The sequence below is a fragment of the Bacillus sp. YKCMOAS1 genome (assembly GCF_030268125.1).
GTDB lineage: Bacteria > Bacillota > Bacilli > Bacillales > Bacillaceae > Bacillus > Bacillus safensis.
The window spans coordinates 573,364-631,034 of sequence record NZ_BSEI01000001.1; the positions used below are offsets into that span (position 1 = coordinate 573,364).

At 41.8% G+C, this 57,671-nt stretch carries 62 protein-coding genes (2 of these 62 only partly in view); 14 read left to right on the forward strand and 48 right to left on the reverse strand.

The annotated features are described in order from the left end of the window. From glyA to prfA, 11 genes are all read right to left on the reverse strand, one after another. Positions 1-1,026, reverse strand: the 5' portion of a protein-coding gene (gene glyA / locus QSJ46_RS02935) for a serine hydroxymethyltransferase (RefSeq protein ID WP_034281450.1). 222 nt of this gene lie to the left of the window's left edge; 1,026 of the gene's 1,248 nt are visible here — the first part of the coding sequence; the start codon lies at positions 1,024-1,026; its stop codon lies beyond the left edge, outside the window. A 177-nt stretch (positions 1,027-1,203) separates the two neighbouring features. Continuing rightward, the gene (locus QSJ46_RS02940) at positions 1,204-1,743 is read right to left on the reverse strand and encodes a TIGR01440 family protein (protein ID WP_285604255.1); all 540 of its coding nucleotides are present in this window, start codon (positions 1,741-1,743) and stop codon (positions 1,204-1,206) included. A 12-nt stretch (positions 1,744-1,755) separates the two neighbouring features. Then, entirely contained in the window at positions 1,756-2,205 is a 450-nt protein-coding gene (rpiB, locus tag QSJ46_RS02945; RefSeq protein ID WP_003214714.1) for a ribose 5-phosphate isomerase B, read from the reverse strand. 133 nt (positions 2,206-2,338) lie between these two features. Continuing rightward, positions 2,339-2,797, reverse strand: coding sequence for a low molecular weight protein arginine phosphatase (locus QSJ46_RS02950; RefSeq protein WP_047202551.1), 459 nt, complete (start codon positions 2,795-2,797; stop codon positions 2,339-2,341). A 63-nt stretch (positions 2,798-2,860) separates the two neighbouring features. Then, on the reverse strand, positions 2,861-3,415 hold the full coding sequence (locus QSJ46_RS02955) for a manganese efflux pump MntP (protein ID WP_039182117.1): 555 nt from the start codon (positions 3,413-3,415) through the stop codon (positions 2,861-2,863). Between the two features lie 60 nt (positions 3,416-3,475). Beyond that, positions 3,476-4,528: an L-threonylcarbamoyladenylate synthase gene (locus QSJ46_RS02960; RefSeq protein WP_285604256.1), complete on the reverse strand. Its 1,053-nt coding sequence runs from the start codon at positions 4,526-4,528 to the stop codon at positions 3,476-3,478. A 161-nt stretch (positions 4,529-4,689) separates the two neighbouring features. Beyond that, positions 4,690-5,133: a GNAT family N-acetyltransferase gene (locus QSJ46_RS02965; protein ID WP_041087844.1), complete on the reverse strand. Its 444-nt coding sequence runs from the start codon at positions 5,131-5,133 to the stop codon at positions 4,690-4,692. Between the two features lie 64 nt (positions 5,134-5,197). Then, positions 5,198-5,851, reverse strand: coding sequence for a stage II sporulation protein R (gene spoIIR, locus QSJ46_RS02970; protein WP_285604382.1), 654 nt, complete (start codon positions 5,849-5,851; stop codon positions 5,198-5,200). Between the two features lie 123 nt (positions 5,852-5,974). After that, positions 5,975-6,454 (reverse strand): hypothetical protein, encoded by a 480-nt coding sequence (locus QSJ46_RS02975; protein ID WP_024423739.1) that lies wholly within the window; start codon positions 6,452-6,454, stop codon positions 5,975-5,977. Between the two features lie 141 nt (positions 6,455-6,595). Beyond that, entirely contained in the window at positions 6,596-7,480 is an 885-nt protein-coding gene (gene prmC, locus QSJ46_RS02980) for a peptide chain release factor N(5)-glutamine methyltransferase (RefSeq protein ID WP_064498792.1), read from the reverse strand. Continuing rightward, positions 7,470-8,537: a peptide chain release factor 1 gene (gene prfA, locus QSJ46_RS02985; protein ID WP_047202555.1), complete on the reverse strand. Its 1,068-nt coding sequence runs from the start codon at positions 8,535-8,537 to the stop codon at positions 7,470-7,472. Before prfA ends, prmC begins: the two co-directional genes overlap by 11 nt. Before the next feature lie 210 nt (positions 8,538-8,747). Between prfA and racA the strand changes: the two genes are divergently transcribed. After that, positions 8,748-9,296, forward strand: coding sequence for a chromosome-anchoring protein RacA (gene racA / locus QSJ46_RS02990; RefSeq protein ID WP_285604257.1), 549 nt, complete (start codon positions 8,748-8,750; stop codon positions 9,294-9,296). Positions 9,297-9,331: 35 nt separating this feature from the next. Here racA and QSJ46_RS02995 read toward each other — a convergent pair whose 3' ends face one another. The 10 genes from QSJ46_RS02995 to QSJ46_RS03040 form a co-directional block, all read right to left on the reverse strand. Next, positions 9,332-10,288, reverse strand: a complete 957-nt coding sequence (locus QSJ46_RS02995; RefSeq protein ID WP_039182138.1) for an AEC family transporter — start codon at positions 10,286-10,288, stop codon at positions 9,332-9,334. Positions 10,289-10,378: 90 nt separating this feature from the next. After that, on the reverse strand, positions 10,379-12,079 hold the full coding sequence (malS, locus tag QSJ46_RS03000; protein ID WP_039182140.1) for an oxaloacetate-decarboxylating malate dehydrogenase: 1,701 nt from the start codon (positions 12,077-12,079) through the stop codon (positions 10,379-10,381). Positions 12,080-12,358: 279 nt separating this feature from the next. Continuing rightward, positions 12,359-12,961, reverse strand: a complete 603-nt coding sequence (locus QSJ46_RS03005; RefSeq protein WP_024426350.1) for a thymidine kinase — start codon at positions 12,959-12,961, stop codon at positions 12,359-12,361. A gap of 87 nt (positions 12,962-13,048) precedes the next feature. Then, entirely contained in the window at positions 13,049-13,249 is a 201-nt protein-coding gene (rpmE, locus tag QSJ46_RS03010) for a 50S ribosomal protein L31 (protein WP_003215407.1), read from the reverse strand. Positions 13,250-13,379: 130 nt separating this feature from the next. Then, positions 13,380-14,663, reverse strand: a complete 1,284-nt coding sequence (rho, locus tag QSJ46_RS03015; protein WP_008354975.1) for a transcription termination factor Rho — start codon at positions 14,661-14,663, stop codon at positions 13,380-13,382. 366 nt (positions 14,664-15,029) lie between these two features. Beyond that, positions 15,030-15,995: a class II fructose-bisphosphatase gene (glpX, locus tag QSJ46_RS03020; RefSeq protein WP_039182142.1), complete on the reverse strand. Its 966-nt coding sequence runs from the start codon at positions 15,993-15,995 to the stop codon at positions 15,030-15,032. A 32-nt stretch (positions 15,996-16,027) separates the two neighbouring features. Further along, positions 16,028-17,317 (reverse strand): UDP-N-acetylglucosamine 1-carboxyvinyltransferase, encoded by a 1,290-nt coding sequence (locus QSJ46_RS03025; protein WP_024423746.1) that lies wholly within the window; start codon positions 17,315-17,317, stop codon positions 16,028-16,030. A 247-nt stretch (positions 17,318-17,564) separates the two neighbouring features. Next, positions 17,565-18,203: a fructose-6-phosphate aldolase gene (gene fsa, locus QSJ46_RS03030; RefSeq protein WP_024426351.1), complete on the reverse strand. Its 639-nt coding sequence runs from the start codon at positions 18,201-18,203 to the stop codon at positions 17,565-17,567. A 111-nt stretch (positions 18,204-18,314) separates the two neighbouring features. Next, positions 18,315-19,172, reverse strand: a complete 858-nt coding sequence (locus QSJ46_RS03035) for a class II fructose-bisphosphate aldolase (RefSeq protein ID WP_024423748.1) — start codon at positions 19,170-19,172, stop codon at positions 18,315-18,317. A gap of 178 nt (positions 19,173-19,350) precedes the next feature. Continuing rightward, entirely contained in the window at positions 19,351-19,725 is a 375-nt protein-coding gene (locus tag QSJ46_RS03040) for a response regulator (protein WP_003214681.1), read from the reverse strand. Positions 19,726-19,905: 180 nt separating this feature from the next. On the opposite strand from QSJ46_RS03040, the gene QSJ46_RS03045 reads away from it, so the two are divergent. Next, on the forward strand, positions 19,906-20,436 hold the full coding sequence (locus QSJ46_RS03045; RefSeq protein ID WP_285604258.1) for a DUF2529 domain-containing protein: 531 nt from the start codon (positions 19,906-19,908) through the stop codon (positions 20,434-20,436). A 40-nt stretch (positions 20,437-20,476) separates the two neighbouring features. On the opposite strand, the gene pyrG is transcribed toward QSJ46_RS03045, so the two are convergent. Together pyrG and rpoE are read right to left on the reverse strand one after the other, a co-directional pair. Then, positions 20,477-22,084: a glutamine hydrolyzing CTP synthase gene (gene pyrG, locus QSJ46_RS03050; RefSeq protein ID WP_039182151.1), complete on the reverse strand. Its 1,608-nt coding sequence runs from the start codon at positions 22,082-22,084 to the stop codon at positions 20,477-20,479. 239 nt (positions 22,085-22,323) lie between these two features. Continuing rightward, positions 22,324-22,863 (reverse strand): DNA-directed RNA polymerase subunit delta, encoded by a 540-nt coding sequence (gene rpoE, locus QSJ46_RS03055; RefSeq protein WP_107162939.1) that lies wholly within the window; start codon positions 22,861-22,863, stop codon positions 22,324-22,326. Positions 22,864-22,981: 118 nt separating this feature from the next. Between rpoE and QSJ46_RS03060 the strand changes: the two genes are divergently transcribed. Beyond that, the gene (locus tag QSJ46_RS03060) at positions 22,982-23,152 is read left to right on the forward strand and encodes a hypothetical protein (protein WP_181286092.1); all 171 of its coding nucleotides are present in this window, start codon (positions 22,982-22,984) and stop codon (positions 23,150-23,152) included. A 133-nt stretch (positions 23,153-23,285) separates the two neighbouring features. Here the strand turns inward: QSJ46_RS03060 and QSJ46_RS03065 are convergent, their stop codons facing one another. The 12 genes from QSJ46_RS03065 to QSJ46_RS03120 form a co-directional block, all read right to left on the reverse strand. After that, positions 23,286-23,789 carry a hypothetical protein gene (locus QSJ46_RS03065; RefSeq protein ID WP_075612065.1) on the reverse strand — a complete coding sequence of 168 codons (504 nt, stop codon included), beginning with the start codon at positions 23,787-23,789 and terminating at the stop codon, positions 23,286-23,288. After that, positions 23,768-24,382 carry an ATP-binding cassette domain-containing protein gene (locus QSJ46_RS03070; RefSeq protein ID WP_107163162.1) on the reverse strand — a complete coding sequence of 205 codons (615 nt, stop codon included), beginning with the start codon at positions 24,380-24,382 and terminating at the stop codon, positions 23,768-23,770. The genes QSJ46_RS03065 and QSJ46_RS03070 overlap by 22 nt, the downstream gene beginning before the upstream one ends. 30 nt (positions 24,383-24,412) lie before the next feature. Then, positions 24,413-24,943, reverse strand: coding sequence for a stage II sporulation protein M (locus QSJ46_RS03075; RefSeq protein WP_064498798.1), 531 nt, complete (start codon positions 24,941-24,943; stop codon positions 24,413-24,415). Between the two features lie 13 nt (positions 24,944-24,956). Next, complete coding sequence (locus tag QSJ46_RS03080) at positions 24,957-25,466, reverse strand: hypothetical protein (RefSeq protein ID WP_285604259.1); 510 nt, start codon at positions 25,464-25,466, stop codon at positions 24,957-24,959. Positions 25,467-26,098: 632 nt separating this feature from the next. Then, positions 26,099-26,275 carry a hypothetical protein gene (locus QSJ46_RS03085; protein ID WP_181286091.1) on the reverse strand — a complete coding sequence of 59 codons (177 nt, stop codon included), beginning with the start codon at positions 26,273-26,275 and terminating at the stop codon, positions 26,099-26,101. Positions 26,276-26,434: 159 nt separating this feature from the next. Then, positions 26,435-26,725 carry an uberolysin/carnocyclin family circular bacteriocin gene (locus QSJ46_RS03090; protein ID WP_075612067.1) on the reverse strand — a complete coding sequence of 97 codons (291 nt, stop codon included), beginning with the start codon at positions 26,723-26,725 and terminating at the stop codon, positions 26,435-26,437. Between the two features lie 911 nt (positions 26,726-27,636). Continuing rightward, positions 27,637-27,825: a hypothetical protein gene (locus tag QSJ46_RS03095; protein ID WP_075612068.1), complete on the reverse strand. Its 189-nt coding sequence runs from the start codon at positions 27,823-27,825 to the stop codon at positions 27,637-27,639. 349 nt (positions 27,826-28,174) lie between these two features. Next, on the reverse strand, positions 28,175-29,317 hold the full coding sequence (locus tag QSJ46_RS03100; protein WP_047202560.1) for an acyl-CoA dehydrogenase: 1,143 nt from the start codon (positions 29,315-29,317) through the stop codon (positions 28,175-28,177). A gap of 16 nt (positions 29,318-29,333) precedes the next feature. Continuing rightward, positions 29,334-30,446, reverse strand: a complete 1,113-nt coding sequence (locus QSJ46_RS03105; protein ID WP_285604260.1) for an acyl-CoA dehydrogenase family protein — start codon at positions 30,444-30,446, stop codon at positions 29,334-29,336. 11 nt (positions 30,447-30,457) lie between these two features. After that, positions 30,458-31,321 carry a 3-hydroxybutyryl-CoA dehydrogenase gene (locus QSJ46_RS03110; protein WP_039182159.1) on the reverse strand — a complete coding sequence of 288 codons (864 nt, stop codon included), beginning with the start codon at positions 31,319-31,321 and terminating at the stop codon, positions 30,458-30,460. After that, on the reverse strand, positions 31,321-32,514 hold the full coding sequence (locus QSJ46_RS03115) for an acetyl-CoA C-acetyltransferase (protein WP_285604261.1): 1,194 nt from the start codon (positions 32,512-32,514) through the stop codon (positions 31,321-31,323). Before QSJ46_RS03115 ends, QSJ46_RS03110 begins: the two co-directional genes overlap by 1 nt. Positions 32,515-32,617: 103 nt before the next feature. After that, complete coding sequence (locus QSJ46_RS03120) at positions 32,618-34,729, reverse strand: heterodisulfide reductase-related iron-sulfur binding cluster (RefSeq protein ID WP_107162934.1); 2,112 nt, start codon at positions 34,727-34,729, stop codon at positions 32,618-32,620. 143 nt (positions 34,730-34,872) lie between these two features. Between QSJ46_RS03120 and cls (QSJ46_RS03125) the strand changes: the two genes are divergently transcribed. The 3 genes from cls (QSJ46_RS03125) (at position 34,873) to QSJ46_RS03135 (ending at position 37,372) form a co-directional block, all read left to right on the forward strand. Beyond that, positions 34,873-36,069 carry a cardiolipin synthase gene (gene cls, locus QSJ46_RS03125; protein WP_285604262.1) on the forward strand — a complete coding sequence of 399 codons (1,197 nt, stop codon included), beginning with the start codon at positions 34,873-34,875 and terminating at the stop codon, positions 36,067-36,069. Between the two features lie 12 nt (positions 36,070-36,081). Further along, positions 36,082-37,044: a UV DNA damage repair endonuclease UvsE gene (gene uvsE, locus QSJ46_RS03130; protein ID WP_285604263.1), complete on the forward strand. Its 963-nt coding sequence runs from the start codon at positions 36,082-36,084 to the stop codon at positions 37,042-37,044. Positions 37,045-37,117: 73 nt separating this feature from the next. After that, positions 37,118-37,372, forward strand: coding sequence for a hypothetical protein (locus tag QSJ46_RS03135; RefSeq protein ID WP_039182170.1), 255 nt, complete (start codon positions 37,118-37,120; stop codon positions 37,370-37,372). Between the two features lie 27 nt (positions 37,373-37,399). Here QSJ46_RS03135 and QSJ46_RS03140 read toward each other — a convergent pair whose 3' ends face one another. From QSJ46_RS03140 to cls (QSJ46_RS03155), 4 genes are all read right to left on the reverse strand, one after another. Then, complete coding sequence (locus tag QSJ46_RS03140; protein ID WP_285604264.1) at positions 37,400-38,398, reverse strand: S66 family peptidase; 999 nt, start codon at positions 38,396-38,398, stop codon at positions 37,400-37,402. Between the two features lie 87 nt (positions 38,399-38,485). Further along, on the reverse strand, positions 38,486-38,728 hold the full coding sequence (locus tag QSJ46_RS03145; RefSeq protein WP_039182177.1) for a hypothetical protein: 243 nt from the start codon (positions 38,726-38,728) through the stop codon (positions 38,486-38,488). A gap of 151 nt (positions 38,729-38,879) precedes the next feature. Beyond that, a complete protein-coding gene (locus tag QSJ46_RS03150; RefSeq protein WP_285604265.1) occupies positions 38,880-40,595 on the reverse strand; it encodes an ABC transporter ATP-binding protein in 1,716 nt (571 codons plus the stop codon). A 105-nt stretch (positions 40,596-40,700) separates the two neighbouring features. Then, positions 40,701-42,218: a cardiolipin synthase gene (cls, locus tag QSJ46_RS03155; protein ID WP_249117613.1), complete on the reverse strand. Its 1,518-nt coding sequence runs from the start codon at positions 42,216-42,218 to the stop codon at positions 40,701-40,703. A gap of 136 nt (positions 42,219-42,354) precedes the next feature. Here cls (QSJ46_RS03155) and QSJ46_RS03160 point away from each other — a divergent pair, with 136 nt between their 5' ends. Next, positions 42,355-43,326: a S66 family peptidase gene (locus QSJ46_RS03160; RefSeq protein WP_285604266.1), complete on the forward strand. Its 972-nt coding sequence runs from the start codon at positions 42,355-42,357 to the stop codon at positions 43,324-43,326. A 416-nt stretch (positions 43,327-43,742) separates the two neighbouring features. Here the strand turns inward: QSJ46_RS03160 and argS are convergent, their stop codons facing one another. From argS to speE, 5 genes are all read right to left on the reverse strand, one after another. Beyond that, positions 43,743-45,416, reverse strand: a complete 1,674-nt coding sequence (gene argS, locus QSJ46_RS03165) for an arginine--tRNA ligase (protein WP_058838538.1) — start codon at positions 45,414-45,416, stop codon at positions 43,743-43,745. Next, positions 45,413-45,835, reverse strand: coding sequence for a YwiB family protein (locus QSJ46_RS03170; protein WP_003215400.1), 423 nt, complete (start codon positions 45,833-45,835; stop codon positions 45,413-45,415). The genes argS and QSJ46_RS03170 overlap by 4 nt, the downstream gene beginning before the upstream one ends. 124 nt (positions 45,836-45,959) lie before the next feature. Continuing rightward, positions 45,960-46,307: a hypothetical protein gene (locus tag QSJ46_RS03175; protein WP_107162928.1), complete on the reverse strand. Its 348-nt coding sequence runs from the start codon at positions 46,305-46,307 to the stop codon at positions 45,960-45,962. Between the two features lie 77 nt (positions 46,308-46,384). Further along, positions 46,385-47,257: an agmatinase gene (speB, locus tag QSJ46_RS03180; protein WP_285604267.1), complete on the reverse strand. Its 873-nt coding sequence runs from the start codon at positions 47,255-47,257 to the stop codon at positions 46,385-46,387. A 69-nt stretch (positions 47,258-47,326) separates the two neighbouring features. Beyond that, on the reverse strand, positions 47,327-48,157 hold the full coding sequence (gene speE, locus QSJ46_RS03185; RefSeq protein WP_047202571.1) for a spermidine synthase: 831 nt from the start codon (positions 48,155-48,157) through the stop codon (positions 47,327-47,329). A gap of 224 nt (positions 48,158-48,381) precedes the next feature. Between speE and QSJ46_RS03190 the strand changes: the two genes are divergently transcribed. Further along, positions 48,382-50,451: a transglycosylase domain-containing protein gene (locus QSJ46_RS03190; RefSeq protein ID WP_212039609.1), complete on the forward strand. Its 2,070-nt coding sequence runs from the start codon at positions 48,382-48,384 to the stop codon at positions 50,449-50,451. 125 nt (positions 50,452-50,576) lie between these two features. On the opposite strand, the gene QSJ46_RS03195 is transcribed toward QSJ46_RS03190, so the two are convergent. Both QSJ46_RS03195 and QSJ46_RS03200 read right to left on the reverse strand, forming a co-directional pair. Beyond that, positions 50,577-51,095 (reverse strand): YwhD family protein, encoded by a 519-nt coding sequence (locus QSJ46_RS03195; RefSeq protein WP_039182196.1) that lies wholly within the window; start codon positions 51,093-51,095, stop codon positions 50,577-50,579. Between the two features lie 12 nt (positions 51,096-51,107). Next, on the reverse strand, positions 51,108-51,770 hold the full coding sequence (locus QSJ46_RS03200) for a site-2 protease family protein (RefSeq protein WP_285604268.1): 663 nt from the start codon (positions 51,768-51,770) through the stop codon (positions 51,108-51,110). Positions 51,771-51,877: 107 nt separating this feature from the next. Between QSJ46_RS03200 and QSJ46_RS03205 the strand changes: the two genes are divergently transcribed. Beyond that, on the forward strand, positions 51,878-52,063 hold the full coding sequence (locus QSJ46_RS03205) for a 2-hydroxymuconate tautomerase (protein ID WP_003214939.1): 186 nt from the start codon (positions 51,878-51,880) through the stop codon (positions 52,061-52,063). Between the two features lie 49 nt (positions 52,064-52,112). On the opposite strand, the gene QSJ46_RS03210 is transcribed toward QSJ46_RS03205, so the two are convergent. Continuing rightward, positions 52,113-52,925, reverse strand: a complete 813-nt coding sequence (locus QSJ46_RS03210; RefSeq protein WP_041087780.1) for a zinc-dependent metalloprotease — start codon at positions 52,923-52,925, stop codon at positions 52,113-52,115. A gap of 372 nt (positions 52,926-53,297) precedes the next feature. Here QSJ46_RS03210 and QSJ46_RS03215 point away from each other — a divergent pair, with 372 nt between their 5' ends. Further along, complete coding sequence (locus QSJ46_RS03215; protein WP_212043513.1) at positions 53,298-54,626, forward strand: LLM class flavin-dependent oxidoreductase; 1,329 nt, start codon at positions 53,298-53,300, stop codon at positions 54,624-54,626. A gap of 39 nt (positions 54,627-54,665) precedes the next feature. Here QSJ46_RS03215 and QSJ46_RS03220 read toward each other — a convergent pair whose 3' ends face one another. Next, the gene (locus QSJ46_RS03220; protein WP_144516263.1) at positions 54,666-55,556 is read right to left on the reverse strand and encodes a LysR family transcriptional regulator; all 891 of its coding nucleotides are present in this window, start codon (positions 55,554-55,556) and stop codon (positions 54,666-54,668) included. A 150-nt stretch (positions 55,557-55,706) separates the two neighbouring features. On the opposite strand from QSJ46_RS03220, the gene ssuE reads away from it, so the two are divergent. The 4 genes in view from ssuE to QSJ46_RS03240 are tightly spaced (at most 26 nt apart) and all read left to right on the forward strand, a layout consistent with a single transcriptional unit that may run on beyond the window. Continuing rightward, the gene (ssuE, locus tag QSJ46_RS03225) at positions 55,707-56,258 is read left to right on the forward strand and encodes an NADPH-dependent FMN reductase (RefSeq protein ID WP_285604269.1); all 552 of its coding nucleotides are present in this window, start codon (positions 55,707-55,709) and stop codon (positions 56,256-56,258) included. Continuing rightward, entirely contained in the window at positions 56,242-57,267 is a 1,026-nt protein-coding gene (locus tag QSJ46_RS03230) for an LLM class flavin-dependent oxidoreductase (protein ID WP_285604270.1), read from the forward strand. The genes ssuE and QSJ46_RS03230 overlap by 17 nt, the downstream gene beginning before the upstream one ends. Then, on the forward strand, positions 57,267-57,521 hold the full coding sequence (locus QSJ46_RS03235) for a glutaredoxin family protein (RefSeq protein WP_047202581.1): 255 nt from the start codon (positions 57,267-57,269) through the stop codon (positions 57,519-57,521). Before QSJ46_RS03230 ends, QSJ46_RS03235 begins: the two co-directional genes overlap by 1 nt. A 26-nt stretch (positions 57,522-57,547) precedes the next feature. Then, on the forward strand, positions 57,548-57,671 hold the 5' end (the start) of the coding sequence (locus QSJ46_RS03240) for a GNAT family N-acetyltransferase (protein ID WP_212043525.1). It continues 440 nt past the right edge of the window; the window shows 124 of its 564 coding nt (coding positions 1-124); it begins with the start codon at positions 57,548-57,550; its stop codon lies beyond the right edge, outside the window.

Genomic DNA, 57,671 nt, shown 5'->3' on the forward strand with positions numbered 1-57,671 from the left:
TGCATTTTTGTTCACCGTAATACCGATTTCATCAAGAACGTTTTCTGCAATTTTTCCTGTGATGCCAAGAGAACGCAAGTCGATGAGAACAAGATGGTTATCTGTTCCGCCAGATACAAGCTGAATATCTTCAGATAAAAGAGTTTCAGCTAGTTGTTTTGCATTATCAATGACGTTTTGTGCATATGTTTTGAAATCTCCGTTCAATACTTCACCGAAAGAAACAGCTTTTGCAGAGATGACATGCATGAGTGGTCCACCTTGAATACCAGGGAAGATCGATTTGTCGATCTTTTTACCAAACTCTTCACGGCAAAGAATCATTCCGCCGCGAGGTCCGCGTAATGTTTTGTGAGTTGTCGTTGTCACAAAATCTGCGTAAGGAACTGGATTTGGATGAAGGCCTGCTGCAACAAGACCAGCAATGTGAGCCATGTCGACCATAAAGTAAGCACCGACTTCATCAGCAATCTCACGGAACTTTTTGAAATCAATTTGACGTGGGTATGCACTTGCACCCGCAACGATTAGTTTCGGCTTATGTTCACGTGCTTTTTCAAGTACATCTTGATAGTCGATATGCTGAGTTTCTTTATCTACACCATATTCTACAAAGTTGTACTGTACACCACTAAAGTTTACAGGGCTTCCGTGTGTTAAATGCCCGCCATGTGATAAGTTCATGCCCAGCACTGTATCGCCATGCTCAAGAATAGTAAAGTATACGGCCATGTTCGCTTGAGCACCTGAGTGAGGCTGTACGTTCACATACTCAGCGCCAAAAATTTCTTTTGCGCGATCACGTGCGATATCTTCCACAACGTCTACATGTTCACAGCCGCCATAGTAGCGTTTACCAGGATAGCCCTCAGCGTATTTGTTTGTTAATACAGAGCCCTGTGCTTCCATGACTGCTTCGCTTACGAAGTTTTCTGATGCAATTAATTCGATTTTGTCCTGCTGGCGTTTCCGCTCTAGTTGAATTGCTTTGAATACTTGTGCGTCTTGCTCAGGTAAATGTTTCATCAGCGAAATCCTCTCCAATCTATTTCCATTCGATGTTTTCACCATCTCATTGTACACGGTTTTTGAGTAAAATGTAAAAGTTTTTTTTGGAAAATCGACTTCTTTTTTATGAAAACCCGAATATTCAAGTGGTAAAGCGTCTTCATCATTCAACATTATATTAGAAATATATCGAAGCTATGATCTTGTATAAACCGCTCTTTCTCCGCCAATCAGCTTCGGACGTGTTTTCGCAAAAGTCACATGTGCATGTCCTAATTGATGACGACTGAGACGGACAGGTACAGCGACTCTCTTTAGGTGCATCCCAATTAACGTATCACCGATATCAATTCCAGCATGCGCCTCAATGGATTCGACTAATACAGGATGTTCCATTTGCTGATACGCGTGAGCTGCCATCGAACCACCCGCTTTACGGACAGGTACTGCAGCTACAATCTCCAAGTTAAAACGGTAAGCCATTTCTTCTTCAACAACTATGGCACGATTTAGATGCTCACAGCATTGAAAGGCGAGCTCAATGCCGGTCTCTCGTCTTAACTGATCCAATTCTTGATAGATGGACGCAGCAATTTGCTCACTCCCTGCAGTACCAATATGCTCACCAGCCACTTCTGACGTACTGCAGCCAATGACTAAGATTTGCCCGGCACGCAATTCAACTGTTTGATGAAACTCTTTTAACATTTCAAGCCAATCTTGACCAATGTTCATATTAAGCGCTCCTTATAGGTGCTTTTCTTCGTAATCAGCAATTTTGCCAATCCGCACAGCATGGCGTCCTGCTGTAAACTCTGTTGTCAGCCAAATGTGCGCAATCTCACGTGCTAATCCTGGTCCAATCACTCGCTCTCCCATTGCAAGAACGTTCGTATCATTGTGTTCTCTAGTTGCTTTTGCACTAAATGTATCATGTGCTAATGCACAGCGAATTCCTTTTACTTTATTTGCCGAGATGCTCATGCCGATGCCTGTCCCGCAAATTAAAATGCCGCGGTCGACTTCTCCGTTTGCCACCATATTGGCTACAGGGAATGCATAATCCGGGTAGTCTACAGAACCTGATCCGCATTCACAACCCATATCAATGTATTCAATCTTCAATTCATCCATCAGTTGTTTGATTTCTTCACGAATATTCGTTCCGCCGTGATCGGATGCAATGGCTACTTTCATCGGGCAATTCCTCCTAAGGGTGAGTTGATCTGTTATATCTTACATTCATTCTTTATTTACAGTTATATTTTAACCTCTGCCTAGTGATTTGCAAACAAAAGCAGAAAAACCGTTGACGCAACGGTTTTACAGGTTATCTATGATGATGATCTTTTTTCAATTTCTCAGCGAGCTGATACAGTAAGGCTTCAAGTTCATCACGAGTTTCCTGATAAACAGAAAGACTTCCGCCAAACGGGTCGGATACATCGCCTTCTGTTCCTGTCGCAAATTCCTTTAAAGTGAAGACCTTGCCTTTTGCATGCGTATATTGCTCAGTAATCAACTGTTTATGCTGCATAGTCATCGTGAAGACGTAATGAGCTTCGCGCAGAAGCTCCTCTGTCAATTTTGATGATGAGTGATTCAGGGGAATGCTTTTCTCAAATAATGCTTCGATCGCTTGAGGAGACGCCTTCCCTTCATCGGTGGCAAAAATCCCTGCTGATTTTACAGTGACCTCTAAACCTTTTTCATCGGCAATTGAAGCAAAAAGGGCTTGAGCCATTGGACTTCTGCATGTATTTCCCGTACAAACAAATAAGATTTTCATCTTTCGCCCTCCTTTTCTTCTATTATATAGCATTTCATTCTACATGTTATGTAAGGAGACTGGCTAGAGCGGAAATAATAATTTGATACCAAAGGCTAGTAAAATGATTCCGCCAAGCGCGCCGCTATATGAACCAACCCATGACCGAACCTGTTTACCGAGCAATAATCCGAGCCATGTGAGAAGCATACTAAAAAAACCAAACAATAATATAGTCATCCACACCTGGGAACCGTAAATCCCGAGGCTTAAACCAACAGAGAAGCTGTCTAGGCTAACACTTGTAGCAAAAAGAACGAGACCAGTCCCAACAGGTGCGATAAAGGGCTTATCCTCTTTGCGGATAGAAGCAACGATCATTTGCAGTCCCAGCACCAAAAGCAGCGCCCCGCCAATATAGGTGGCAAGAAGACCGAGCCATCCGGATAAGAGCTGACCTGTCAGCATACCAAAAAGCGGCATAAACATATGAAATATCCCAATAACCAGTCCAATATAAATGATTTGGCGGAATCTCAGCTGAATCATCCCCATACCAAGTCCAACCGAAAAAGCATCCATTCCAAGTGCAAAAGCCATGATGCTGAGCGTCAGCAATTCGCCAGCTAGTTCGTTCATGTAAATCCCCCTTGGACACACATTCTCCTTTAACCTATGTTTGTCCAAGAAAGGTTAGAACTATTGGAACGAAGGGAGTGTACGCCCTCCTGCGGCTTTTTGCAGGCGGTTCATGATGGCAGAACCAACTCCCTGCTCTGAAAAGGCTTCTGAAATAATCAAGTCTACATCCGTTTCATCAAATTGTCTCAGTACATGATAGAGGTTTGCAGCAACCGTTTCAGGTTTTTCTCTCCATCCACAACTGTACACAACATCTGCCGCAAACAACGATTTCTTTTCTTCTGTTGTCAGTACTCCGACTTTTAGACCTTCAGCTTTGTATCTCTGAATGTGCCGCTGCATGTCTTCATCACTTCCATGAAAGATATACATTTGGGCTTCAGGTGCATAGTGTGTGTATTTCATACCTGGCGATACAGGCACCTCGTCCTTTTTTGTCAGCCCTGGATCCACACTCACCGTCCCCACGACCTCTTCTAATGCTTCTTTTGTAATTCCGCCCGGTCTTAAAATCACTAGGGTCTCACCGACACAGGATACAACCGTTGACTCAACGCCAATTCCAGTTGAACCGCCATCCACAATTCCAGCGATTCTTCCTTCGAGGTCACTCGCTACATGGTCAGCTTGTGTTGGTGAAGGTTTCCCTGAACGGTTCGCACTTGGTGCAGCAATTGGCAGACCAGCTACTCGGATGAGCTCAAGCGCAATGGGATGGTCAGGCATTCTCACACCTACTGTGGATAAACCTGCTGTAACCTGCTTGGATAAAGTACCTGGCTTACACGGAAGAACGATGGTTAAGGCGCCCGGCCAAAAGGCATCCATCAGCGCCTTCGCTTTTTCGCTTTCTATTTGTGCAAATTCGTGAAGCTGCTGAACTTCCGCAATGTGAACAATCAACGGATTATCACTCGGACGCCCTTTCGCTTCATAAATTTTCATCACGGCTTCTGTCTCTTTCGCATTTGCCCCGAGTCCGTAAACGGTCTCTGTCGGGAAAGCAACCACTTCATTTTGCTGCAGCAGATCGGCCGCCTGTTTAATTTGTGGATAGTATGTGGATAAATCCTTTTCTAAATCCACAGACCACCTTTTTGTATTTAACATCATACAAACTCCTTTTAAAAAAGATAAAACTGTTGATATATCTCAATTATCCTTTTGAAAGTATAAAAGATGATGATCAATAAAACAAGCGTTGTCCACAATTTGTGGATAACGCTTGTTTTATAGTGGATAAGTATGTGTATAAGTCCATCATTTTGTGATTAACTGCCTTTTTTTTGCAGGACCACAGCCTGTTCTTTCCCCAATGTCTCTTTTGCATGTGCAGAGCTCCATATGCTTTCTGGGATTTCTTCTAAAGGCGTAAAGCCCATTAATGCCAAAAAATCATGGGAAGAGGAATGGTTTGCAACGACATAAAAAGTATCCACACCTATTTTTTCTCCGAGCGTTTGAACGCTTTGGAACAAGGAGACAATGTGCCCCTGACCGAGCTTATCTGATATGACAAGAGACCGCAGCAATCCCTCTTGTTCATTGAGCTGTTCAAGACCTAAGCAGCCTGCCAGCTGACCATCCGCATCTTCCATCACGACAAATGTCGTTCGCTCTGCAAGCGTTACTCCGCCTTTTGCTTGTCCCTTTTCAAGAAAAGCATTGATCGCCGGGACATCTTCCTCTGTGGCTATTCTTAATTGATAATACATGCTTTCACCTCTTTTTTGATCTCTTACTTCAACTCTATGAGGCAAAAACCGATTTATACCTTTTTTAAGAGAAAAGACTAGAGACCCATTCGAACAAAAAGAACTTCACTTCACCTGTCTCTTCTTCCTCTTCTTTCACCACTTCATTGACAGACTCTTTCGTTTGCTGCACTGTCACTTGTTTATCATCATCCCCTTCTGGTGAGGCAATGGCTTCTCCGTTTGAAAAATCGATAAAGCAGAGCGGCGGGAATAACACACACCACCAGTTGGCTCCGCCCCCTTCTCCAAGCGTAATTAAAATGGCTTCATATTTTCCGGCAGGATAGACGAAATTTCCATAGAGCTTTGTTGGAAATGAAGCTTTTTGAAAACTGACCGATACAGATTGATCAATATGCTGTTCCTTCAATTTCGCTTTGGCGATACGATTGATTTCTGGCAGCTTTGATCGAATGACACGTCTTGCTTCTTCAATGGATGTGAGGTCTTTGACCCACTCTGTCATATTCGCATTGACCTCGTCACGAATACTTCTTTTCACATCCTGATCCGCTGAACGATCACTATTTGCTAAAATGCGTAATCGAATCGCTTCATCTGGTATGACAACAGGCTGATTTGCAGAAGCAGCCGCCGTCTCCTCTCTGCCAAGGTTTGCAAAAGCACCGCATAATAATAGAAACATATAAAGACAAATCATCGTTTTACTTTTCAACATTGTGTGTTCCCCCCCACTTTTTCTCTTCGCTACAAACATTGTGTCCAGAAAACTCATTTCATAAACAGTCAATATGATTTTTTTAATAGATTATGAGTCAAAACAAAAAAGCCGTTCTCTTTAAGAACGACTTTTGAGTGAGGATTGGTAGTCAGAAGGGTACAGTCTCCCATCCCAATCTCGGCTGATTTTTAAACCAGATTCTGTTTTAATAACAGTCATGGCCCCTTTTTTCTCGATTTCTTTTTTGACTTTTCCTTTTTGATCGATAAATTGGATCACCATTTCATAGTTAAATTCAATTCTGTCATCGCTTTCATCTGAAGGCGTAAACATAATTTTCTTCAGTTTAATTTGACAATCTTGATCCTTCGCCGCTTCTAATATGCTCGGGAACATGCTGTCTTGTGTATATTCTTGATATTCATGTTCGGTTAAATAAACCTTCAGCTTCTCTTTCATATCAGATAGGTCATCCGTTCGATTCACTGTGTATTGTGCTTTTTTATAGCTTTCTCCAAATGCTGCTGCCTCTTTTTTAAAGCTCGGTTTACCACAAGCACTCACAATCAATAGTACACTGACGATGACCAACACCATCGCATACCTTTTGTTCACACCATTCGCTCCTTCAAAACAAATTTATGTAAAAAATCATGATCAGAATGTTCATTCTTCTATATATACGTTTCTCTTTTACCATAAGTTTCATCTTTACATAATAAAATAGTCCGGCTATATTCAGCCGGACTTTCCGTTTTGAATGTGTGCGCAAACAGCTCGATCTTTTCCATTAATATCTTTGACGGTGTAGACATGCGCTTTAGGGAAAGCCTGCACAAGAAGCGCTGTGACATCTTGACCTTGCGTATGTCCAATTTCAAAGACAACAACTGCCTGTTCACTCAGCACGCTGTGAAGATCACGAACAAGACGTTTATAAAACCACAAGCCATCACGTCCGTCCGTCAGCGCATTCACCGGCTCATGCTTCGTCACAACCTCAGACAGACTGTCCATTTCTTCCGCCGCAATATAAGGTGGATTGGAAATAAATACATCTACTTTGATGCCTTGAGCTATAACCGGTTCAAGTAAATCTCCATGTAAAAAATGAACGTCTGCACCGAGCGCTTGTTGATTCCGTTTTGCTACCGCAAGCGCTTCTTGTGAGATATCAGTCGCTGTGACAGATAGTGATTTTTTTTCAAGAGCGAGCGTAATTGCAATGGCTCCGCTTCCTGTGCCAACGTCAACTGCTTTGAGCGGCTGATCGGGCGGGAAAACGTCACCTACCAAATTGAGCGCCGCCAGAACAACTTCTTCCGTTTCAGGACGAGGAATGAGAACATGCTTGTTCACCTCGAAAGGACGTCCGTAAAAGAATTCAACACCCGTTAAATGCTGAACAGGAACACCCGCCTTATGCTGCGTCACAAATTTGCTGAACAGTTGATCTTGCTCCTCAGGCAGCGCATCATGAAAACGTGCAAGAAGCTCACTTCTGCTCCAGCCGAGCACATGCATCAACAGGAGTTCTGCTGCATTTTGGTCTCTGCCGGCTTCCGTTAACAAAGAAGAAGCCCATTTAAGGGCTTCAAAGATTGTTCGCTGATTATTTTGCATCTTGAAGCTTTCTTGCTTGGTCTTCCATAATTAATGCATCAATGACCTCGTCAAGTTTTCCTTCTAAAATTTGATCAAGCTTTTGAATCGTCAATCCGATGCGGTGGTCTGTTACACGGTTTTGCGGGAAGTTGTACGTACGGATACGCTCTGAACGATCCCCTGTTCCAACCGCAGATTTACGCGTTTGATCATATTCAGCCTGTGCTTCACGCTGGAATTTATCATAAACTCTTGCACGCAGTACTTTCATGGCTTTTTCTTTGTTTTTAATTTGTGATTTCTCATCCTGACAGGATACAACGACTCCTGTTGGAAGGTGAGTTAATCGAACAGCAGACATTGTCGTGTTTACACTCTGTCCGCCAGGTCCGCTTGATGTGAAAGTATCGACACGGATGTCTTTTTCATGGATATCAATTTCAACTTCTTCAGCCTCAGGTAATACCGCGACTGTCGCAGTTGATGTATGAATCCGTCCGCCTGATTCCGTTTCTGGAACACGCTGTACGCGGTGTGCGCCGTTTTCAAACTTTAGTTTGGAGTAAGCGCCTTTCCCGCTGATCATAAAGATGATTTCTTTATAACCGCCTGTGCCAGTGACACTTGCTTCCATGACTTCTGTTTTCCAGCCTTGCATTTCAGCATAACGGCTATACATACGGTAAAGGTTACCTGCAAAAAGAGCAGCCTCTTCTCCGCCTGCTGCACCACGAACCTCCACAATAACGTTCTTGTTGTCATTTGGATCTTTCGGAATCAACAAGATTTTCAGCTCGTCTTCTAAACGTTCCGTTTCCTCAGTGAGCTCTGAAATTTCTTCTTTGACCATGTCGCGCATCTCGGCATCTAGCTTCTCTTCCAGCATTGCTTTCGCATCTTTCAGCTGGTCATATGCCGCACGATATTGTCTATATACCTCAACAGTTTCTTGAATATCGGATTGTTCTTTCGAATATTCACGAAGCTTCGTAGTGTCGTTCACCACTTCAGGGTCACTTAAATATTCATTTAGTTTTTCATAACGTTCTTCAATTGATTTTAAACGGTCTAACATGGTCTTCACCTCTGTTTTGTGCGTAACAGTCTAATTATAGTATAGCGGGGTATGACAGTCAAAAAAATTTCCAAAACAATTGATTTTCTGCAATTTTTCGCTAGAAAACACGATCTTTGGCGATTGGTTACTTGTTTTGTCTAACGTGAAGGAACAGGTCCTCCTTAAAGAGAATGGTACTTGTAATTGAAAAAAGGGAGGGCATTTGGTTTGAATACAAATGAGGTTGCAAAGGAAATTGGTGTTTCTTCAAAGACGATTCAGCGTTGGGTCAAACAGCTCAACATCCCTGTCGCCCGGAATGAACTTGGACATTATGAATTTCATGAAGATATTGTACAGCTGCTCAAAGAGGTCAAACACCAAATGAGTGAAGGTGTGATCCTCCAAGACATTCAACTGCCATTCCATAAAGAAACCGTTCGTCAATCAGCACCTGCTGCCGAAGCTGATGTCTCTACACAGCGGATTGAATCATTAGAAAAACAAGTGAGAGCGCTCATCCAACAGCAATTACACGTCACTGATGTAGAAGACCGCCTGCAAGAACTTGAACGGAAATTGGCTAAAAAAGCAGATGAAGGTGTATCGTATCAGCTGCTTCAGCACCGCAGAGAAATTGAAGATTTATCCACAAAATTTGACCGCCTCGCCGCAACCTTGAAACAACCGTCACAAGCAGAAGAAAAAAAGGAAATTGCACCTCCTGATCTCAAAAAAAAGCGTGTACTCTTCCCTCTGTTTCATTCATTTCGCTAAGAAAGGCTGCCTGTCGAGGCAGCCTTTTTACTATATTATACGGTAAGTGCAATAATGATCGGTAATGTGATGAGTGACATGATGGCACTGATGACAAATGCGGATGCAGTTTCCGCCTCTTGTTTTTCAAATCGTGTTGCGATCATTGCTGCAACAGCTGAACCTGGGAAGGCTACAAGTAATACAGCTTTTGTAATTTCATCAGCCGAAAGACCCATAAGAACCGCAATAAGATACATAAGTATTGGTTGTACAGCTACTTTTAGCAATGCAATACTGAAGGCTGGCAAGCTTAATTTAATTTTGCGGATACCAACAGTAACACCGACTGCGAATAGCGCAACCCCTGATGTAACGCTGCCAATTTCCTCTAACATTTCGTGTCCAATTGCAGGAAGTTTAAATCCTAAAAGAACAAGAATGATACTGGCTAACGGTGCAAGTGCAAGCGGCTCTGATAAACCGTGCAAAATTGCTTTTGTCGTCATTTTTAGGAAGCTTTCGCCGTCTTTGGTTTTCCCTTTTGTTTTTTCACCGACAGTTGATACAATAATTGCAATTGGATCAAGCATTGCATTTACAACTATTCCGGTAATCGCAATCGGAATTGCAACTTCTTGAGCCCCAAATAAACTGCCCAAGACCGGAATCCCCATAAATGCAAAGGTCGGTTGTGCTGAGTTTAATGAGAAAACAGATGAGTCTGTTAAATCATATTTAAAAGCAAATTTCGTAACTAAAAGGATAATGATATAAAAACCAACGATTCCGAAAATCAATGCAACGAAAAATGGAATTTGACTATAGAATTTATCTTTTGGTGTTGACAGAATACTGGCGATAAAGTGCGCTGGTAAAGCATACTTTGTTACAAGTGTACTTACACCTTTTGCAGATTTAGCGTCATAGCTGCCGAAGTGTCCTGCGAACCAACCCAGCGCGATAACGAAAAAAATCGGTGCTAGGAGGATCAAAATATTTAAAAAGTCCATCTTACTATTCCTCCTTAAATCCTTTACATGTTTCTTATTTATTGCGGCATTGCTTAGATTACCCGAAGCAATGCCGCGTTACACATTTTATTATGCTCTTACAATTTTTTTATATTCAGGAATCCACATTGCGTCTTTCACAGCTTGTTCGATGTTGTCAGGCGTTTTTCTTGCGACACCATCTTCAATTGCTGCTTTCGCTACTTCAACAGCCACATGAATTGACACTTCTTGCAATTTATCAATACTTGGAAGAAGACCAGCGCCTGGTTTCTCATGATCAACCATTTCAGCAATTGCATTCGCAGAAGCAACGAACATGCCTTTTGTGATGATTTTTGATTCTGTTACGATTGAACCAAGACCAAGTCCAGGGAAAACGAACGCATTGTTTGATTGTCCGATTTCATGTTCGATTCCGTTATACTCAACATTTTCGAACGGGCTTCCTGTTGCAACAAGTGCACGGCCGTCAGTCCATTTAAATAGATCTTCTGGCACTGCTTCAGCAAGCGGTGTTGGGTTAGACATTGGCATGATCACTGGACGCTCTGTATGAGCTGCCATTTCTTTAATGATTTCTTCAGTGAATGCGCCGCCTTGACCTGAAGTACCAATAAGAATTGTTGGCTTTGCTTGGCGAACCGTTTCAGCAAATGAGATTTGTCCTTTTTCATCGCGTGCCCATCCTTCTACTTCATCAGAAGAACGAAGGTATGGTTTTTGAAAATCAAGCACTTCATCTTCAAATTGGTCTGTTAGCAATCCTCTGTAGTCTAAAGTCCAGAATGCATTGTTTGCTTCTTCTTCTGTTAGACCTTCAAGAACCATTGTGTCACGCATTTGATCTGCGATTCCGATACCAGCTGATCCAGCTCCGAAGATGACAACACGGTGATCTTTCAATTGAGTACCAGTTTTCTTGACAGCTGCAAGAACACCCGCTAAAGTAATGGCACCAGTACCTTGAATATCATCGTTGAACGTTAAGATGTTATCATTGTATTTTTTCATGATGTTACGCGCATTTTTGTTTCCAAGGTCTTCCCAGTGTAGCAATGCTTTCGGGAAGAATTTAAGTGCTGCTTTTACATAAGCATCAATGAATTCTTCGTATTTTTCACCTTGTACACGTTTGTGATGGTTCCCGATGTATAATGGATCATTCAATAATTTTTCATTGTTTGTTCCAACATCTAATACAACTGGAATCACGCGGCTAGGATCAATACCTGCTGCAGCCGTGTAAACAGCTAATTTACCGATTGCGATGTTGATACCACCAACACCCCAGTCACCAATTCCAAGAATACTCTCAGAGTCAGTTGCAACGATGAGGTCAATATCTCCAGCAGTTGCGTGCAAGTTTTCAAATGCTTTCTCGATGCCGTCAATGTCGTCGATTGAAAGATAGACACCATGAGGTCTTCTGTATTCATGGCTGTATTCTTGAATCGCTTCACCAACAGTTGGTGTGTAGACAACAGGAAGCATTTCACGAAGCTTTTCTGTTAAAAGCTTGTAGAACAATACTTCGTTACGGTTTTGTAAATCACTTAAGTATACGTTTTGACGAAGACGATCCGGCTGAGCTAGAAATTGCTTGTACGCTCTTTCTGCTTGCTGTTCTAAAGTGAGAACGGTTGGAGGAAGTAAGCCTTCTAGTCCAAGCTCTTGTCTTTCTTCTTCAGAGAAAGCAACGCCTTTGTTCAACGTTGGAATCGATAATACATCTTTACCTGTCAAAGTGGTTTCGAGGTACCCTTCTTTTGTTTTCTTCACGTTGTTCATCAAAAACTACCCTCTTTCTAAAATATAAATAAAGTGAACTATTAATCCAAAGAACGATTAAGGAGAAAAATCCTTAATCAAAAAAATTATGACAAGAAATCGAACTTTTCGTTTAAATGCTTTACACTACAGTTAGTCATTTTATGCCTGCTTATAACAAAACGCAAGCGTTGAAAATTAGATAATTTAATCGTAGTGTTATTTAATTTATTTAAGTACAAATGATGGGTGTTCAGCCAAAATCTCGAAAAACGAAACACAGCGGCATTTGCTATTTTTTTATTTGTCAAGTGTTGTACCAACATCAAGTCTTGGTACTTCATGGTGATGTCTGCATCGTGCTTCGTATGATTCCTGCGCACCTACTAAAATAATAGGATCATCATAGGATGCGGGTTTACCGTCGATCAAGCGTTGTGTTCTACTCGCTGGGGAGCCGCATACCGAACAAACTGCTTGAAGTTTTGTTACAAGCTCTGCACATGCCATTAAATGCGGAACAACACCAAATGGCTCTCCTCTGAAGTCTTGATCCAGGCCTGCAACAATGACTCGGTAGCCTTGGTCAGCCAATTGAGTGACAATGTCAATGATTGTCTCATCAAAAAATTGCACCTCATCAATGCCAATGACATCGGTTCTTTCTGATATGTGCGTTATTATGTCTTTTGGTGAGGCTACTGCAATCCCATCTAATGATGAACCGTTATGTGACACAACAGAGCTTGTACTATATCGGTTATCAATCGATGGTTTGAATATTTTTACTTCTTGTTTGGCAAAGGTGGCCCTTTTGGCTCTCCGAATCAATTCTTCCGACTTTCCAGAAAACATACTACCGCAGATGACTTCAAGCCAACCGCTTTGTTTCATCACATACATAAGGTCTTCTCCCCCGTTTTAAAGTTCCATCAATCCACGTAAAAAAACAGGCAAGAACGGATTCCTGCCTGTTTATTGTATCTATTATTACTTAAGACCGTATTTTTTGTTAAAGCGGTCAACACGTCCATCAGCAGAAGCGAATTTTTGACGGCCTGTATAGAAAGGATGGCACTCAGAGCAAATCTCGATGCGTACCTCTTCTTTTACTGATCCAGTTTCAAACTCATTTCCACAAGCGCATTTGACTGTAGCTTTTTTGTAGTTAGGATGAATTCCTGTTTTCATCTACTGTCATCTCCTTCCGCCCTGAATCCAATTCGGAAACAGAGTTAATATCTCAGAAATAAATTCTGAAACGCACATGATAAAATTATAACAGTGTAAGTCTATGATTGCAAATGTATTTTTTAAGAAGCTATCTTCTTGATGCAGACATATTGGCTTGTTTCCATTCTTGCGTTAAAATATCGAAAAACTCTTGGTTTGTCTTTGTTTTTCTCATTTTACGCATGAACTTCTCAGCGAAGTCAGGTGTATCTGACATCGATTTTCTCATCGCCCATAGACGATCAAGATGCTCTTTTGGCACAAGCAGTTCTTCTTTTCTCGTACCAGAACGGCGAATGTCGATCGCAGGGAAAATTCTTCTTTCGGCCAAAGAACGGTCCAAATGAAGCTCCATGTTTCCAGTTCCTTTAAACTCTTCATAAATCACGTCATCCATACGTGATCCTGTATCAACAAGTGCAGTGGCTAAAATCGTCAAACTTCCGCCTTCTTCAATGTTACGCGCAGCACCAAAGAAGCGTTTTGGACGATGGAAAGCCGCAGGATCAATACCACCTGAAAGTGTTCGGCCGCTTGGCGGAATCACAAGGTTGTATGCACGAGCAAGCCTTGTGATGCTGTCCATTAAGATGATGACATCTTTTTTATGTTCAACAAGACGCATCGCACGCTCTAAGACAAGCTCTGCTACTTTAATGTGGTTTTCCGGTACTTCGTCAAAGGTTGAACTAACAACATCCCCTGCAACAGAACGTTCGATATCTGTTACTTCCTCTGGACGCTCGTCAATTAAAAGGACAATCAGCTCTGCCTCTGGGTGATTTTCAGAAATGCTGTTGGCAATTTCTTTAAGCAAAATGGTTTTCCCAGCCTTAGGCGGTGCAACGATTAAACCACGCTGACCAAATCCAACTGGCGCCATCATGTCCATAATTCTAGTAGACAGGTGATTAGGCTGTGTTTCAAGAATCATTTGGCGGTCAGGAAATAGCGGTGTGAGTGCAGGAAAGTGAACACGTTCCTTTGCTGATTCTGGGTCGTCCCCATTTACCGCTTCTACATGAAGGAGGCCATAGTAGCGTTCATTCTCTTTTGGAGGTCGTACCTTTCCAGACACTTTATCTCCATTTCGTAAATCAAAGCGTCTGATTTGTGAAGCAGAAATATAAATGTCTTCTGAGCTTGGGGAATAGTTAATCGGTCTTAAGAAACCAAATCCCTCAGACTGAATAATTTCAAGAACCCCTTCCATAAATAAGAGATCCTCTTGCTCAGCATTCGCCTTTAAGATGGCAAAAATTAATTCTTTTTTTGTTAGTTTGCTGTAATAAGAGATTTTGTATCGTTTTGCTAACTCATACAGCTCTTTTAATTTCATATTTTCCAAAGATGAAATCGAAACATCTTTCAATATGGACACCACACTTTTCTAGTCAATGTATTTCTTTACAAATGCATGACCATTGTATTTGATTAGCTTTTTAATTCCGTTGTTGTTGGAATGACCTCGCTCTGATGGTAACGCTCCCACTCGTTTTATCGTGAAAGATAGGAACAATGTGAAATAGAGCTTTTTTAACATAGAGAAGGATAATGAGTATATCGTCATGATGCGGCAGTATTTAAACTTGTTGAAGCTTAAAAGAAGTAAATTCGCAGAAAATTTCGCAGCACTCTTTAGTTTTACCTCATTTGCAGAGAATATTCAACTTTAAAAAGAAAATGATATACATTTGACACCTATATGAAAAGCGGGTAATGAATACCCGCTTTCAGATTACGGACGAATGACAAGATTCGGTTTTTTCTTTAAGCTGTGTCTGCCGTCTACGAAACGAACTGTACCCGATTTCGCACGCATGACAACACTATGTGTTGTTCCAACAGAGCCTTTGAATTGAACACCTTTAAGTAATTCCCCGTCCGTTACACCTGTCGCTGCAAAAATGGCGTCATCTCCTTTTACGAGATCTTCCATTCTGAGGACTTTACCAACATCAAGTCCCATTCTCTCACAGCGTCTCAGTTCTTCTTCACTTTGAGGAAGAAGCTTACCATGGATTTCACCACCAAGTGCCTTTAATGCAACAGCAGAAAGGACACCTTCAGGCGCTCCGCCTGAACCAAATAGAATATCAACACCTGTGTGATCAAATGCTGTATTAATGGCTCCTGCAACGTCACCATCATCGATCAGTTTAATTCTTGCTCCTGCTTCTCTCAGTTCAGCAATAATTTTTTCATGTCGATCTCTGTTTAAAATCGTTGCAACCACGTCTTCAATATCTTTGTTTTTCGCTTTTGCAACAGCGCGAAGATTATCAATGACAGGCGCTTCAATGTCGATGCAGCCTACCGCTTCTGGACCTACTGCGATCTTATCCATGTACATATCAGGTGCATTCAGCAGATTGCCATGATCTGCAACTGCAATGACAGCTAAGGCATTCCAGCCGCCGCTTGCCACAATGTTTGTTCCTTCTAATGGATCAACAGCGACATCCACGCGAGGTCCATATCCGTTCCCAAGCTTTTCCCCAATATAAAGCATTGGTGCTTCGTCCATTTCTCCTTCGCCAATCACCACTGTTCCCTTCATTGGGATGGTGTCAAATACATCACGCATTGCACTTGTTGCAGCATCATCCGCTTCGTCTTTTAATCCTCTTCCCATCCAACGGGCAGATTTTAATGCAGCTGCTTCTGTCACCCGTACTAGTTCCATCGATAAACTTCTTTCCATTTTTGTCCAAATCTCCTCTCACAGTCAAAGCCTTATGAATTTTGAAGTTCTTCTATTTCTTGGTCATTCAGCTTTTCACGCCAGATGGTTGCACCCAAGCCTTCAAGCTTCTTCTCAAGCAAACTATATCCTCTGTCTATATGTTCAAGCCCTGTGATTTCGGTCACACCGTCCGCCATTAGCCCTGCGACAACAAGACAAGCTCCTGCACGCAGATCACTTGCTTTGACCTTTGCTCCTTGAAGCTGCGTTTGTCCGGTAATAATAGCGGATCTTCCTTCGACCTTCATGTTTGCACCCATTCGGCGCAATTCGTCAATGTGCTTAAAGCGAGCTGAGTAGATCGTATCTGTGACCACACTCGTGCCTTTCGCTTTTGTTAACAGCGCCGTCATCGGCTGTTGAAGGTCAGTCGGAAAGCCCGGATACACAAGGGTTTTGATATCGACAGGCTTGAGTCCTTCGTTTCTGCCAACGATCAGCATCTGATCGTTGCTCGTTTCAATGGTGAACCCCATTTCTCTAAGTTTCGCCGTAATTGATTCTAAATGAGTTGGGATCACATTATCAAGTACAACTTCATCTCCCATCGCTGCACCAGCAATTAAAAATGTTCCTGCTTCGATGCGGTCAGGGATGATTGAATGCTTACAGCCATGAAGAGATTCGACACCTTCGATTCGAATGACATCGGTCCCCGCACCTTTGATTTTGGCACCCATGCTTGCAAGCAGTGTCGCTACATCAATAATTTCGGGTTCCTTTGCAGCATTTTCAATCACGGTTTTTCCTTCAGCCAGTACGGCTGCCAGCATGATGTTGATCGTCGCACCTACACTGACAACATCAAGATAAATCCGGGCTCCGACTAATTTTTCAGCGCGCAAATAAATCGCACCCTGCTCGTTTGTCACCTCAGCTCCGAGTGCTTCAAAGCCTTTGATATGCTGATCAATCGGTCTAGGTCCTAAGTGACATCCTCCTGGCAGTCCGATGACAGCCTGCTTGAATCTTCCCAGCATGGCTCCCATTAAATAATAGGATGCACGCAGCTTCTTCACTTTTCCATTAGGAAGCGGCATACTGATCATGGAAACAGGATTAACAACCATTTCACCTTTTTCAAAAGTGACCTTTCCGCCAATTTCTTCTAACAGATCTCGCAATGTGTCGATATCTGATATATGCGGAAGGCCTTCAATGGTTACTGGAGAATCAGCGAGAATCGTGGCAGGAATCAGTGCCACAGCACTATTTTTCGCACCACTAATATGTACGGTCCCACGCAAGGGATCACCGCCGGCAATGTTTAACTTTTCCATATTTGTCTCCCTTCTTAAAGAAGATCACTGTTGGAGTTATACTGTTTGTGGATGTCGCGCTTTAAAAGGTCTTGTCCAAAATTTAGCCAATATCAAGAGAAAGAATACAGGTTAAACGAAATTTGTCGGAAGAAAAATAATCGAAGCTTTGCGAGGCTGTGATGTTCTCTTCTTTGCACAAAACATTTCTTAGCGTTTAAAAGGAAAACTGCGGCAAACGAGAGACGATCCCGCCTGCCACAATCATTTATTTATTCCAGTCTGCTAAAAATTGCTCAATGCCTGCATCCGTTAATGGGTGTTTCGTCAGCTGCTTGATGACTTTCAGCGGCATTGTGCCGATATGAGCACCTCTAAGCGCAGCTTCTGTCACATGCTGCGGATGACGAATGGATGCAGCAATGATTTGTGTATCTAATCCATGAACATCAAAAATAGTTTTCACTTCACTGATGAGATCAAGACCATTTTGGCCAATGTCATCTAAGCGGCCAAGGAATGGAGAAACATACGTCGCACCAGCTCTAGCTGCAAGAAGTGCCTGGTTTGCACTAAAAATCAATGTAACGTTTGTTTTAATTCCAAGGTCCGTTAATGCTTTAACAGCTTTAAGGCCATCTGTAGTCATTGGAATTTTGACCGTGATATTTGGTGCGATAGCAGCAAGCTCTTTTCCTTCTTCAATCATTTCCTCTGCTTTTAGGGAAATCACTTCTGCACTGACAGAGCCTGATACCACGTCAGTGATTTCACGAAGGCGGTCGTGGAATGATACGTCCTTTTCTTTCGCTACTAAACTAGGGTTTGTTGTGACGCCTGCTAAAATGCCAAGCTCGTGCGCCTCTTTGATGTCTTCAATATTCGCTGTATCTACGAAAAATAACATAACTGTGCCACTCTCCTATCAATAAATTGTCTGAAATGTAAATTTGATTGCGCTTTCTCGAGATATGGAGAAAACCGCCTGTGACTCAGGCGGCTTTCGGTTCTCATCAAATTATGCTTGGTTAGAAGAACCAAATTCGCGCATTTTGCCGATAACAGTCGCTTTAATTGCGTCACGAGCTGGTCCAAGATATTTACGTGGATCATACTCTTCTGTTTTTGCAGCAAGTGTTTCGCGTACTGCTTTCGCAGAAGCAATTTGGTTTTCAGTGTTTACATTGATTTTTGCTGTACCAAGTGAAATTGCACGCTTGATGTCAGCAGTTGGGATACCTGTTCCGCCGTGAAGAACAAGTGGAAGACCAGTTGTTTTACCGATTTCTTCCATCTCAGCGAAACCAAGGTTTGGTTCACCTTTGTATGGACCATGTACTGAACCTAATGCAGGTGCAAGGCAGTCAATACCAGTGCGTTCTACAAGCTCTTGGCACTCTTTTGGATCAGCATAAATAACGCCCTCAGCGATGACGTCATCTTCTTGCCCACCAACAGTTCCAAGTTCAGCTTCGACAGACACACCATGGAAATGTGCAAGTTCAACAACTTTCGCAGTTGTTTCCACATTCTCATCAAATGGGTGGTGAGAAGCATCGATCATGACAGAAGTAAATCCTGCATGAATCGCTTTTGCACAAGATTCAAAGCTTGAACCGTGATCTAAATGAATCGCAACAGGAACTGTTACATTATATTCTTCGATTAACGCTTTAACCATTGCGACAACTGTTTTGAAGCCGCCCATGTAGCGTCCTGCTCCTTCAGATACTCCTAAGATAACAGGAGATTTCTCTTCTTCAGCAGCTTGTAAAATCGCTTGCGTGAATTCTAAGTTATTTAAGTTAAACTGTCCAACAGCGTAACCTTTTTCCTTTGCGTCTTTCAACATTTCTGTCATTGAAACTAAAGGCATGATGAAAAATCCTCCCTATGTAGCTAATTTGCTTGCTAAAAAAAGCTCTCCACCCTAGCATGACCAGAATTTCTCGCCATATGTAAACTTTCAAAGTCAGATCGCTTTCTTCTTCCTTTCTAGGATACCAATTATTCGACAAATCGGCAACAGAATGGCTCGATTCAATCATTTCCATCTAGCCATTTGTTTCAAGCGGCAAGTATTCTTTGACAGCATCTCGGATTTCATCAATATCAAAAGGCTTAGCGAAATGCGTCAATGCACCGAGTTCTTTGGATTCTTGGATCATATCTAATTCACCATAGGCTGTCATAATAATGACACGGATATCTTCATCAATTAATTTCATCCGTTTTAAAATTTCGATACCATCCATTCCGGGGATTTTCATATCAAGCAGGACAAGGTTCGGTCTATGGTTTTTCACAATATCTAATGCCTGTAGTCCATTGGCAGCTTGGAAGGTTTGATAGCCTTCTTTATGAAACACTTCATTCAATAATATTCTAATACCGTACTGATCATCGACAATTAAAATTTTCTCATTCATCTGTTACACCCCATTGCTTTCATTTTTCGCCATAAAAAGAGCTGTTGTTAAATAATTCTGTTTGATTTTCACATTTCCTTTAATTATAATAGTTTACTTTACGACATTTTCTGAGCATTTTTCCTAATATTCTCTTTATATTCTATTATAAAATGATCTGACCGAAGGAGGAAATGAGTCTTGTTAAAAATTTTTACGACCCAGTTATCAGGTATTTTTTCACGTATTGGAGAAAAGCAGGCTGAAGCGATTGAGGACGGTGCACGCCTTCTTGCACAGGCTGTTGTCAGTGGACATGCCGTTTATTTTCACGGAAAGAATGAACTGGCTGCTGTCGCCCTAGAGGCATCTGAAAGCAAGGAGCCGTTTCCCGGTGCGAAAGTGCTGCCGCTCGATCAAAAGGAGCGCAGCTTACTTCAACCTAGTGACAGGGTGCTGCTATTTTATTCAGACCCAGGAGATCAGGAAATTCAATCTCTTGTTAAAGAACTGCACGAACAAGGTACGCCCGTTGTTGGTGTAGGGCCGGCACAAAAGGAGCCGTCCACGATTGAAGAGCATTGTGATGTCCACATTGATTTTCAGCTCAAGAAACCGCTTGTGCCCGCTGAAGATGGGACAAGGTTTGGTTTTCCTGCTTTAATGACCTGCTTATACGTCTACCACGCCCTATCGTTTACTGTGAAGGAGATCGTGGAGGAATATGAATAAAAAAACTGCCGAGAAGTGATATTCTCGGCAGTTTTTTGTTTTATTTTGATTCAGATGCTTGTAGTGAAGCACCAACGAAATCTCTAAATAATGGCTGTGGTCTTGTCGGTCTTGAAACGAATTCTGGGTGGAACTGAGAAGCAAGGAACCAAGGGTGATCCTTGAGCTCGATGATTTCAACAAGTCGTCCGTCTGGGCTTGTACCAGAGAAGACGAAGCCTGCTGCTTCCATTTGCTGTCTGTATTCGTTATTAAATTCGTAACGATGACGGTGGCGTTCGTAGACCACTTCGTCATTGTATGCAGCAAATGCTTTTGAGTCTTCATTTAATTTACAAGGATATAGACCGAGACGAAGTGTTCCGCCTAGATCATCTACATCCTTCTGTTCTGGAAGAAGGTCAATGATTGGGAATGCTGTTTCAGGATCAATTTCCGCTGAATGAGCTCCTTCAAGGCCTAATACGTTTCTTGCGTATTCGATAGATGCCACTTGCATTCCTAAGCAGATTCCGAAGAATGGCACTTTGTTTTCACGGGCAAATTGTGTAGCAATGATTTTCCCTTCTACTCCGCGGTCTCCGAAGCCTCCAGGAACAATAATGCCGTCAACATCTTGTACGAAATCAGCGATATTCTCTGCTGTCACTTCTTCTGCATTGATCCATTTAATTTGAACATCTGCATCAAACGCATAACCAGCATGACGAAGTGATTCAACGACAGAAATATAAGCATCTTGCAGCTCAACATATTTCCCTACAAGACCAATTGTGACTTGTTTTGAAAGGTTTTGTACTTTATCAACAAGTGCTGTCCACTCTGTCATGTCCGCATCTTGGCAGTCAAGTTTCATATGTTCACATACTAGCTTGTCCAGCCCTTGTTTTTGTAAATCAAGCGGAATGGAGTAAAGCGTGTCTGCATCCTGACATTCGATAACAGCTTTTGTATCAATATCACAAAACAGTGCAATTTTGTCCTTCATATCTTGTGCCAATGGCATTTCCGTTCTGACCACGATGACATTTGGCTGAATACCAAGACTGCGAAGTTCTTTTACACTATGCTGTGTTGGTTTTGTTTTCAATTCACCCGCTGCACGGATGTAAGGAACGAGGGTACAATGAATGTACATCACGTTTTCACGGCCGATGTCACTCTTCATTTGACGAATGGCTTCAAGGAATGGAAGGGATTCGATATCTCCTACTGTCCCGCCGATTTCTGTAATAACCACATCTGCACCCGTTTCTTTTCCGGCACGGTACACGCGGTCTTTGATTTCATTTGTAATGTGGGGAATGACTTGTACTGTTCCACCTAAGTAGTCACCGCGGCGCTCTTTCTTCAGAACAGTAGAGTAGATTTTACCAGTTGTGACGTTGCTGTACTTATTTAAGTTAATATCAATGAAACGCTCGTAGTGACCTAAGTCAAGGTCTGTTTCAGCACCATCATCTGTGACAAAAACCTCACCGTGCTGGTATGGACTCATTGTCCCCGGATCTACGTTGATGTATGGATCGAATTTTTGAATGGTGACATCCATCCCTCTATTTTTCAGAAGGCGGCCTAATGAAGCAGCCGTGATTCCTTTCCCAAGTGAGGAAACAACTCCTCCTGTTACAAAAATATACTTTGTCATTTCGTATGCTCCTCTCTTTTTTACCCTTGCATGTCTACACATGCACAGCTTCATCCTTTTTAGAGTGTATCCCTAAATCTCTTGAAAAATAAGAAAGCTCCCTTTCAAATAAATGAAAGGGAGCGTAAATGAACGTATCTTTACGTACTCTTTTTTAGAGAGCCCAAAATACATACTACATAGTTCGCTCACGAAAGTCAAGACGGTTTTGTCCTGTTTTGAGGACGGGTTTGAGAGGGTTATTTCTCTTCCTCATCATCGTCTAAATCGTCTTCATCAATCTCCGTTAAGCCGTCATCATCTTCATCATCATCTTCGTCGAAGTCTTCAATATCTTCATCAATTTCTTCATCATCTTCTAGGTCGAGATCATCGTCGTCTTCAACAAGATCAAGGTCTTCTTCAAGCTCGTCGATTTCTTCTTCCTCTTCGATTTCATCGAAGTCGTCTTCAACGACAGCTGCTTTTGTTTTTTTCTTTTTCGCTTTTGTTTTCACAGCTGGCTGAACTTCTTCTTCGATTTGATCAACTGGATACCAGCTGCGAAGCCCCCATCTCTGATCACCTAACGAAATAAAGCGGCCATCTATATTTAAGTCTGTATAAAATTGAGCAAGTCGATCATCAAGATCGGATTTTTGTATTCCTTGCAAACGGACAATTTCATCTATTAACTCGGAAAACGTAATGGGTGTTTTGCTGTCTCTGAAAATTTCATAAGCAAGTTCAACTAAAGACATTTGTTTGAGCTGTTCCTGTGAGTATTCTTTCAAACTCAAGGTCAGACACTCCCTTTCTATTACATGTATGTATCCATTTATCAGTGAAATAATAAGTATTTATACCTTATTCTTACGACAAACCATACCTCTCATTATAAACAAATTAGGGGAGTTTATGCCACCTTTATTGTTGTTAATTTTTGATTTTTTCTCACGGGGAGAACCTTTCGGTCTTCCCCTGCGTGAAATTGGACTGTTTCTTGTATACGGCATGCTTTTGTTTGTTGTTCTATTCATTCTAAACGAAAAAATTGGAAAATTAGAGGCAGCACTGTTGAATGAATAAAATTTAGCTATCGTTTGAACAAAGTGATTGTCCATTCTTTATAAAACATATAAAAAGGTACACGTCAACGGGTTAAGTTTACGTGCACCTATAATGGAAGCTTGTATTCAGTTCATCCTCTAATTTTTATTCATTACAGTACAGCGACTATTTCTTTTCCTAGGGAAATTAAAGCATCTATAATAAATGGTGCCGCAAAGAGAATCGATGCTTTCCAGTTCGCTTTTTTATATTGAAAAAAGAACAAGATCAACATTGCTCCTATAAGTGCCGTGAAGATATACAGCCATAAGCTATGTATTTGCAAGATCCCCATACATATTACATTAATAAACATAATGATAATCTTAGGGATCAGAGCATAAAACAAATGACCCTTAACCTCCGGAACAAAGATCATTAATAAGAATTTAGAGATGAGATATTGTACTAAGAGACTGATGGTGGTTAGAATTGTTGTAATGACAACAATTAGATTCAGCATCGTTTCATAGGACATATCCTCTAACAAAGCTCTTAAATCATCTAGTTTCGAAATGTAGCCATTTAACTCAATAGCAAAAGTAACGAAATAATAATTGGCCAGAATAAAAATGACCAATGATATCAGTGATGTTATTCTTGGACGTTGTTCCATAATAGCCTCCCATCCCCTATACTCACAATGCTTGAATGATCGTTTAAACGTTTATTCACCATGCTATGGGAAACATATATGATGGTTGAAATTTTTTTAATAGAAAGATTCACTAGCCTCTCAGATAGCATCTCTATACTCTCTGAATCTAGAGATGACATGGTTTCATCAATTAGGATGGTTTTCCAATCTTTTACGAATAATAAAGATAACCCTACCTTCGCTTTCATACCCGTAGATGCTCTGCTATAAGAACCATCTAGGTTACCATCAAAAAAATCATTCACAATACTCATTTGTTCTTTAGTCGGCACAATTTTAAACGTATTCCACAGAATCTCTAGGTTTTCTCTAATTGTAAATGGGTGAATGCCGATAGGATCCACATTTAAGTAAAGAGTCGATTCTTTGTTTGCCTCAATATCTCCAGAATATCTCTTATCTAAACCTGCTATCATTTTAAGGAGAGTGCTTTTACCTGCACCATTTCTCCCCACTAAATGAAAGAGACCTTTTGAAATTGAAAAATTCACTTTATCTAGTATGATATTGTTTTTGAACTTCTTAGTACATTCTACAAATTCTAATCCCACTTGAATCCCCTTCTCTGTCATATAGAGTCTTCAATAAAACCATCTATGATTGATAATGATAGAAAATAATAAAGAATCATACCCTTCAATAAAAGCAGCTATTATTAGGATGACTAACGATAGCAGATAATAAGGAATCATTTTTTTCATAACACCTAAAGCAGCTTTAATTGATTTCGTATAAATTAGTGTGAACAGCACATACTGGCTTATTCCTTGATAAAGCAACATATTTGGGAATTCTAATAGCCCGTGAGGAATTAGTTTACCTAAAGCTTCTTGTGCTCCTAGCGTTCTAAAGCCCATCGTAATGACGAAGGACGAACCTCCAAAATCCATTATTTGAAATAACGGCGACAACAAGAACCCCAGTAAATACATTGCAAAGTTCGTTAAGTTATGTGTCAGGACTACAGACATAAATTCCTGGCCCGAAGTTGGTGGTGCTGCTTCAAATAAATCTTTGTTGACTATATTCCCAAGATAAATCCCTGTACCTATCAGCAATATACAGTAAATAGAGTAGTACCACAGAAAATATTTCAATCTTTTATGTATCATTTTCCTCCTCTTTTCATGAAATAATCGTGAAAATAGTAATGCATATGAGTAATAAAATAGGCAAGGACAGCTTCAATAACTTATGTTCATAATCGTTGATTAATAGTTCTGTTTTTCTGAAATATACGACCCCAATAAAGATGATTAAAGGAAGCGATAACGTATTTTTAAGAATAATTGAGATATCAGACGTGTTTATCACTACTCCGACTATTCCACACACACTGACAAAAGTCAGTACGATACATAGTAAATAAATCGTACTAGATTTAAACCTCTCGTACGGACTCACAATCAAAGAGGATTGCAGCATCTCAATTCTTGCCTTATCAAGCATAATTTCTTCCTTTTTTGAACCTATTAGGATTTCTAAGATCGTGATATAGTTTATATAGACCAAAATGAGCGCAGGCAGATATTCTATTTTTGTTAAAAAGGATTGGGCGAAATAAGTAAGTACTGCTACTAAGACGCCAATTAAAATTATTAATATTTTATTACTAATGATATAAGAAAAAAACAAATACATAATATTCCCAGACCTATATTGCTTATTCGCACTTTTTAGGAAGGAAAGTCCAGATGTCAAAGGTATCCTATGAGAATTACTTATGTAAATGTAAATAAGAAGAGACTGTACCATTTGCAGTATCAACACTGCTTCAAAAATGGACGTTATGATATACCAAAATTGTAACAAAAGGAGTATTCTGTTTATGATATTGAATAGACCAGACAATAATTGAGATGCAAAGGACAGCATCACAACAATAAGAGCTAGTATCATAATGAAATATTGTTTTTCTACTAACAAAAAAGTTAAAGCGATGAAACAAGCGAAAAGTAATTGAACTGAATACCCTTTTTTAATCGTAAAGAATAAATGTTTCAACAACAATTGTTTAGAGATAAAGACCAAGCCTGGCTGCTGTCTTTTATACGGTAATACACAGCGATTAATATTAGCTGTAGCTACAATGTATATTGAAATAAAAATAAAACTGTTTTTATAAGTGCCGGGAACCCCATCGCGATAGAAAATCATCGCTATCACAACAATGATAGAAAAAAGAATCATTCCAATATAATTGAGATACCCCATTATACTTTGATCATATATTTTAAATAGCTTATTTATTTTATACATAAGTCATGTTAAAAAGCAGCAGCCTTGGCTTTTCCTTGTTTTTTAAGCACAGCCAAACTAGAGACAGCCACAGTACTAAGACCTAGATTTGCTGATATCAAAGAACCTTTTCTAGCGACTAAAGATGCCATTGTAACTTCCACTAACAATAGTGAGAATGAGCCAAGTTTTTTTGCCTTCATCATAAAATTTCCTCCTAATTAATGTTTTATTACAAGCCGCATGGCATAAAACGCTAAATTAGTTTTTATCATTGTCTAGTGAACGTCGTTTCACCTGCTATCAAAACACTTTTGGAAAAAAAATCATCTCAATAAAGATTGAGATGATTTTTTTTTTTGAGATTAAAAAGCAGCAGCTTTTGCTTTTCCTTTTTTCTTGAGGATAGCCAAAATAGTAGCAGCTACACCTGCACTAATTGTTCCTACACCAGTGAACATGCCAACGACAGTAATAACAGTTGCTACTGAAGACCAAGCGTCTAAGAAATTAACCATTGCAAACGCGGTTCCAGAACTAACACCCAGATTTGCTGCAATTAATGAGCCATTTCCAATTACTAAAGCTCCTAATGTTACCGCAAGAAGTAGCAGCGATAATAAAGCATAAAACTTAGAATCTGTTGCTTTTGTCATAACACGACCTCCTTCTATTATTTACCACTCTTTTAGTCTAGCAAGAATTAAATTACATTTCAACATTTTTTGTAAATTTTTTAATAATAATTGAAATAGATGTAATTATAACCAGTTATTATAGGGGATTATGTTCATTTCCCAGTTTTACAGGGCGCTTATGTACTGACATAAAATGCTCTGATTCTCTAAAAACTAGTCAAAATATCTAGTAATCAAAAAATCAATTCGTTTCAAATCTTTATTGACTTGTCTTAGAGGTAGGTAGATTTATCATCACTTAAGAGATTATGGCATTTATATTTATATGTATGATAAGCTACCTTTATCCTTAAAGTTATGAACGGAATATTACGAATAAACATGTTTATCTTTACTAAAGGCAGAACTAAATTCAATGAGTAACTCTCTTTCGATTCTCTGTGAACTTATTTTGAATTCAAGAGACCTGATCGTACAAATCATAATAAATTTATACATAACGGTTGACATATTTTGAAATTTTCAATATATCAAAACCCAATATCCCTGTAAGCCGTTGAAAAAAAGACTTAACCGGGTGGAACCAACTAGGTAAGTAATCCAATTTCTCACTTTCAAAAAAATCGAAACACTCATATTGAGTTGTCTCGATTTCGATTGATAATAATGTACTTAATTAGAGATGTTATTAGTATTATTTATTGTTGTTTTGTATTAAACATCTCACTGGCTATCTCTGTTATTTCTTTATATCAAGAAATTTATGTAGTTTGGATGATATTCCTCATTTTAGAAGAATCCGTTCTCTTTTAGAATGAAGCTTAATCCCGATATTTCCGCAAAATGATTGCTTCAGTTTCACTTATAATATGCTTAAAAATTAATTGTTGAAAACTTTATAGCCATACACCTCTATATTCTATCTTAATTTAAAGTTTCTGAAATAATGAGATTACAACAGCTATGGTCAATACAATTCCTGCGAACATTAATACAATTAATTTTCTATTACTGTTTTCTTTTTGATCATTGTCTTTTTTTGAAGTCTTCGAAAGTTCTACGGAAACAAGAATCCATATAACCATGGTTACGATTCCTAAGGTGGTAGCAGCGTTCATAATAACCTCCCATATTTATATTTCTTCAATTTTAACATAACCCCAAAGGTAAGTTGGACCTATACTGGGCATCACCTCAAATTCAGGGAAAATTAACTATTATCCTTTATACACATTTACCTATTTCTTTATTAATCCCTAATACTTTAGTAAGTTTGTTGCCAGTTTTTATTGATTAAATACTCTCTAAATCATCGATGACAAGTCACTCTTAAGTTAAAGCTTTTTATACTGCTGACACAATCCTTTTTCCTTCACAAAAAAACCTTTAGATTTTGCTACTGATTTAAAGCTGATTGAACCATACAAAGCAAAAGCCACCTAACGAGAGGTGGCTTTTACTTTATTTCTACATATCTAGCAGTTTCCTTGAGATGACCAGACGCTGGATTTCCTGAGTTCCTTCATAAATTTGAGTGATTTTCGCATCACGCATGTATCGTTCGACTGGGTAATCCTTTGTGTAGCCGTACCCGCCGAAGATTTGCACCGCTTCTGTCGTCACCTTCATCGCTGTATCACCGGCAAAGAGCTTGGACATGGCTGATTCCTTTCCATACGGGAGGCCTTTCGTTTCGAGCCATGCCGCCTGGTAAGTAAGCAGCCTTGATGCTTCAATCGCGGTGGCCATATCAGCCAGCTTAAAGGCAATTCCTTGTTGCTGAATGATTGGTTTACCAAATTGTTTACGCTCCTTGGCATAATCAACCGCCGCATCAAGAGCGCCTTGAGCAATCCCAACTGCCTGTGCAGCAATGCCGTTTCTACCGCCATCGAGCGTCATCATGGCTATTTTGAATCCTTCTCCTTCTTGACCGAGCCGGTTCCTTTCATGAATCCGGCAATCTTCAAATCGAATTTCAGTTGTTGGCGATGAGCGTATGCCCAGTTTGCTTTCCTTTTTGCCAACGGAAAAACCAGGTGTCTCTTTTTCTACAATAAAAGCAGTTGTATTTCGGGATGAAGCTCCTTGGTCTGTTACGGCAAACACAATATAATAATCTGCAATGCCTCCATTTGTAATAAAGATTTTCGCCCCGTTCAGGACATATTCATTGCCTGCCTTGACGGCCGTTGTCTTCATTCCGCCAGCATCTGAGCCTGAACCGCTCTCTGTGAGCGCATATGCTCCTATCTTCTGCCCTTCTGCAAGCGGCTTTAAATAGGTCTCTTTTTGTTCATCTGTTCCGAATGTATAGATTGGCCATGAAGCGAGAGATGTATGAGCGGACAGGGTGACGCCTGTAGAGGCGCATACTCTTGAAAGCTCCTCAACTGCTATGACGTAGGCTAAATAATCACTGCCGATTCCGCCCACGTCTTCCGGCCAAGGGATACCCGTTAAACCGAGTTCCGCCATTTTACGAAAAATAGATGGATCATATGTCTCTGTTTCGTCTCGCTTTGCTGCTGTTGGCTCCACTTCATTTTTCGCAAAGTCTCTCACCATTTTTTGAATCATTTCATGTTCGTCACTTAATTGGAACTGCATCGTGAGCCACCTCGTTTCATATTAGCTGTTTACAGATGACCAGCCTTTGAATTTCACTTGTTCCTTCATAGATTTCACAAATTTTCGCATCACGAAAGTAACGTTCTGCTTGATAGCGATTCGTATAACCATCCATGCCTAGCAAATGGATCGCTTCTGTACTGATCTCCACCGCCGTTTTTGACGCAAATAGCTTTGCCATTGATGCTTCCTTTGTGACGGGACGATTGGCCTCTTTGAAAGAAGCCGCTTGATAGACGAGCAGTTTGGCCGCCTCAAGCTTCGCCGCCAAATCGCCCAGTCGAATGGTCGTTTCAAGACCTGCTGGATGTCGCTTTAAATAGCTGACTGCCTCGGTTAAAGCGGCTTCTGCAATACCAAGGCTTTGAGCCGCAATTCCGATTCTCCCTGCATTTAAGCTAGACATGGCAATTTGAAAGCCTTCTCCTTCTGCACCAAGCAGCTGATCTTTTGGAATCCGCACGCCTTCAAAATGAAGCGTGACTGTTTTTGAACCGTGCAGTCCCATCTTTTTCTCATCTTTTCCAATCGTAAATCCCGGCGTATCTTTCTCGACAATGAACGCCGATATATTTTTTCTCGCAGAAGCCGGATCGGTCACCGCAAAGACAAGATATAGCTCTGCTTCTCCGCCGCTTGTGATAAAGATTTTCGTTCCATTTAATACATAATCACCGCCCATCCACTCTGCTCTTAACTGAATACTGGAGGCATCTGATCCGGCCTTTGGTTCAGTCAGACAAAAGGCGCCCAGCTTCTCTCCTGATGCAAGCAGAGGGACATAGGATTCTTTTTGTTCCTTCGTTCCAAAAGTCAAAATAGGCATCGTCACAACAGATGTATGAACGGACACAATGACACCGATGGTCGCACTCACTTTCGATAATTCATGGATTGCGATGATATACGTTGTAAAATCTGCTCCTAAGCCTTGATACGAAGCTGGTATTGGAATCCCTAGATAGCCTTGCCGTCCCATTTCACTTAAAAGGGTTTTTGGAAACTGGCCTTGTTCCATAGCTTCAACTTCAGGGAATACACGCTGGCGTGCAAATTCTGCTGTCTGTTCTCTCCAGAGACGCTGTTTATCCGTAAGCATAACATCCATCTTGACTCCCCCTATGAGTGGTCGTGGTATGTGTAAAAACCTCTCTTTGTCTTTTTGCCAAGCCAGCCTGCATTCACGTATTTTTTCAAAAGAGGACAAGGTCGATATTTGCTGTCTCCAAGTCCTTCGTGAAGGGTATTCATTATAAATAAACATGTATCCAGTCCAATGAAATCAGCTAGACGAAGCGGCCCCATTGGGTGATTCATCCCAAGTGTCATCACGCCATCAATGCTTTCTGCATCTGCCACGCCTTCATATAGGGTGTAAATGGCTTCATTGATCATTGGCATCAATATGCGATTTGAGACGAACCCTGGGAAGTCTTCCACTTCAATTGGGGTTTTGTTTAATGTCTTCGCTGTTTCATAAACAAATTGATATGTGTCATCACTCGTTTGCAGCGCGCGAATGACTTCAACGAGTTTCATGACAGGGACGGGATTCATAAAATGCATGCCAATCACTTTCTCCGGTCTGCTCGTCACAGCTGCTAATTCTGTGATCGACAAGGAAGACGTGTTTGTCGCAAATATGGCCTCCGCCTCTGCAAATTGATCAAGTGTTTCAAAGATTTGTTTTTTCACACTCATTTGTTCAGAAGCAGCTTCAATCACTAAATGAGCCTGCTGAACGTCTTTTAAATCTGTGGATACGGCAAGCCGCTGCGTGATATCTCGGACTGCCTGATGTGCCAGCTTTCCTTTTTCTGCCCGCTTCGTCAGTTGTTTGGTCATGGAGGAAATCGCTCGATGAATCTGCTTTTCTGATGCATCATGGAGCAGGACTGTATAGCCTGACTGTGCAAACACTTGGGCAATGCCTGATCCCATTTGACCGGCTCCAACGACCAGAACGGTCTCTTCTATGCTCATCAAAAAACGCCTCCCTTTTCATCTACCTTTATCATGAACGCATCTCCTTGACCGCCTCCACTGCAAATCGCCGCAATGCCAATGCCACCGCCTCTTTGTCTTAATGCATGAATCAATGTCAATATGATACGTGTTCCGCTTGCCCCAATCGGATGACCGAGTGCGACAGCCCCTCCGTTGATATTCATTTTCCGCCGGTCGATCCCGGTCATTTTTTCACATGCCAGAGCCACAGCTGAAAAGGCCTCATTGATTTCAAACAAATCGATATCCTCTAGGCGCTTTCCTGTTTTCTTTAAAAGCTTCTCGATGGCAAGGGCTGGTGTTTTCGGGAAATCCTTCGCCTCTACAGCAACCTGAGTATGACCGAGAACGACTGCCAGTGGCTTTACGCCATGCCGTGCAGCATACGTGTCTTTCATTAGAAGAAGTGCACTTGCACCATCATTGACACCTGGTGCATTTCCAGCGGTGATGGTACCCTTCTGATCAAAAACAGGCATGAGCTTTGACAGCCGTTCATATGAGGTATCACGCCGCGGAGATTCATCTTCTGTGATCAGCCGTTCTCCCGTTTTTGTTTTAACGGTGACGGGGGTGATTTCCTGTTGAAAAAAGCCACTTTTTTGCGCTTCGATGGCGCGTTCATGACTTCTGAGTGCCCACAGATCCTGCTCTTCCCGCGTGATGCCAAGCTCCTTTGCAGCCATACTTCCATACTCACCCATATGAACGCCTGTAAACGAACAGGTTAAGCCATCTAAAATCATCGCATCTTGTACTGCACCGTCTCCCATTTTGTAGCCCCATCGCGCTTTTTTTAGCAGATAAGGAGCGTGAGACATGGATTCCATACCGCCCGCCGCGATGACCTCAGCATCACCGGCTCGAATGATTTGATCTGCCGTGCTCACACTGCGCATGCCTGATGCACAGACTTTATTGATGGTTTGTGTTGGAACACACCAAGGAAGATCAGCATATCTTGCTGCTTGCCTTGAAGGAATTTGCCCTTGCCCTCCTTGTAAAACACTTCCCATAATGACCTCATCTATTTCATGAGAACCCGAAACTCTTTCCAGTGCAGCCTTGATCGCTATACCGCCTAGTTCTGCGGCAGTCAAACCACTGAGAGCCCCGCCTAGTTTTCCAAATGGTGTTCTTGCACCAGATACAATGACCGTCGTACTCATGTATGCCCCTCCCCATTTGTTAACGCTTACATATCACTTAGACAGCTGATGAAACAGCGCCATGGATAAGCCGATGAACATTCTATTCATCGGCCTATCATCTTTACGACACCTGTTTTCCAGGCTCACCAAACACTGATTTTTCAAGAAGTTCGGCGACATCAAATGTGCCTACCTGCTCCTCTACTTCCTTCGCCTTCGTCCCATCTCCCAGCATCGTTAAGCAATAAGGACACCCTGAGCTGATAATGGACGGCTGGACCTGTAGCGCCTGCTCCGTTCGTGCAGTGTTAATCCGGGTACCCGTCTCTTCTTCCATCCACATTAAGCCCCCGCCTGCACCGCAGCACATACCAGTTTCACGGTTGCGTTCCATTTCTTTCAGCGTCACACCTGGAATGGCTTTTAAAATATCTCTTGGCGGGTCGTACACTTCGTTATATCTGCCTAAGTAGCATGAGTCGTGGAAAGTAATCACCTCGTTCACTTCATGTACAGGCGTTATTTTCCCTTCTTTCACTAACTCTGCCAGTAATTCTGTATGATGGTACACTTCTGCCTCAAGTCCAAAGTCTGGATATTCATTTTTAAATAAATTGTAGGCGTGTGGATCAATCGTGACGATCTTTGTGACGCCGTTTTTCTGGAATTCTTCAATGTTTTTTGCAGCAAGCTCTTGGAATAAAAATTCGTTTCCGAGTCTTCTTGGTGTATCGCCTGAGTTTTTCTCTTTATTGCCTAGGATCGCAAAGGATACCCCCGCTTCATTGAGGAGTTTTGCAAAGGCAAGTGCAATCTTTTGGCTTCGATTGTCATATGCCCCCATTGAACCAACCCAGAATAAATAATCAAAGGTTTGCTCTGCTTTTTTCAGCTCTTTCACTGTCGGCACATGCACATCTTCTCTCAGTTCACGCCAATTTTCTCTTTCTTTCCGGTTCAATCCCCACGGGTTCCCTTGGCGCTCAATGCTTGTCATGGCACGCTGTGCATCTGCGTCCATTTTTCCTTCGGTCAGCACAAGATATCTGCGCATATCAATAATCTTGTCGACATGTTCATTCATGACAGGGCATTGGTCTTCACAGTTTCGGCATGTCGTACATGCCCAGATCTCTTCTTCTGTAATGACCTCTCCAATAAGAGAAGGATGATATATAGAGCTGGCAGCCGACTCTTCCGCACCTGCTCCTCTCGCCTGCAGTGCCAGCTGGTTTCCTGTTGTCTGCTTGAAGGCAAGCTGCGGGACCCAAGGTGTCTTCGAGGTAATGGCAGCCCCTTTATTGGTTAAATGATCTCTTAACCTTAAAATCAAATCCATTGGAGACAGCATCTTCCCTGTCCCTGTTGCCGGGCACATATTCGTGCAGCGCCCGCATTCCACACAGGCATAAAGATCGATCAGCTGAGACTGACGGAAGTCTTCAATTTTTCCCACACCGAAGGTCTCTTGTGTCTCATCTTCAAAATCGATTTTTTGCAGCTTGCCTGGCGGGTCTAATCTGCTGACAAATACGTTGACAGGCCCCGCAATCAAATGGGCGTGCTTTGACTGTGGAACATATACTAAAAATGTCAGCAAAATGAGCAGATGCACCCACCATGCGGCATAAAAAACAATCGCAGCCGCAAGAGGTGAAATTCCGCCCAGCAAGAAAGCAATACCAGAAGCGATTGGCTCAGTTGGTGATAGAGAGTGTCCATGCCAGATGATGTTCATGCCGTTCCCTAGTAAAACTGTCAGCATTAATCCGCCAATAAATAAAAGCACTAGACCCGATTTAAAACCTCGTTTTAAACGGACAAGTTTTTCCACATATCTTCTATGGAAAGCCCATACAACGGCCACTAAAATGAGAAGTGTGACCACCTCTTGGAAAAACGTAAAGACGCCGTACACCGGACCTAAAGGAAGCCCGCTGTCTGGAATAAGCCCCTTCAAAATAAAATCAAGGGCTCCGAACTGTACAAGGATAAATCCGTAGAAAAACAGTACATGAATGATGCCGCTCTTCTTGTCCTTTAACAGCTTCTTTTGCCCAAATACATTGACCCAAACACGCTCTAAGCGTTTCTTCATGTCTTGTTGAAACTCTTCTTTTTTACCAAGACGAATATACGCCGCTCGTGTTCGAATGAGATAAACAAACAAATACAGAGCGTAAGCGGTCACCGCCGCAAATGCGATCAAGTTGATGATTAAAAGGCTATTCATCTTGCTCCCCCTTTCATTCCCCAAAACCCACTTTGTTCCGTTTCCATGTTGTACCTCTATCATAAATAATGAATGAGTATTCAGTCAATATTTTTTACGCGTTTGGGTACACTATTGAAATATGCAAAAAAGGAGGAAGTTTCATGATCGCATTGATCATCCTACTCGTACTCATTGCCATCGTTTTGCTCGTCATGTTAGACCTTTATATGGGAAAGAAATATTTTTCTACGCACGCATTTGAACGGTCTTTTGACCAAACAAGCGGCGATGCCATCTTTTATCATGATGGCGAACCATTTTTCGATCAGCTGCTTACGGATATACAGCAGGCCTCTTCTTCTATTCATATGATGTTCTTTATTGTAAAGAACGACAAGATTGGTCAAAGGGTCTTACAAGCATTGAAAGCCAAAGCGGAGCAAGGCGTTTCCGTCTTTTTGCTGACCGACCGATTAGGCTCCTATTCGTTTGATCAAAAGTCGATTGACATGCTAGAAAGGAGTGGCATTCAATTTTACTTTTTAAATAAGCCTCGTTTTCCTTTTTTGATTTACCGGTTAAACATGAGAAATCACCGTAAAATTACGGTGATTGATGGGAAGATTGGCTATATTGGCGGATTTAATATAGGCGATGAATATGTTGGGAAAAAAGGCCGCTTTGGCATTTGGAAGGATTATCATTTGCGGATGACTGGACAGGTTGTCGCAGATCTCCAGCATGTGTTTCTGAATGATTTGTACCGGTCGTCTGGCATTCATCAGCTGCAATATGAGGTTTTCCCTACATTGGAACCGGGAACATTACAATGCACAACACGCGCGACTGCCGGTTTTTCTTTAGAAGCTTTATTTCTCCAAGATATTCAGCAGGCAAAGAAACAGATCATCATCTGTACGCCTTATTTTATTCCATCAGCCCCTCTTCTGAAGGCGCTGCTTGATGCACGAAAGCGGGACGTCACAGTTGAAATTATCATTCCAATGAAAGCGGATCATCCACTTGTCAAAGAGGCTGGTTTTCATTATTTAAAGGATCTCATTGCCTCTGGATGTCTTGTTTATCGTTTTTATAAAGGATTTTATCATTCGAAAGCCATATTGATTGATCACAGCCGCTGTATGATCAGTACCGCGAATTTTGATAAACGAAGCTTGTTTTTAAACGAAGAAGTAGATGTGGCCATTGATGATCCCGACTTTACTGCACACGTAGAGGAAAAGATTCGGGAGCATATGGAAGTATCTGAGATCCTGACAGAAGAAACATTGTCAAAGCGCCCTCTTTTCACACGACCGCTTGAGTGGGTTGCCGCCATGTTCTCGTATTTTTTATAAAGGAGATGACCTATGCGTTATCGATTTGGTTATGTATCCAATGCCGTCACCTTGTGGGAAGCTTCTCCTGCCAAGTCGCTGACCTTTGCAAGATACAGCAAGCTCTCTAAGGAAGAAAGAAAAGAGGCTTTATTGCGAACAACGAAAGCCAATCTTGTGAATACATTAAGAACGCTTTATTTCGCCATTGCTCATGATATCCCGCTTTACCGTTTTTCAAGCTCGATCGTCCCGCTCGCGACCCATCCCGAGGTGCGCTGGGACTTCGTGACACCTTTTCACAAAGAATTTCTTGAGATTGGCAAGTTGGTGAAACGGCACAACTTACGGGTAAGCTTTCACCCCAATCAATTCACTTTGTTTACCAGCCCAAAACTTTCAATTACAGAAAATGCCGTCATCGATATGACGTACCATTATCAGATGCTTGAGGCGATGAAGCTCGAAAAGGAAGGTTACATGAATATTCATGTAGGCGGGGCGTACGGCGATAAAGAATCGGCTCTTCAACGCTTTGATGAAAATATCAAACAGCTTCCGGCTCATATCAAAGCAAGGATGACACTTGAGAACGATGACAAAACATATACGTCGCTCGAAACGCTTGGTGTATGTGAAAAGCATGACATTCCGTTTGTTTTTGATTACCATCATCACGTGGCAAATAAAGATGACGATGCCGCACTCGATGACATCCTGCCAAGAATGTTCGACACTTGGACAAAGACTGGCATTCCGCCTAAAATCCACTTGTCTTCACCTAAATCAGAAAAAGCCATACGCAGTCATGCAGATGGAGTAGATATGGCCTTTGTCTTACCGCTTTTTCAAGCATTAAAACCGTATGGCCGTGATGCAGATTTTATGATTGAAGCAAAATTAAAGGATCAGGCTCTGCTCCGTCTAGTCGAAGAGCTGTCTGCGATAAGGGGCAATCGGCGGACGGGCGGAGGAACCATTGAGTGGAAATCATAGAGAAAGGTTTACCTTTGTGCAAATGAGGGTAACAAAGCTATTGTGAAAAAGTAATTAACAGGAGGATATGAAGATGTCTCAAATCTATTCAATCCGAATCGCTGCAAAAGCGTTGAATTTACATAAGCTTATTTCTCTTTATGAAAAGTGCCAGCAGGCTCAGCATCGTATATATGTGTATTCTAAAAAAACAATGTGCAGCATTAAGAACATCGTAGAGCTTGAAACCTTCAGGCTCACTCATTTAGAATCTGATTATTTAATTGTCGTAGAGGGGAAAAAAGCGCAAGATCTTCTACAGCCGTTTGAGAAAGAAAAGGTTTCATAAAAAAGAGCAGCCCCGAGCCGCTCTTTTTTATATCCACTCTTCTGTCAGCCAAACTTGTTTAGAAGCTGCATCTATTTTCACTTGTGCCCCGATTGGCATCGTAAGCATAGGGTGCGTATGGGCACAGTCAAAATCAGCGATGATTGGTCTTTTTGTCTCACCGAGCACCTCAAGCAAAATCTCGTAAGGTTCTTTGCCCGTCCCTTCATCATCAAACAGCTCATGTTTCCCTAAAAGAATCCCTGACACCCGTTCAAACACTCCATTTACTTTCAATAAAGAGAAATTCTTTTCGACAACAGAAGCGGTTTTCATGCAATCTTCAATGAGGAGGATGTCTCCGTTTTGGATGGCTGGCATGAACTCACTTCCCCAAATGCCGTACATCGCATTCAGGTTCCCGCCGATCAATCTGCCTCCTGCCTGTCCCTCTATGACGCACAGCCAATCATTCGGACGCTGCTTTTTGTCACGCGTCTTTTCTTCCCAATTGATTCGTTCATCTGTCCAAAAAGGCGGTTTTTCAATCTGATAAGGAATGCTTTGAGGAAACATTAAGATGTCCTCAAATGACTGATATGTATAATCGACAAACGGTTCAAACTCGCCAAAAGAAGGAACAAGCGCAGGCCCGTAGAAAACAGGCAGGCCCGTTTTTTCGTACGCCGCTAGTAGAATCGCTGTCGCATCTGAATAACCGATCATGATTTTTGGATGTTGATTCAGCAGCTCAAAATCAAGATAAGGCAGCAAACTATTTGAATTCGTCCCGCCAATCATTGACATGATGCACGCCAAGTCCTCTTTAGCCATCAGCTCATTCAGCTCATCAGCTCGTTCTTGAATTGTACCGGAACGGTAGTGATCCTCTTTCCCTGTTAATGATCCAGGGATCACAATGAATCCTTTTTGCTCAAGCCACTTCTTCGCCCGCTGATACCTAAGAGGCGAGGTCGCTGATGCAGGACTGGAAGGTGAAAAAATACCGATCTTATCGCCCTTTTGTAATCGCCGAAGCCCCTTCATTCCATCAGATCCTTCCTACACGCATTTTTTCTATCCTAACAAAAAAAGCCCTTTATCAAAAGGGCTACTGAACGAATGAAAATCTTTTCAAAAAAATATTTTAAAAAGGCCAAGTAATATGAGCGTAAAACTAATAATCAATGCTATCGATATTTTGACTTTGCTTAAAGAACTGTCTATAACGTTTACAAAAAGGTGAATGCCAAATAAAATAATCCCAATGTAAAAAAATACTGGGTTGATTCCAGCTGGAATGATCAATATAAATAAACCAACAAGAGTCACGTAGTGAATGCTTTTCAGCATGAATGTTTTTGCTGTTTCGCTCAAACAACCCTCTCCTTTTGGATCTAATTTCCTTAAATTATATCAGAATTCCAGTTAAATGGTGATTTAAATATTTGCAGGACGAACCACTTTTTATTATCACATGTAAAAAAATGAGTCCAACTCAATAGCTGAACTCATTTACGCCTTACTATCAATGACCAAACTGCGCTTCATGCAGTCTGCTGTACACCCCGCCCATTTGGATGAGTTCTTGGTGGCGGCCTTGTTCTTGAATGCCTTCTTCTGTTACGACGATGATACGATCGGCGTGCTTAATTGTAGCGAGGCGGTGGGCAATGACAAGTGTCGTCCTGCCGACAGCCAGTTCGCTTAGTGCATCCTGTATAGCTTTTTCTGTTTCTGTATCAAGTGCTGATGTGGCTTCATCTAAAATAAGAATTGAAGGATTTTTTAGGAACATCCGCGCAATCGACAGGCGCTGCTTTTGACCGCCTGACAATTTGACGCCGCGCTCGCCTATGACAGTATTTAATCCTTCTGGAAAACGCTGAACGAGTTCCTCTAAATGCGCACGACGTACAGCCTCCCAAATCTCTGCATCGCTGGCTTCTAGGTTGCCGTATGCGATGTTTTCTCGAATGGTGCCTGAGAATAAAAAGACATCCTGCTGCACAATGCCGATCTGCTGTCTTAAAGAAGAGAGGGTCATCGATTTTGTACTCACGCCATCAATCGTAATCTCCCCTTCAACCACATCATAAAAACGTGGCAGCAAACTACAAATCGTCGATTTTCCGGCTCCTGAGGGCCCGACAAACGCAACGGTTTCTCCTTGTTTGATCTTCAAATCGATATCCTTTAACACATGACTGTGCTCATCGTAGCCAAATGTCACGTTTCGATATTCAATTTCACCTTTCAGCCCAAATACATCACGAGCTCCTTCTGTATCCTTCACATCTGGCTCTGTTTCAAGTAAGTCGACATAGCTTTTAAAGCCAGCAATGCCTTTTGGATACATTTCAATCACTGTGTTAATCTTATCAATCGGTCTGAATAAGACGTTTGTAATCAGAACAAACGCGATAAATCCACCTGCCGTTAATTGACCCTGCAGAACAAACCATGTCCCTGCTAGAAGGACAAACAGTGTCACAAGACGTGTCAGAATGTAACTGATTGAGCCGTTAACCGACATGATTTTATATGAAAGAAGCTTCGCTTTCCGAAAGCGGTTGTTGTTTTCAGCAAAACGCTTTTTCTCGAAATGTTCGTTGGCAAAGGCTTGAACAAGACGAATACCGCCGATATTGTTTTCAACCCTTGCATGAAAGTCTCCAATGTCATTGTTCAGCTGTGTAATCGCCTGTGTCATCTTTTTATTAAAATGAAGGGCAAGCCAAATGATGACGGGCATGATCAAGAAGGTTAAAATGGCAAGCTGCCAGTTAATCATTAGCATGACAGCAAAGGCGCCAAGAATCGTCATAATCGCAATAAACAAATCCTCAGGTCCGTGATGAGCCACCTCACCAATGTACATGAGGTCATTTGTCATCCGAGACATAAGCTTACCCGTTTTGTTGTTATCAAAAAACTTAAATGAGAGACGCTGAAAATGATCAAACAGCTTCTTCCTCATATCTGTTTCAATATTGATGCCAAGCATGTGTCCCCAGTACGACACAATAAATTGCATCACTGAGCTGAGGGCATAAATGATAAACAGAGCAAGTGCGGTCCAGGCAATGACTGTCCAGTTCCCTGTTGGTAATAACGTATCAATGAAGTAGTTCACGATCAGCGGGAAACCAAGTTCCATTAATCCAACTGCGACAGCGCAAAAGAAATCTAAAAAGAACAGACCGCGATAGGGCCTGTAATAGGCGAAAAAGCGTTTTAGCATATGTAAAAGGACCTCATTTCCTCTATAATTGATAATCATTTTCAATTATAGAGGAATTCTCTGCAAAATACTAGATCAGGAAATGATTTCTTTGACTGGAAATCCTCATAATACGCCAGAAAACAATCGAGCAAATGATTCCTTCAACCGCTCTTTTAAGCCTCTTTTATAAAAATGAACAGGACCCATTTGCTCACATTCCTTCATATCTTCCTCATAGTGGGCCATCAATTGCTCAATTGGCTTTTTCGCAGCTGTAAAGACATTGACCTCAAAATTAAGCTGAAAGCTTCTCATATCAACATTTGCAGTGCCGACAGAGGCGAGTTCTCCATCTGCGATCATCACCTTTTGATGCATGAACCCTTTTTGATAGTGATACACCTTGATGCCCTCTTTTAGAAGCTCAGAAAAATAGGAACGTGTGGCATATTGCGTGAGAAATCCGTCATTGATCTCCGGTACCATCACCCGCACATCCACCCCTCTCGTGGCAGCGATTTTGAGCGCAGTGCGAATTGATTCGTTTGGTACAAAGTAAGGTGTGGCAATCCAGACAAATTGTTTCGCATTAGATATGAGGGCATCATATAAATCACTCATACTTTCTTTCATATCAGGTCCAGTTGGTACAACCTGAATGACATCCTCTCCGGTCACAGGATGCGGCGTATGATACTTCGGATCATCAATTAATACTTCATCTGATACGTATTCCCAGTCAAGCATAAAAACGGAGTGAAGGGTCTGAACAGCCTCTCCCTTTAACATGGCATGCGTATCACGCCAAAAGCCGATCTTTTCATCCCGTCCTACGTATTCCTTGCCAACATTTAACCCTCCAACAAACCCTGTTTCTCCATCAATAATGACGATTTTTCGATGATTTCTGAAATTGAATTTTTGGTTAAAAAATCCATATTTTAAAGGTAGAAAAGGAGCGACCTTAACCCCTGCCTGCTTCAAGCGTTTAATATCTTTTCGTGAGAAACGAATGCTACCTGCCGCATCATATATGAAGCGGACCTCTACCCCTTCTTTCACTTTTTCAATTAAAATCTCCATCATTCGGTGGCCGAGGAAATCAGATTTAAACATGTAATATTCAATATGAATGAATGATTTTGCTTTTTTTAACTCTTCAAAAATTCGGGGAAACGTCTCCTCTCCATTCTTTAAAATGTCCATATCACTATTTGTATTCACATGCATGCCTGTAGCTTTTTCTGTGTATTGAAAAAAACCACGCTGATTATCGGTTAAACGTGATTCATCCGGCTTGCTCTCAAGCTCAGATATTCTTCTTAATTTTTCACGGTTATACATTCTCTTTGATTTGAATAAATGACCTTTTACATAGAGCTGCCCTGAGAACAGATAGAACATATAGCCGATGATCGGGAAAAAAACCAGCACATATATCCATAACAACGTGTGCTGTGATGTACGGTTCTCCAGCATGAGTGAGACGATACTAAATAAAATAATGGCGATATAAATCGCTGCGTACAGCTGAACGCTCCACGCCGGCACAGTCCACCAATACACCACATATGCCCCGAATATCATAAAATATAAAAATAAAAATTCCAGTCTTCTCTTTTTCACATTCTCCGCCCTCATTCTGTCTTTTTCTCTTCCATACCCTTTGGACAGCTTGTATGAAACGCACGACCCATTCCTTTCTCCTAGCCTTTACAGACTTGCGCTATTTGATCCGATATAATAGACAAATATGTGATGGAAAGGAAGATCTGTTATGCATACCCCCTCACCTCTTGAAAAAGGAAGCCATATACGTGTCATTGCCCCAAGCCGAAGTGCCAGCATTTTATCAGAAGAAGGAATTTCTCAAGCGAAAAAACGTTTAGAGTCTTTAGGCTTCACTGTCTCTTTGGGACAGCATGTGTTTGAATGTGACCTTCATTCCTCATCGTCTATTGAACACCGATTGTCTGATCTGCATGAGGCGTTCAGAGATAATGATGTCGATGGTATTTTAACAGCCATCGGAGGCTTCAACTGCAATGAACTTTTGCCTTATATTGATTACGACTTGATCCGTCAGCATCCTAAAGTCCTTTGCGGCTATAGTGACATCACTGCACTTGCAAACGCCATTACAGCGAAATGTGATATGGTGACATATTCTGGCCCCCATTTCTCAAGCTTTCAAATGGAGCAGGGACAGGAGGAGCAGACTGCCATGTTTCAAACTTGCTTGATGAACGGCGGCGAACCGTTTGATGTGATTCCATCGACAAAATGGAGTGATGATGCTTGGTATCTCGATCAAGCGAACAGGCAGTTTCATCCGACGAAATGGAACATATATCAGGAAGGAACAGCTGAAGGCACCTTGTATGGTGGAAACCTTTGTACACTGAACTTACTGCAAGGGACATCATTTATGCCGAATGTAAAGGATGCGATCTTATTTGTGGAGGATGATGAGCTGGTGTTCCCTGAAACGTTCGCCAGAGACCTTACCTCCCTCTTGCAGCAAGCACAATCAATCAAAGGATTGATCATCGGACGCTTTCAGAAGAAATCCAAGATGACAGAGGAACATTTAAGATTCATTCTTGATAAACACCCAATGCTCAAACACATCCCAGTGATTTACGATGTCGATATCGGACATACACAGCCCGTCTTCACCTTCCCGATTAGCGGAAACGTTCAGCTAGCGTGTACAAAAGGAGACATAAAGCTGCGCATTCATTCATAACTAAAGGCAAAAAAGCACCCGAATAGGCGGTGCTTTTTTCTATGCCGCCATCTTTTTTAAAATTTTTTTAGAAAAAGTGATCCAACCCTTCATTCCCTTCGTTAAGTAGATGTAAAAAGAAAAGAGAGGAGGCAAAAATATGTTTTCTGATGTACTTAGCCAATTATTTGATTCTATTTCTAACATCATCAACACACTTGGATAATTCCATTTGACGCACACATACTACATGCTTACCGAAGGAAGGGAGGCTGCACTCTATGTTCTCTGATGTACTTAGCCAATTATTTGATTCTATTTCTAACATTATTAATACGCTTGGATAATTTTCAAAACCCGCTATCTCTTGAGGATAGCGGGTTTTTTATATGAAAAAGCCCCACTCATTCAATAGAGTGGGGCTTTCTTTCATTTCATTACATCTTTTCCGGAGCCGATACACCAATTAGTTTTAATGCATTAGCGAGCGTGATTTGTGTTGCTTTCATGAGTGAAAGACGTGCTGTTGTTTTTGTTTCGTTTTCTACATCGATGACCTTCTCGGCATTGTAGAAGCTGTGAAGGGCTGATGCAAGGTCGTAAATATAGTTCGTCACGCGGTGCGGAATACGTTTTTCAGCTGCTTCTGCTACAACTTCTGGGAAGCTGCCAATGATTTTCAGAAGATCGTATTCTTTTTCCGATTGAATGTGAGAGAAATCGGCTTTTTCAAGGTTTGGTTCGTAGCCTTTTTCTTCTCCTTGACGCAGCATGCTGCAAATTCTCGCATGCGCATATTGTGCATAGTACACAGGGTTTTCGTTAGACGTAGAAATGGCTAGGTCTAGGTCAAAGTCCATATGTGTCGCCGCACTTCTCATCGCAAAGAAATAACGAGTCGCATCTAAGCCGACTTCTTCAATGAGATCACGCATTGTGACAGCTTTTCCTGTACGCTTACTCATCTTCATCTTTTCACCGTTTTTGTAAAGATGCACAAGCTGGATAATTTCTACTTCAAGCTTGCCAGCTGGATATCCAAGTGCTTGGATCGCCGCTTTCATTCGAGGGATATAGCCGTGATGGTCCGCTCCCCAAATGTTAATGAGCTGGTCAAAGCCTCTGTCCAATTTGTCTTTATGATATGCGATGTCTGGAAGCAGGTAAGTGAAACTGCCGTCTTTTTTAATCAGCACACGGTCCTTGTCATCGCCAAAATCAGTTGAACGCAGCCATGTTGCGCCGTCTTCTTCAAAGACATAGCCTTTTTCACGAAGTGTTTCCAGCGCTGGTTCGATTTTTCCGTTCTCATATAAAGAGGTTTCTGAATACCATACATCAAATGGCACACGGAAATTCTCAAGGTCTACACGTAATTTCTCTAATTCGTATTTCAATCCGTATTCACGGAAGAACTTCATCCGCTCTTCTTCCGGTTCATGAACGAAACGGTCACCAAATTCATCCGCAAGCTTTTGCCCGATGCCTTTGATGTCTTCCCCTCTGTAGCCGTCTTCAGGCATTTCTTTTTCAAGACCGAGTGCCTCAAAATAACGTGCTTCGACAGATAAAGCGAGATTATTGATTTGATTCCCTGCATCGTTGATATAGTATTCACGGCTCACATCGAACCCTGCTTTATCAAGGATGTTGCAAAGGGAATCTCCTACAGCTGCTCCGCGGGCATGTCCAAGGTGAAGGTCACCTGTTGGGTTGGCTGAGACGAATTCGACTTGCACCTTTTGACCGCCGCCTGTATTCGTTTCGCCATAAGCTTCTTTTGCTTCAAGGACAGCTGGAATCAGCTTTGTTAAATACTGATTGTTCATATAAAAGTTAATGAATCCTGGACCTGCGATATCCAGTTTTTCAATGGAAGCTTTCCCTTTATCAAACGCATTGACGATGTCTTCTGCGATTTGACGAGGTGCTTTTTTCGCAATGCGGGCAAGCTGCATCGCCATGTTGGTAGAGTAATCACCGTGAGTTTTGTCTTTCGGCACTTCTAAAAGGACATCTGGCACCTGGCTTTCATCGGCAAGTCCTGCTTTGACGACTGCCGCAATGATTTCTTCTTTTAACGCATCTTTGACCTGTTCTGCGATATTCATGAACGTAAATCCTCCTTATACGAAATCGATAATGTATGTAAATGCTTTTGATCTTCTCCTGTCAGCATATCGTACGTAATGTGTAGCAGTCCCTTGTCCACATCGAGATCAATGCCATGTGTGTGCACATCTAACTGAAGTGTACCGAATGGCATCGTGTAATGTGTGACGGTCGTTTCTCCAATGAGAAAGCGCTGCTTCATTTGAATAGCCCCTGATCTCATGACAAAAATTTCTTTTTCACTCATTTTCACAACGGTTTTTACTTGACCCATTTCATGTTCTTCATGGTAAGTGAGATACGTTTTGTCATTCTTCTCTTGATACGTTCCAGTCGTGCGGAATTCGATCGTTTCAGCCGGCTCCGTCTCTGGTTTCATCACTGACTTTACATGAATTGAAATTTGGTTTTGTGTCATTTTGCACTTCCTTTGCTAAGACCCGTTTAACTAAAATAGTATACCATATTCATGATCGCCTATCATACCATCATTTCTCTTCTTCACGGCGATTAAACTTCGTTTTTCATCTTAAGCCATCCCTTTAGAAAAAAAGAAAAATGCAACTGACCAATACGACAAGTCCAGCCTTTACGCCTAAGTCTTTTCTTTTCAATAAATAAAAAAGAGCCTGTATGCCTGAACTTGCCAAAAATGCCTGAAAAAAATCAAATGGTGCGATTTGATCCTTTTTAAATACCACCTGCATGAATAACGCAATGGCCGTCAGATAGAAAAAACCTCGATCCTGAAATAAACCAACTAACTCTTCCTTTGCTTCCTTTTTCGAAGCAAAGACAGGCGGATCAGCTGCGAGCTCTCGTTTCAGTGTGAGAAAGCCTGCCGCTAATACGCAAAAAGCGAGGGACACCATCAATATTGAAGAAAACATGAGCTGCCTCCTTTAAGTTTGATCAATGTAAAAAAAGAGCTTGTCCACATGAGATGACAAGCTCCTCTATCAACTAATTATTTCACAAATCCAAGCAGCATTTCGCGTAAAAGCTTACTCGCTGTATTCGCTGTTTGGTCAGAGTGATCATATACAGGTGCTACCTCGACAAGGTCTGCCCCGACTACTTGGACGTCAGATCCTGCAATCGCATGAATGGATGCAAGCAGCTCTTTTGATGTAATACCGCCAGCATCTACCGTTCCTGTACCAGGTGCATGGGCTGGGTCAAGTACATCAATATCGATCGTCACATATACTGGACGCCCTTTTAGCTTTGGCAATACTTGCTTCAATGGCTCCAGCACTTCAAATTTAGAAATGTGCATACCCGCTTCTTTTGCCCATTCAAATTCTTCTTTCATTCCAGAACGGATGCCGAAAGAAAATACATTTTCTGCTCCAATAAGTCCTGCAACTTTACGAATTGGTGTTGAATGTGAAAGCGGCTCACCTTCATATTCCTCACGAAGATCTGTATGTGCGTCCATATGGATGATCACCAAATCAGGGTATTTCTTATACATCGCACGGAAAACCGGCCAAGACACGAGATGCTCGCCGCCCATTCCTAATGGAAACTTTCCTTTTTCTAAAATGCTGTCGACATACTCTTCAATTAAATCTAAGCTCTTTTGTGCATTCCCAAAAGGAAGTGGGATGTCCCCCGCATCAAAGAATGGCACCTCGTGCAGCTCACGATCTAAATAAGGGCTGTATTCCTCTAAACCGATCGATACTTCACGAATGCGGTTCGGACCGAAACGTGAACCTGGGCGGTAGCTAACTGTCCAGTCCATCGGCATGCCGTATAAAATGACCTTTGCATCTTCCCATGTCGGATGACTTCCAATAAACACTTTTCCTGAATAAGCCTCGTCGAATCTCATGCAAGATTCCTCCTTTAACGCTTCAAAAAATGCGCAAACTGTCATTTGCGCATTCCCATTTCGCTTGATTTATTTGATTAAGTCGCTCACAAATTTCGGCAGAACGAATGCCGCTTTGTGCAATTCTTTTGTGTAATATTTCGTATCAATATCAAAGAAACGGCTGTCTTCTACAGCAAGTGGATCATATTTTTTAGAACCGATGGTGAATGTCCAAAGACCGCTTGGATACGTTGGAATATTCGCTGTGTAAAGCTTCGTAATTGGGAAAATTTCTTTTACATCACGCTGTACATTTGTAATCAGCTCCGGTGTAAACCAAGGGTTGTCCGTTTGTGCAACGAAAATACCGTCTTCTTTGAGTGCCTTTGAGATTCCTGCGTAAAATCCTTTAGAGAATAGGTTCACAGCTGGTCCAACTGGCTCAGTTGAGTCCACCATGATCACATCATACTCGTTTTCAGCTTCAGCAATGTGCATAAAGCCGTCTCCGACTTTGACATCTACACGAGGATCGTCTAGTTTCCCAGCAATAGAAGGAAGGAATTTTTTCGAGTATTCGATAACCTTTCCGTCAATATCAACAAGTGTCGCTTTTTTCACACTTGGGTGTTTGAGAATCTCACGAATAACACCGCCGTCTCCTCCACCTACGACAAGAACATTTTCCGGGTTTGGATGAGTGAAAAGAGGAACATGAGCTACCATTTCGTGGTATACAAACTCATCTTTCTCAGATGTCATCACCATGCCGTCTAAAAACAGCATATTGCCAAACTCTTCTGTTTCCACCATTTCTAAATGCTGAAAGTCTGTTTGTTCTGTGTGAAGGGTTTTGTTCACCTTCAATGTAATACCAAAATTCTTCGTTTGCTTCTCTGTATACCAAAGTTCGCTCATTGTTCATCTTCCTCTCATCCAATAATAAACAAACATCTATTGTTAGCGCCTTTTATCGGCTTTGACTATATCGATTGTCCAAGAAAAAAGTATAGTGGATTCATATCAAATTGTAAAGAACCGCATGAGTTCCCTTCATTTTTTAAAGCGCTCCTGCAATCGTTTGTTTAAAACGGTTTTCTTTGTTCCATACTGATAAAAAACCGTCAAAATGGGGGCTTTGCATGGACACAATCATGAGTAATAAAAAAATCCGCATGACCGTGAAAACGATTCGAGCCTGTTTTTTTATCGGCTTGCTCGCTTTTCTATTTGCAGGCACTGTCTTTTTGACGATTCTATTAATAGCTAAATGGCAAGGTGCCCCTTCTGTTCAAGTTCCCCAATCCACGACCATTTATGCAGCTGATGGGTCAAAGCTTGGAGAATCCAGTTTTGGAGAAAAGAGATATTGGGTGCCATTAAAGAATATGTCTCCTCATATGAGACAGGCTGTTGTGGCTGTTGAGGATAAAACCTTTTATGAGCATCATGGCTTTGATGTGAAACGGATGGCAGGTGCTGCGGTGGCCGATATTCGTGCCATGGCTAAGGTACAAGGTGCCAGCACGATCACCCAGCAGTATGCACGAAATCTGTATTTAGATCATGATAAAACGTGGAAGCGGAAGTGGAATGAAGCCTTTTACACGATTCGTTTAGAGCAAAACTATACAAAAGATGAGATTTTAGAAGGATACTTGAACACCATTTATTATGGTCACGGAGCGTACGGTGTGGAAGCAGCGTCACGTCTGTATTTCGGAAAAAAAGCAAAGAACTTAACCCTCGCTGAATCTGCCCTTCTAGCCGGTATCCCAAAGGGGCCTTCTCTCTATTCCCCTTATGTGAATGAGGAGAAAGCCGGAGCAAGAAAGAATATGATTTTGAGACAAATGCAAGAGGATGGCATGATTACGAAAAAAGCAGCCGATGACGCTGCGAAAGAAAAGCTGTCCTATCGCCCTTTGCAGAAGAAGCAGCTGCAAGCAAAGCAAGCCCCGTATTTTTATGACGATGTGATTCGAGAGTTGAAACAAAGCTTGGGGTTAACAGAGGAACAGATCGAAACCTATGGACTTCATATCCAAACGACCCTTAATCCAGAATTACAGAAAATCGCAGAAAAGACGTTAAAAAACACGATGAATTCCAAATCAGATATCCAAATTGGCTTTGCCGCCATCCATCCTCAAACAGGGCATGTACTTGCCCTCATAGGTGGGAGAGATTATGAGAAAAGTCCATTCAATCGGGTGACACAAGCAAAAAGGCAGCCCGGTTCAACCATGAAACCCCTTCTTTATTACATTGCCTTGCAAAACGGGTTTACACCCGCAACCGTCATGCGCAGTGAGGAAACGGTGTTTGAACTGGATGATCAAGGCAGCGGTGCGGCTTATTCACCAAGCAATTATCACGGCTATTACGCCAATGACGGCATTACAATGCTACAAGCTTTAGCGCTGTCTGATAATATTTACGCTGTAAAGACCCATCTATTTTTAGGAATGGAGCAGCTTGTACGTGCTGGCAAGACATTTGGAATCAAGGAGAAACTAGACCAAGTACCATCTCTTGCTCTAGGCACGTCTCCTGTGAAACCCATCGAAATGACCAATGCTTACGCCATGCTGGTCAATGGCGGAAAACGCGTCAAACCAACCTTTATTACGAAAGTAACCGACGCAAAAGGCAATGTGCTTTTTGAAGAGAAACAAAAACGAGAACAAATCCTCGATGAAAAAGCAGCCTTTGTCACTACCGATATGATGTCAGGAATGTTCAACGATCAATTAAATGGCTATACAAGTGTCACAGGTCGCACCATTATAAAGGAACTTACACGAACATACGGAGGGAAATCCGGGACAACAGGAGCCGACAGCTGGATGATCGGCTTCTCTCCCCAGCTCGTCACAGGTGTATGGACTGGCTATGATAAAGGCCGCACCATTGACTCAGTCGAAGAAACGGCCTATGCGAAAAAAATATGGGCTTCCTTTATGGAATCAGCCCTCTCGAAGCAGCCAGCCTCCTCCTTCATGCCGCCTGACGGTGTCAAAGGGGTATATATCAATCCAAAAACTGGCGATCTCGCAGGACCAGGATGTGAATCAAAGGTATTCACCTATTTTATAGAAGGAACAGAGCCGACAGGTCTCTGCTATGGTGCTGAGGACAAAGCCTCTGAACAGGAACCAGTTCAAGATCAAAAGCCAAAGAAATGGTGGGAAAAGTGGCTGAAACGTTAAAAAAAGACATGAAAAACCCCGAGATCAATATCTCGGGATTCTCCATGTCCTAGCTTTAACACCAGTTTACTCAAAAAACGGATGGATTTGGTAGCGATCCGCCATTCTTCACAAAAATTTCACAATTATTCAGGGACAGCCAATCCTTCTTTTAATTCATCTGTCGATGCGTCCCATAGCGCTTCATTGTGACCCTTTAAGAAATCAGCCAGCACCTTTTTGGATACGTCATCCATATGACTGACAACGATTTTTCGCTTCATCGATTTATCCATTAAATTCACATGCTCTGGAAGTGACTTATACCCGCGGCGAATCGAACGGTCAACGGTCATCTCACAAGCCGTCACCCCTGCATAATAAGGGCCTTCTTCTCTGCGGTCAATCGTCACCCATACGAGCCAATAAGGCTTTCCGTTTGGCACCTCTTCTTTTGTTTTCAAAAATTTAATTCCTTTTTCGACGGCACTTCTTGCATGCATGGCACCAATATCAATGACAGCTTCCTTTTCCTCTACATCAATGATGACTGGCGAGATATTATCAAGACTGAGGGCACCTGCCCCAAAGCCTCCATGTCCGTCGGTTGCATCTGTTTTTTTAATGATGTTAAAACCAATTGGTTTCTTCTTTTTACCTTCCATTCATTAAACCTCCTAAAGCAGCGGCTTCAAAATAAGATTAAACCAGTATATGATTTGATCCCGCATTCCGATCAATGGACCAAACACAAACTGACCCAGCGGTGTGATCACGAATATGAGAAAAATAATGATCCCATATTGTTCAAATTGCGTCATTTTCGCACGAATACCAGGACTGACCACGTCCTCAATGATACGATATCCATCCAGCGGCGGAAGCGGCAATAAGTTAAATAGGAACAAAATGACGTTCAAGTTAATAAAGATCTGGAAGAAATAATCGACTCCCGGCTCAAAGCGCATGATCCATTCCCCGCCAAACTTCTGAAGAAGCACATACACAAGAAAGCCCAAAAACGCCAGCACTAAGTTACTTAATGGCCCAGCAATGGAGACACAAATCCCTGCTAAACGCGGTTTTTTAAAATGGTAACGATTCACTTGTACAGGTCTCGCCCAGCCAAACCCCGCCACAAAGATCAAAATCGTCCCGAATATATCGAGATGCTTAAGTGGATTTAACGTCAGTCTCCCTTGATTCTTAGCCGTCGGGTCTCCGAAACGGTACGCAACATATGCATGTGCCAGCTCGTGCATCGTAAATGCAACAACAAGCGTAATGGCGACATATGGAATAAGTTCTAATGGATAAACAAGAAATTGGTTCAAAGGCATGAATCCCTCTTTCTTTCTATACAATGATTTACTTCATTCAGTATACTATAAGAAGTCCCTTAAACTAAAGGGAAGCGTAGCATTAAAGGAAAAAGGAGGTTTTCGCATTGCCGATTGTCACCGTTCAAATGCTTGAAGGAAGAACAGACGAGCAGAAAAGAGCTCTAGTGGAGAAAGTCACTGATGCCGTTGTGGAAACAACAGGCGCAGGTGCAGAAAAAGTATCTGTTATTATTGAAGAAATGAAAAAAGAACACTATGCCGTAGCAGGAAAGCGAATGAGCGACCTGTAAGCATATAAAAAGGACAAACACCTAAGGTGTTTGTCCTTTGTCTTCTTTCTTATCTGTACCAAGCTTTATTACGGTTCACTTGATTTTTATGAGCCGCATCAAAGTAGTCAACTGTGTAGGAATAATCATAATTCATTAAGCAGACAATGCCGCTTCCTTGAGGGTCATGCGGTAAGCCAAAGTTATGGCCGTATTCATGTGTGGCCGCTTTTGCTGTATTCGCTGTTCCTTGGTCAAGGTTCACGGCGAATGCACTTCCGCTTGGTGCACTATTGTAGACATAAGCGATTCCGCCAGCATCAAAGTTTGGATTTGCTGTAAATCCAGTGACAAAGTCGTATCCTCTGCCATCAAAGCTGCGCGCAAGGTTGGAAAGAATTTGTGATGAATTTGATCCCGAAGACGTCCAAGATCCTACTGCCTGTACAACAAAGTCCACATCATGATCACGGTTAAACGTGACATCTGCTTGCTCGATGATGTTGACAATCCGTGTTTGCCAGTCACTATATTTCGCACGATACTGCGCATCAGCAACCGCATAGACAGTGACCTTCTGACTGCCTGTACTTGCTTTTGTTGAAATTGAATCTCCTGTATTGGCCTTAAAGGTTCTCGAGCCTACCTGCTTACCAGACTCATCTAATACCTTTGTTGTCACATCTCGCTCAATTGGAGGTGCTGCCGTCAAATCTTTAAAATCGTTTGCTTTTGGCAACCCCTCACCAATGTGGGTTTCGAACGGCGCATGACCATGATCATGCCCATGACCAGCACTCGCTACTGGTGCTGAAGCTGAACTTACTCCCGGTAACAAACTACCTACCAATAAAAATGACAAAAAGACTGAACGCTTTTTCATTCCTATCCCTCCTTTGTTTTTCACAAAGTTATATATTCACTGAAAATTCACCATTTTCCTTCTCTTCAGTCAAAAACAGGGAATTAGATGCACAGGAAAAAAGTCGAATTACGTCATTTTCACTAATTTTTCAGATATTTTGACACACATTTCATCGAAAAATAGCGCTTTTGGTCTGGGTCATTTACTTAGTAAACATCCATATTTTTAAGAAATCATATCATGGACCTAACGACACATCTGAAAGAAACAAAAAATGATATTAGAAAAGATAAAGTCACACTTTACTGATACCAATTATACTTCTCTGCGGTTCTGCCTTATGATGAAGAACATAAAACATTGCTACCTCAAACAGAAGGGACGATCGGCATGACTGGAAAACAGCACATACAATTTGGATTAATGTTACATGGCCCAGGGGGTCACATGAATGCATGGAAGGATGAATCGGTTCCAGCAGATGCAAGTGTTAACATTGATTATTATCAAGCGATGACAAAAAAGGCAGAATCAGCGGGTTTCCGTTTTGTTTTTGTTGCAGATGGTTTATATATCCACGAACATTCAATTCCTCATTTCTTGAACCGATTTGAACCATTAACCATCTTATCTGCGCTTGCCACAGTCACCAAACAGATTGGACTTGTGGGTACTGTATCCACTTCATACAGTGAGCCCTTTACCATTGCCAGACAATTTGCTTCCTTGGACAAATTAAGTAAAGGCCGGGCAGGCTGGAATGTTGTGACTTCCCCATTAGAGGGCTCTGCTGAAAATCACATCATCCGTTCGCACCCAAGCCACTCACTTCGATATGAAATTGCAGAAGAGTACTTACATGTAGTGAACGGGCTTTGGAGCTCATGGGAAGAAGATGCTTTTGTAAGGGATCGTTCAACGGGGGTTTTCTTCGATCGAGATAAATTGCACACCTTAAACCATCATGGAAAACACTTTTCTGTCAAAGGTCCTTTAAATATTGAACGCTCTGAACAAGGGCAGCCCGTGATTTTCCAGGCAGGCGCTTCAGAGGCTGGAAAAGATCTAGCCGCAAAAGAAGCAGACGCTGTATTTACAAATGCCGATTCACTTGAAAAGGCAAAAGCCTATTACCGCGACGTGAAAAATAGAGCCGAAGCGTTTGGGCGAAAACCATCTGATATCAAAATATTCCCTGGCATCCACCCGATTACAGGAAGAACAGTCGAAGAAGCAGAAGAAAAATATGAAGCCATTAAACATCTAGTCTCTATTGAAGAAGCTCTGCATTATCTGGGCCGATTCTTTGACCACTTGGACTTCAGTCAATTCCCGCTTGATGAACCTTTTCCTGATATAGGTGACGCTGGGTCAAACAGCTTCCAATCCACAACAGAGTCCATTAAGAAAATGGCCAAAGAGCAAAACCTGACCTTAAGAGAAGTCGCTTTACAAGTGACCACGCCCAAAAGTGCCTTTTTCGGCACTTACGAACAAGTAGCTGACAAATTAATTCAATGGATCGAAGAGGATGCCGCAGATGGATTTATTTTTGGCGCTCCGATTTTAGCTAGTGGTTTATCCGAATGGACGGAGCACGTCATTCCGATATTAGTCGAAAGAGGATATTACGATCCAAATTATCCAGCTCATACCCTTCGCGAAAACTTAGGCCTGCCCATTAAGAAGAATCAATTTCTGAAACAAACAGTGAAATAAACTTGAAAGAGGGGCTAGCATAAAGGCTAACCCCTCTTTTTATGATGGTTGGTGCTGGTGCAATCGACTTTCAATGAGATCAATGAACTGGAGCACAGCTCTTCCAGGCGTATCATTTGTTTTCCTCAATAGACCAACTGGCGGGGAAACTTGAATGCCCTTTATTTCTAATACCTTCGTACCGGGGAGTGTAAAAGAATGAGCCGTTCGTGTAAATAGAGATACTCCTAAGCCCGCCTGAACATAGTGTTTATGGGACATGCTGCTAGTAATCTCTAATTTCTTGTAATTTGTCCCAATGACATCGACGATTTGTTGTTCAATTTGGATACGTATGGGGCAATTGTGAGGTGTGAATAGTATAGTCTCATTTTCTAAATCAGTTACCTCCACTGCCTCTTTTTCTGCCAATCGATGGGAAGACGGGACCAGTAGCACGATATCATCTTGAAAAAGAGGCTTATAGCTATTTTCCATCGAAGCTTCTGGTGCGCCGCAAATCGCAAAATCAATCTCATCATGGGAAAGCAAGGAACTCAGTGTATTCGCATCTGCTACTTGCACAGAAAATTCTACATTCGGAAACCTTTCCTTGAATTCTGCAAGGAGCGCCGGGAACTCTAAACTGGCAGTAGGCTCAGAAACACCGATGCGAATTAATCCCGCAATGCCCACTTCTAAATCTTGGAGCGTTTTCGTCAGTTTCTCATATTCATTGAGTAAAGAATTGGCTCTTTCATAAAAAAGCTGTCCTGATGCTGTTAACTTTAAGGTCTTCCCTCTCTCTAGAAGCTTCTCTCCAATCTCCTCTTCTAAATGCTTGATGTGCAAGGTAATGGTTGGCTGAGAATAATTCAGTGCTTCTGCTGCTTTTAAAAAATTCCCATATTTCACGATGGTGGCAAAGGTGCGGATCGCACGAATCTCCATAAAAACCCCTCTTTTCTCTATATTTTAAATAACTGAATCGTGTATTTATGATTACTAATTATACTTTTCAATTGGTTTGCCTTATTATAATTTATATTATCAACTATTCCAAGTTGTTTAGAAGGAATTATGTGAAATGGAGGAGACGAAATGACGAAAGTAACGATTATAGCAGGCGGACACTCCGTCCAATCTCGATTAACCGGTATTCTGCAGCATGTTCAGCAGCATTTAACGATCAATGGAATCGATGTACATATCATTCAAGTTCACCAGCTGCCTAGCAGCGCACTAATACGTGCGGACTTTTCAAACGAAGAGATTGTCAAGGCCATTGAACTTGTGAATGAGAGTGACGGTGTCATTGTGTTAACGCCTGTCTACAAAGCGTCATTTTCCGGTATTTTAAAAACGTTTTTAGATTTACTTCCACAGAAAGCGTTGCAAGGAAAACCCGTCCTTCCGTTCGTTTTAGGAGGAACCTACGGTCACCTGCTCGTCATTGAATATGCTCTTAAACCGATTATTCATCAACTTGGTGCAACGGTTGTTCAATCTGGCGTGTATGTAGTGGATCAACAGGTCACAAAGCAGGAATCAGGTGATTATTTACTTGATTCAGATGCCTCAAACAGGTTAAACCTCGCATTATCTCAATATCAAAGTCTGATAGGAGGAACAGCCAATGTCGTTCATCCTTAGTATTCTTGATCAAAGCCTTGTCGGTGAAAACGAGAACGCAGAGACGGGCATTCAGCATACTGTCAGATTGGCTGAAGCAGCGGATCAGCTTGGCTATCACAGGTTTTGGGTGTCTGAACATCACAATAACCCTCAAGTAGCAGGTTCTTCCCCTGAAGCTCTCGCTGGCTATCTCTTAGCAAAAACAAACAACATACGCATTGGGTCTGGCGGTGTAATGCTTCAGCATTACAGTCCGTTTAAGGTGGCTGAAACATTTCACGTCCTGGCATCATTAGCGCCTGGAAGGGTCGATTTAGGTGTTGGGAAAGCACCGGGAGGACTGAACCTATCGACACAAGCTCTTCAGGAAGATTATCAGGCGTCACGGAAGGATTTTTCTCAAAAATTAGTGGATCTCAACACCTATCTGACGGAACATACAAATGACTTGAATGCTCAGCCCATCCCGCGCATATCACCTGACATCTTCCTTTTAGGGGGAAGTACGGAGAGTGCTGAATTCGCAGCAAAACTTGGTATCTCCTTTGTGTTTGCCTTCTTTATTAATGGAGATGAAGCCTTATTAAAAGATGCAAGAGAGACCTTCCAAACATATCAGAAAGCGGGCGCCCGCCAGCAGTTCCTTCTTGCCATCACCGTTTCTGTAGCTGAAGATCACGAACAGGCACTCTCGCACATCAAACAAAAGGAAACAGTAAAGGTCTCCTTTTCCGATGGAAGAAAGCTGAATGTCACATCGTTAGAGGATGCAGAAAAACTGGTGAAAGAAACGGAGAAGGAACACTACAACATTCACGTACAAAAAGCCGGCTACACCGCTGGCACAAAAGAAACCGTTCATCACAGGCTGACTGAGCTATCCGAGTCATACGATATCAATGAATTCATCGTGCTGTCGCCAATCGTAGATATTGATAAAAGGATCACGTCTATTACTTTATTAAAAGAAGCACTTGATCAAGAACAAACAAACCAAAAACCAATCAATCAAGAGGTGAACGTCTAATGTCAAACAGTCAAAAAATCATTTTATGGAGCAAAAATGGATGCAGTTATTGCAAGAACATTCAATCCTACTTCAACGAACAGCAGATTCCTTTTTCAACGATTGATGTCACAGAGCATGACGATTACAGAAACATTTTAGAAGCAAAATACGGTGTCCGTTATGTGCCTGTAGTTGAGATCAGTCAAGATTCCAATGTGTATCAAGCATTGCTGAATCCAGATATCGAGACTTTAAGAAAAGCGTTAATCTGACATTACATTTTGAATGGAGGTTTGTCATGAGTCGAGATATTTTTCGCATCGCTACCGAAGAAGATGCACCAGCTTTTTTAGAATTGCTGTCCAGTGCATTTAAACCGCTTGGTGAAATGGGCATCGATTGGCCATCCACGAACGCCACAC

Bases quoted from the DNA above. Each gene is read 5' to 3' on its own strand.
- QSJ46_RS02940 (WP_285604255.1), bottom strand. From the start codon at position 1,743: ATGAACATTGGTCAAGATTGGCTTGAAATGTTAAAAGAGTTTCATCAA.
- rpiB (WP_003214714.1), bottom strand. From the start codon at position 2,205: ATGAAAGTAGCCATTGCATCCGATCACGGCGGAACGAATATTCGTGAA.
- QSJ46_RS02950 (WP_047202551.1), bottom strand. From the start codon at position 2,797: ATGAAAATCTTATTTGTTTGTACGGGAAATACATGCAGAAGTCCAATG.
- QSJ46_RS02955 (WP_039182117.1), bottom strand. From the start codon at position 3,415: ATGAACGAACTAGCTGGCGAATTGCTGACGCTCAGCATCATGGCTTTT.
- QSJ46_RS02960 (WP_285604256.1), bottom strand. From the start codon at position 4,528: ATGTTAAATACAAAAAGGTGGTCTGTGGATTTAGAAAAGGATTTATCC.
- QSJ46_RS02965 (WP_041087844.1), bottom strand. From the start codon at position 5,133: ATGTATTATCAATTAAGAATAGCCACAGAGGAAGATGTCCCGGCGATC.
- QSJ46_RS02975 (WP_024423739.1), bottom strand. From the start codon at position 6,454: ATGGTGTTGGTCATCGTCAGTGTACTATTGATTGTGAGTGCTTGTGGT.
- prmC (WP_064498792.1), bottom strand. From the start codon at position 7,480: ATGCAAAATAATCAGCGAACAATCTTTGAAGCCCTTAAATGGGCTTCT.
- prfA (WP_047202555.1), bottom strand. From the start codon at position 8,537: ATGTTAGACCGTTTAAAATCAATTGAAGAACGTTATGAAAAACTAAAT.
- QSJ46_RS02995 (WP_039182138.1), bottom strand. From the start codon at position 10,288: ATGGACTTTTTAAATATTTTGATCCTCCTAGCACCGATTTTTTTCGTT.
- malS (WP_039182140.1), bottom strand. From the start codon at position 12,079: ATGAACAACGTGAAGAAAACAAAAGAAGGGTACCTCGAAACCACTTTG.
- QSJ46_RS03005 (WP_024426350.1), bottom strand. From the start codon at position 12,961: ATGTATGTGATGAAACAAAGCGGTTGGCTTGAAGTCATCTGCGGTAGT.
- rpmE (WP_003215407.1), bottom strand. From the start codon at position 13,249: ATGAAAACAGGAATTCATCCTAACTACAAAAAAGCTACAGTCAAATGC.
- glpX (WP_039182142.1), bottom strand. From the start codon at position 15,995: ATGGAAAGAAGTTTATCGATGGAACTAGTACGGGTGACAGAAGCAGCT.
- QSJ46_RS03025 (WP_024423746.1), bottom strand. From the start codon at position 17,317: ATGGAAAAGTTAAACATTGCCGGCGGTGATCCCTTGCGTGGGACCGTA.
- fsa (WP_024426351.1), bottom strand. From the start codon at position 18,203: ATGTTATTTTTCGTAGATACAGCGAATATTGAAGACATCAAAGAGGCG.
- QSJ46_RS03035 (WP_024423748.1), bottom strand. From the start codon at position 19,172: ATGCCTTTAGTTTCAATGACAGAAATGTTGAAAGACGCAAAGGAAAAA.
- QSJ46_RS03040 (WP_003214681.1), bottom strand. From the start codon at position 19,725: ATGAATGAGAAAATTTTAATTGTCGATGATCAGTACGGTATTAGAATA.
- pyrG (WP_039182151.1), bottom strand. From the start codon at position 22,084: ATGACAAAGTATATTTTTGTAACAGGAGGAGTTGTTTCCTCACTTGGG.
- QSJ46_RS03060 (WP_181286092.1), top strand. From the start codon at position 22,982: ATGCCACCTTTATTGTTGTTAATTTTTGATTTTTTCTCACGGGGAGAA.
- QSJ46_RS03065 (WP_075612065.1), bottom strand. From the start codon at position 23,789: ATGGAACAACGTCCAAGAATAACATCACTGATATCATTGGTCATTTTT.
- QSJ46_RS03075 (WP_064498798.1), bottom strand. From the start codon at position 24,943: ATGATACATAAAAGATTGAAATATTTTCTGTGGTACTACTCTATTTAC.
- QSJ46_RS03085 (WP_181286091.1), bottom strand. From the start codon at position 26,275: ATGATGAAGGCAAAAAAACTTGGCTCATTCTCACTATTGTTAGTGGAA.
- QSJ46_RS03090 (WP_075612067.1), bottom strand. From the start codon at position 26,725: ATGACAAAAGCAACAGATTCTAAGTTTTATGCTTTATTATCGCTGCTA.
- QSJ46_RS03095 (WP_075612068.1), bottom strand. From the start codon at position 27,825: ATGAACGCTGCTACCACCTTAGGAATCGTAACCATGGTTATATGGATT.
- QSJ46_RS03100 (WP_047202560.1), bottom strand. From the start codon at position 29,317: ATGCAGTTCCAATTAAGTGACGAACATGAAATGATTCAAAAAATGGTG.
- QSJ46_RS03105 (WP_285604260.1), bottom strand. From the start codon at position 30,446: ATGGATGTTATGCTTACGGATAAACAGCGTCTCTGGAGAGAACAGACA.
- QSJ46_RS03110 (WP_039182159.1), bottom strand. From the start codon at position 31,321: ATGAGCATAGAAGAGACCGTTCTGGTCGTTGGAGCCGGTCAAATGGGA.
- QSJ46_RS03115 (WP_285604261.1), bottom strand. From the start codon at position 32,514: ATGAGTACGACGGTCATTGTATCTGGTGCAAGAACACCATTTGGAAAA.
- QSJ46_RS03120 (WP_107162934.1), bottom strand. From the start codon at position 34,729: ATGAATAGCCTTTTAATCATCAACTTGATCGCATTTGCGGCGGTGACC.
- cls (WP_285604262.1), top strand. From the start codon at position 34,873: ATGATCGCATTGATCATCCTACTCGTACTCATTGCCATCGTTTTGCTC.
- uvsE (WP_285604263.1), top strand. From the start codon at position 36,082: ATGCGTTATCGATTTGGTTATGTATCCAATGCCGTCACCTTGTGGGAA.
- QSJ46_RS03135 (WP_039182170.1), top strand. From the start codon at position 37,118: ATGTCTCAAATCTATTCAATCCGAATCGCTGCAAAAGCGTTGAATTTA.
- QSJ46_RS03140 (WP_285604264.1), bottom strand. From the start codon at position 38,398: ATGAAGGGGCTTCGGCGATTACAAAAGGGCGATAAGATCGGTATTTTT.
- QSJ46_RS03150 (WP_285604265.1), bottom strand. From the start codon at position 40,595: ATGCTAAAACGCTTTTTCGCCTATTACAGGCCCTATCGCGGTCTGTTC.
- cls (WP_249117613.1), bottom strand. From the start codon at position 42,218: ATGAGGGCGGAGAATGTGAAAAAGAGAAGACTGGAATTTTTATTTTTA.
- QSJ46_RS03160 (WP_285604266.1), top strand. From the start codon at position 42,355: ATGCATACCCCCTCACCTCTTGAAAAAGGAAGCCATATACGTGTCATT.
- argS (WP_058838538.1), bottom strand. From the start codon at position 45,416: ATGAATATCGCAGAACAGGTCAAAGATGCGTTAAAAGAAGAAATCATT.
- QSJ46_RS03170 (WP_003215400.1), bottom strand. From the start codon at position 45,835: ATGACACAAAACCAAATTTCAATTCATGTAAAGTCAGTGATGAAACCA.
- QSJ46_RS03175 (WP_107162928.1), bottom strand. From the start codon at position 46,307: ATGTTTTCTTCAATATTGATGGTGTCCCTCGCTTTTTGCGTATTAGCG.
- speB (WP_285604267.1), bottom strand. From the start codon at position 47,257: ATGAGATTCGACGAGGCTTATTCAGGAAAAGTGTTTATTGGAAGTCAT.
- speE (WP_047202571.1), bottom strand. From the start codon at position 48,157: ATGAGCGAACTTTGGTATACAGAGAAGCAAACGAAGAATTTTGGTATT.
- QSJ46_RS03190 (WP_212039609.1), top strand. From the start codon at position 48,382: ATGGACACAATCATGAGTAATAAAAAAATCCGCATGACCGTGAAAACG.
- QSJ46_RS03195 (WP_039182196.1), bottom strand. From the start codon at position 51,095: ATGGAAGGTAAAAAGAAGAAACCAATTGGTTTTAACATCATTAAAAAA.
- QSJ46_RS03200 (WP_285604268.1), bottom strand. From the start codon at position 51,770: ATGCCTTTGAACCAATTTCTTGTTTATCCATTAGAACTTATTCCATAT.
- QSJ46_RS03210 (WP_041087780.1), bottom strand. From the start codon at position 52,925: ATGAAAAAGCGTTCAGTCTTTTTGTCATTTTTATTGGTAGGTAGTTTG.
- QSJ46_RS03215 (WP_212043513.1), top strand. From the start codon at position 53,298: ATGACTGGAAAACAGCACATACAATTTGGATTAATGTTACATGGCCCA.
- QSJ46_RS03220 (WP_144516263.1), bottom strand. From the start codon at position 55,556: ATGGAGATTCGTGCGATCCGCACCTTTGCCACCATCGTGAAATATGGG.
- ssuE (WP_285604269.1), top strand. From the start codon at position 55,707: ATGACGAAAGTAACGATTATAGCAGGCGGACACTCCGTCCAATCTCGA.
- QSJ46_RS03230 (WP_285604270.1), top strand. From the start codon at position 56,242: ATGTCGTTCATCCTTAGTATTCTTGATCAAAGCCTTGTCGGTGAAAAC.
- QSJ46_RS03235 (WP_047202581.1), top strand. From the start codon at position 57,267: ATGTCAAACAGTCAAAAAATCATTTTATGGAGCAAAAATGGATGCAGT.